This window comes from Pseudomonas sp. B37(2017) (genome assembly GCF_002112885.1).
Taxonomy (GTDB): domain Bacteria; phylum Pseudomonadota; class Gammaproteobacteria; order Pseudomonadales; family Pseudomonadaceae; genus Aquipseudomonas; species Aquipseudomonas paraglycinae.
Window position 1 is genome coordinate 1 of the sequence record NZ_NEIX01000010.1, and the last position, 57671, is coordinate 57671.

General features: G+C 62.1%; 33 protein-coding genes and 1 rRNA gene (1 of these 34 running past the window's edge). 21 read left to right on the plus strand and 13 right to left on the minus strand.

Annotated features, from left to right (window positions below; genetic code table 11):
• Positions 1-159 precede the first annotated feature (159 nt).
• A 5S ribosomal RNA gene (gene rrf / locus CAF90_RS22335) occupies positions 160-275 on the plus strand.
• Between the two features lie 73 nt (positions 276-348).
• Here rrf and CAF90_RS22340 read toward each other — a convergent pair.
• From CAF90_RS22340 to CAF90_RS22355, 4 genes are all read right to left on the minus strand, one after another.
• Positions 349-1527: a PepSY domain-containing protein gene (locus tag CAF90_RS22340; RefSeq protein ID WP_085608519.1), complete on the minus strand. Its 1179-nt coding sequence runs from the start codon at positions 1525-1527 to the stop codon at positions 349-351.
• Positions 1528-1603: 76 nt separating this feature from the next.
• Positions 1604-4105, minus strand: coding sequence for a TonB-dependent siderophore receptor (locus CAF90_RS22345; protein ID WP_085608520.1), 2502 nt, complete (start codon positions 4103-4105; stop codon positions 1604-1606).
• Between the two features lie 87 nt (positions 4106-4192).
• Positions 4193-5194: a FecR domain-containing protein gene (locus CAF90_RS22350; RefSeq protein WP_085608521.1), complete on the minus strand. Its 1002-nt coding sequence runs from the start codon at positions 5192-5194 to the stop codon at positions 4193-4195.
• Positions 5194-5694 carry a sigma-70 family RNA polymerase sigma factor gene (locus CAF90_RS22355; protein ID WP_085608522.1) on the minus strand — a complete coding sequence of 167 codons (501 nt, stop codon included), beginning with the start codon at positions 5692-5694 and terminating at the stop codon, positions 5194-5196. Before CAF90_RS22355 ends, CAF90_RS22350 begins: the two co-directional genes overlap by 1 nt.
• Before the next feature lie 311 nt (positions 5695-6005).
• Between CAF90_RS22355 and CAF90_RS22360 the strand changes: the two genes are divergently transcribed.
• Entirely contained in the window at positions 6006-7886 is a 1881-nt protein-coding gene (locus CAF90_RS22360) for a methyl-accepting chemotaxis protein (RefSeq protein WP_085608523.1), read from the plus strand.
• A 59-nt stretch (positions 7887-7945) separates the two neighbouring features.
• Here the strand turns inward: CAF90_RS22360 and CAF90_RS22365 are convergent, their stop codons facing one another.
• The 5 genes from CAF90_RS22365 to CAF90_RS22385 form a co-directional block, all read right to left on the minus strand.
• Entirely contained in the window at positions 7946-8413 is a 468-nt protein-coding gene (locus tag CAF90_RS22365; RefSeq protein WP_085608524.1) for an SRPBCC family protein, read from the minus strand.
• A gap of 23 nt (positions 8414-8436) precedes the next feature.
• Positions 8437-11826: a non-ribosomal peptide synthetase gene (locus tag CAF90_RS22370; RefSeq protein WP_085608525.1), complete on the minus strand. Its 3390-nt coding sequence runs from the start codon at positions 11824-11826 to the stop codon at positions 8437-8439.
• Positions 11827-11839: 13 nt separating this feature from the next.
• Positions 11840-12769 (minus strand): diiron oxygenase, encoded by a 930-nt coding sequence (locus tag CAF90_RS22375; RefSeq protein WP_085608526.1) that lies wholly within the window; start codon positions 12767-12769, stop codon positions 11840-11842.
• Positions 12766-13539, minus strand: coding sequence for a DUF3050 domain-containing protein (locus CAF90_RS22380; RefSeq protein WP_085608527.1), 774 nt, complete (start codon positions 13537-13539; stop codon positions 12766-12768). The genes CAF90_RS22375 and CAF90_RS22380 overlap by 4 nt, the downstream gene beginning before the upstream one ends.
• 755 nt (positions 13540-14294) lie before the next feature.
• The gene (locus CAF90_RS22385; protein ID WP_085608528.1) at positions 14295-15005 is read right to left on the minus strand and encodes a GntR family transcriptional regulator; all 711 of its coding nucleotides are present in this window, start codon (positions 15003-15005) and stop codon (positions 14295-14297) included.
• A 193-nt stretch (positions 15006-15198) separates the two neighbouring features.
• Here CAF90_RS22385 and lapG point away from each other — a divergent pair, with 193 nt between their 5' ends.
• Together lapG and lapD are read left to right on the plus strand one after the other, a co-directional pair.
• Entirely contained in the window at positions 15199-15891 is a 693-nt protein-coding gene (gene lapG, locus CAF90_RS22390) for a cysteine protease LapG (protein WP_007960234.1), read from the plus strand.
• Positions 15892-15905: 14 nt separating this feature from the next.
• Positions 15906-17852 (plus strand): cyclic di-GMP receptor LapD, encoded by a 1947-nt coding sequence (gene lapD / locus CAF90_RS22395; RefSeq protein WP_085608529.1) that lies wholly within the window; start codon positions 15906-15908, stop codon positions 17850-17852.
• A gap of 157 nt (positions 17853-18009) precedes the next feature.
• Here the strand turns inward: lapD and CAF90_RS22400 are convergent, their stop codons facing one another.
• The gene (locus tag CAF90_RS22400) at positions 18010-18348 is read right to left on the minus strand and encodes a hypothetical protein (RefSeq protein WP_007960236.1); all 339 of its coding nucleotides are present in this window, start codon (positions 18346-18348) and stop codon (positions 18010-18012) included.
• 147 nt (positions 18349-18495) lie between these two features.
• Entirely contained in the window at positions 18496-35028 is a 16533-nt protein-coding gene (locus CAF90_RS22405) for a LapA family giant adhesin (protein ID WP_085608530.1), read from the minus strand.
• 360 nt (positions 35029-35388) lie between these two features.
• Between CAF90_RS22405 and CAF90_RS22410 the strand changes: the two genes are divergently transcribed.
• From CAF90_RS22410 to CAF90_RS22480, 15 genes are all read left to right on the plus strand, one after another.
• Complete coding sequence (locus tag CAF90_RS22410; protein ID WP_085608531.1) at positions 35389-36741, plus strand: TolC family outer membrane protein; 1353 nt, start codon at positions 35389-35391, stop codon at positions 36739-36741.
• 34 nt (positions 36742-36775) lie between these two features.
• Positions 36776-38932: a type I secretion system permease/ATPase gene (locus tag CAF90_RS22415; protein ID WP_085608532.1), complete on the plus strand. Its 2157-nt coding sequence runs from the start codon at positions 36776-36778 to the stop codon at positions 38930-38932.
• Positions 38922-40289, plus strand: a complete 1368-nt coding sequence (locus CAF90_RS22420; protein WP_007957729.1) for an HlyD family type I secretion periplasmic adaptor subunit — start codon at positions 38922-38924, stop codon at positions 40287-40289. Before CAF90_RS22415 ends, CAF90_RS22420 begins: the two co-directional genes overlap by 11 nt.
• 375 nt (positions 40290-40664) lie before the next feature.
• On the plus strand, positions 40665-41561 hold the full coding sequence (locus CAF90_RS22425; protein WP_085608533.1) for a TauD/TfdA family dioxygenase: 897 nt from the start codon (positions 40665-40667) through the stop codon (positions 41559-41561).
• An 18-nt stretch (positions 41562-41579) separates the two neighbouring features.
• Positions 41580-42605 carry an ABC transporter substrate-binding protein gene (locus CAF90_RS22430; RefSeq protein ID WP_007957722.1) on the plus strand — a complete coding sequence of 342 codons (1026 nt, stop codon included), beginning with the start codon at positions 41580-41582 and terminating at the stop codon, positions 42603-42605.
• A gap of 5 nt (positions 42606-42610) precedes the next feature.
• Positions 42611-43471, plus strand: a complete 861-nt coding sequence (locus tag CAF90_RS22435; RefSeq protein WP_085608534.1) for an ABC transporter ATP-binding protein — start codon at positions 42611-42613, stop codon at positions 43469-43471.
• A gap of 20 nt (positions 43472-43491) precedes the next feature.
• Positions 43492-44358 (plus strand): ABC transporter permease, encoded by an 867-nt coding sequence (locus CAF90_RS22440; protein ID WP_085608535.1) that lies wholly within the window; start codon positions 43492-43494, stop codon positions 44356-44358.
• A gap of 58 nt (positions 44359-44416) precedes the next feature.
• On the plus strand, positions 44417-45334 hold the full coding sequence (locus tag CAF90_RS22445; RefSeq protein ID WP_007957716.1) for a LysR family transcriptional regulator: 918 nt from the start codon (positions 44417-44419) through the stop codon (positions 45332-45334).
• Positions 45335-45436: 102 nt separating this feature from the next.
• Complete coding sequence (locus CAF90_RS22450; RefSeq protein ID WP_085608536.1) at positions 45437-46972, plus strand: MFS transporter; 1536 nt, start codon at positions 45437-45439, stop codon at positions 46970-46972.
• Positions 46973-46990: 18 nt separating this feature from the next.
• Positions 46991-48061 (plus strand): HlyD family secretion protein, encoded by a 1071-nt coding sequence (locus CAF90_RS22455; protein WP_085608537.1) that lies wholly within the window; start codon positions 46991-46993, stop codon positions 48059-48061.
• On the plus strand, positions 48058-49509 hold the full coding sequence (locus tag CAF90_RS22460; protein ID WP_085608538.1) for an efflux transporter outer membrane subunit: 1452 nt from the start codon (positions 48058-48060) through the stop codon (positions 49507-49509). Before CAF90_RS22455 ends, CAF90_RS22460 begins: the two co-directional genes overlap by 4 nt.
• A gap of 271 nt (positions 49510-49780) precedes the next feature.
• Positions 49781-50560 carry an efflux RND transporter periplasmic adaptor subunit gene (locus tag CAF90_RS22465; RefSeq protein WP_085608539.1) on the plus strand — a complete coding sequence of 260 codons (780 nt, stop codon included), beginning with the start codon at positions 49781-49783 and terminating at the stop codon, positions 50558-50560.
• On the plus strand, positions 50557-51876 hold the full coding sequence (locus CAF90_RS22470) for an efflux RND transporter periplasmic adaptor subunit (protein ID WP_085608540.1): 1320 nt from the start codon (positions 50557-50559) through the stop codon (positions 51874-51876). Before CAF90_RS22465 ends, CAF90_RS22470 begins: the two co-directional genes overlap by 4 nt.
• Positions 51877-53973: a biotin/lipoyl-binding protein gene (locus CAF90_RS22475; protein WP_085608541.1), complete on the plus strand. Its 2097-nt coding sequence runs from the start codon at positions 51877-51879 to the stop codon at positions 53971-53973. It abuts the gene before it with no gap.
• An 11-nt stretch (positions 53974-53984) separates the two neighbouring features.
• Positions 53985-54473 (plus strand): GNAT family N-acetyltransferase, encoded by a 489-nt coding sequence (locus CAF90_RS22480; RefSeq protein WP_371915875.1) that lies wholly within the window; start codon positions 53985-53987, stop codon positions 54471-54473.
• A 9-nt stretch (positions 54474-54482) separates the two neighbouring features.
• Here CAF90_RS22480 and CAF90_RS22485 read toward each other — a convergent pair whose 3' ends face one another.
• Together CAF90_RS22485 and CAF90_RS22490 are read right to left on the minus strand one after the other, a co-directional pair.
• Entirely contained in the window at positions 54483-54794 is a 312-nt protein-coding gene (locus CAF90_RS22485; RefSeq protein WP_085608543.1) for a hypothetical protein, read from the minus strand.
• 56 nt (positions 54795-54850) lie between these two features.
• On the minus strand, positions 54851-55438 hold the full coding sequence (locus tag CAF90_RS22490) for a phage tail protein (RefSeq protein ID WP_085608544.1): 588 nt from the start codon (positions 55436-55438) through the stop codon (positions 54851-54853).
• A gap of 242 nt (positions 55439-55680) precedes the next feature.
• On the opposite strand from CAF90_RS22490, the gene CAF90_RS22495 reads away from it, so the two are divergent.
• The gene (locus tag CAF90_RS22495) at positions 55681-57276 is read left to right on the plus strand and encodes a glycosyltransferase family 39 protein (protein WP_085608545.1); all 1596 of its coding nucleotides are present in this window, start codon (positions 55681-55683) and stop codon (positions 57274-57276) included.
• A 137-nt stretch (positions 57277-57413) separates the two neighbouring features.
• Positions 57414-57671 carry the start of a sulfotransferase gene (locus tag CAF90_RS22500; RefSeq protein WP_085608546.1) on the plus strand. It continues 588 nt past the right edge of the window, so only the first 258 of its 846 coding nucleotides appear in the window; its start codon is at positions 57414-57416; its stop codon lies beyond the right edge, outside the window.

Genomic DNA, 57671 nt, shown 5'->3' on the forward strand with positions numbered 1-57671 from the left:
ATCGCCGATGGTAGTGTGGGGTTTCCCCATGTGAGAGTAGGTCATCGTCAAGATTAAATTCCGAAACCCCAATTGCGAAAGCAGTTGGGGTTTTGTTTTAGTAGAAGTCACCGATTTTTGCCGGAACGTTACTGCGGTAACGGGCTGGTCACAGAATTTCTTGACGACCATAGAGCGTTGGAACCACCTGATCCCATCCCGAACTCAGAAGTGAAACGATGCATCGCCGATGGTAGTGTGGGGTTTCCCCATGTGAGAGTAGGTCATCGTCAAGATTGAATTCCGAAACCCCTGTCTGCTAACGCAGACAGGGGTTTTGTCGTTTCAGTGCCCACAAAAATCCGATTTTCAAACCGCTCTGCGTGCCTTGCTGCTCCGACGAGCCTGCCATTTGCGCCACCAGATGTAGACGCCAGTCCCCGACAACACCGCAATCAGAACACCCAATACCGCGATCATCACTTGTCCGGTGAAGCCTATGATCCGTCCCCCATGTATCGGCAACTGCAACCGATAAAACCTCTCTCCCAACGTCCCTTTTCCTGCGATCTCCTGCCCCAGTAATCGTCCGTCAGTACCGTGGAAGAACAACCAGGATTTACCGTGGGCCTCGGTGTCATGCTGCCCAAACCCCGCACCGTAGAAGTTGTATTCAAAGCTGTAATACAACTCGCCGATCGCTGCTGTCAGCCCCAACCTTTTCCCCTCCTGCTGTGCCCTTTCGTATGCCTGTTGATAACTCAATCGGGTGATCCCCAGCTCTTCGGCAGGCATTCGCCCTCGCGCCTCATACACGCTCGGTTCAATCGCAGAAAACAACGACACCACCGGTTTAAAGACCTGGCTCGGCAGGTTCATCGCCACGCTGCTGACGGCTATCGGCAGCAACAACAACCACAGCCACAAGCCCCCTGCCCGATGCAGATCGAAGTTGAGTCGATAGGCATGCCCGCCCTTGATCTTCCAGGCCTTCGACCACTTCTTCCAGAACGGTTTACCCCGCGGTAACGTCAGCCAGAGAGCGATGAAGCAATCGATTACCCAAGCGATGGCCACCAACCCCATCAACAGCAAACCCCAGTTACCGGGCAGTGTCAGGTTGTAGTGAAACTCAAGAATGAACGGAACGAAGTTCTCACGCTGGAAACAGCACTCGCCCCAGTAACGCTGACCTTTTTGCTCTGCGCTGACCGGGTCGAGGTAGAACACTTCATTGCGTTCTTTGAAGGGTTCGCCCGTCGCCGGATTATTTCGCGGAACCGCCGCCAGCAATGCCGTGTGGCCTGCCTCATTCGGGTACTCCATGTACCAGACCTGCAACTTCGGATGGGCCGATTGCACCGCATCAACCAGCCCACCTGGCGGCAGACGCTCCCCCTCGGCCGAAGCCGCGTAAAACTCCGGATTCAACCACTCATCCAGCTCATGGTTGAACGCCAGAATGCTGCCCGTGATCCCGGCCAGCAGCAGAAAAACCGCCGTGGCCAATCCGATATACCGGTGCAATAAAACCAGAAACGAACGCATGAAAACTTCCTCCACAGATACGACAAAGCCAGCCCCTGAAATCAGGGGCTGGCTTTTTTATGCACAAGACAAAGGCTTAGAACTGGTAACTGACCGTCGCGGCGACGTTGCGCTCTTCGCCCATGTAGCAGAAGTCCAGACTGGCGCAGGAGGCCACGTAGGATTCGTTGGTCAGATTGTTTGCATTCAGGCGTACGTCGACACCCTTCAGACCGACCTTGCCGAGGTCATAGCCAATCGATGCGTCGAACAATGTGTAGGACGGCACCTTCATGGTGTTCTCTGCATCCGCCCAGCTATAGCCGACATAACGCACACCGCCGCCCAGTCGCAGACCATCGAGTGCCGCGCTGTCGAACTTGTAGTCGGCCCACAGCGATGCCATGTGCCGTGGCGCCTGGGTTGGCGAGTTGCCCTTGTTCTCGATCAAATTGGTCGGTGTGCTCAAGGTGCTGGTCATCGACTTCGAGTATTCAATGTCGGTGAAGGTATAGCTGCCGAGGATTTTCAGGTTGTCGGTCAACTGCATGTGCGCTTCCAGTTCCAGACCCTGAGAGCGGACAGCACCTACAGCGCGATAGAAGTTTTCCTGCGGCAGTTTGGTCGCCAGGTTCTCCTGATCGATGCGGAACAACGAGGCGGTGAACAGATTGTCGGTACCCGGCGGCTGATACTTCAGGCCCATTTCCCACTGCGTTCCATCGGTCGGTGCGAGCGGATTGCCGGCGCTGTCAGCGTAGGAATTCGGGTTGAACGACTCGGAATAGCTGACGTACGGCGCGAGGCCGTTATCGAACAGATACAGCGCGCCGGCACGACCGGTGAGCTTGGTGCGTCGATCATTGATCTCGGTGCCAACCGGACGGCCCGCTTCGGCGATGCGGTTTTCGTCGGAGGTTTCCACCCAGTCCTGACGCAGCCCCAGCGAGAAGCGCCACTTGTCCATCTCGATCAGGTCTTGCAGGTAAACGCCGGTCTGCTCCAGACGCCGCAGATAGCTGGTCTCGCCGTATGGCGTAATAGCCGAATTGCCATACACCGGGTTGAACGCATTGATCGGCGCCAGGCCGCCACTAGTCCAGTCGACCACGGTTTTGCGCCGCTGATAATCCGCCCCCATCAACACCGTGTGCTTGGTCGCGCCGGTGAAAAATTCAGCCTGCAGCATGTTGTCGACGATGAACGCGTGCAGACGCTCGTCACCGCCGGTGTAGTAGCGATTCAGTTCGTTGCTGGTCGGCGACGTCCAGCCATAGGCATACACCTGATCCATGTTCACTTTGGAGTCGAGGTAGCGGAAATTCTGCCGCGCGGTGAAGACGTCATTGAAGCGGTGTTCGAACTGGTAACCGAACGACTGCTGATCACGGGAGTAACCATCGATGCCCGGCTCGCCTTCGAAGAAATGCGGCGAGATCCGGTTTCCGTTGCGCTGATGAATCGTGCCGTCGGCCGGCACGCCACCGTGGTAGCCGCCATCCGGGTCATGCTGCAGATACGCCTGCAGGGTCAGCGAAGTATCTTCGTTGAAATCGATGCTGACGGTTGGTGCGAGGGCGAAGCGCTTTTCCTTGTTGTGGTCGAATTGCGTGTCGGACTGATCCGTCAAACCGATCAGACGATAGGCGATACGCTTGTCGTCATCGACCGGTCCGCTGAAGTCAAAACCGACACCGCGCTGGCCCTGAGTGCCGACGGTGGCCTGTACCTGATGATAGGCCTCGTACAACGGTTTCTTGCTGGTCAGTGCCACCAGACCGCCCGGCGAGCTACGGCCGTAGAGCACCGACGAAGGGCCCTTCAGGATATCGACACGCTCAAGGAAATATGGGTCCACCTGCATAGTGCTGTAGGTGCCGCTGTCGCCCATCGACTTGAGGCCGTCGAGGTAGATGTTATCCACCGAACCATCGTTGAAGCCGCGCATTGCCACGTAGTCGTAACGGTGCGTGGCGCCGTAAGGATTGGTCAGCACACCGGGGGTGTAACGCATGGCCTGGGACACGGTTTGCGAGCCCTGGTCGTCCATTTGCTCACGGGTAACCACGGACACGCTTTGCGAAGTTTCCAGCAGCGCGGTACTGGTCTTGGTGGCGATCTGGCTGTGCGTCGCGTTGTAGCCGTCCATGCTGCCCAGCGCGTTGCCGAGGGCGAAGCCTTTGATGTCGGTGGTCGGCAGGGCCAGTGCTTCGGTTTCTGCGACGGAGCGCAACACATAGCTGCTGCCGTCCTGGCTGACCGCCTCCAGACCTGATCCGCCGAGCAAGTGGCTCAAGGCCTGATCGGTCGAATACTCACCCTGTACACCCGGTGACTGCCGGCCCTGGGTTTGCTGCGGCGTCATCGACAACGTGATGCCCGCCTGGCGTGCGAACTGGTTGAGCGCATCGCCCAATGGCCCTGCGGCGATGTTGTAGCGGTGGCTGCTGACCTCGCTGGCATTGGCCGCGACGCTCAGGTTCGGCAACACGCCAACACCCAGGGCGGTAGAAAACAGCGCCGCCCGAACGGCGTGGCGCAACAGGCCCGATTCGGCAGAGAAATTCAGAGGGTTCTTACAGGTAACGCGCGCAGTCATTGTAGGTTTCCGTAGGCAGTCGCGAAGGCTGAGTTGAAGTGCTTACTGACTAAGCCGGACTTGCCACGAAAACCCGCCAAAATAATTTCAGGCCACAGACTCCAGCGTCACCCACCAACGGGTGCGGTAGCGCAATTGCACCGGCAGGGTCTGCGGCAGGATCGCCAGCAGCTTGTCGGTGTCCTCAAGACGGAACACGCCGGACAGGCGCAAATCCGCAATGTCCGACGCACAGCTCAGAAATCCCTGACGATACCGGCCGACTTCGCTGAGAAAGTCGCCCAGCCGCATGTTGCGAGTCACGATCAGCCCGTCGACCCAGGCACCGGCGTCCATGTCCAGCGGCGGCGCCGGGCGAATTTGATGGTGATCGATCAAGTAGCTCTGACCGGCGATTGCTTCCGTCGAGTTGCCGGCGGAGTGAATCGCGACCCGGCCACTGGTGACGCTCAGGCGCGTGCATCCATCTTCCTGGCGCAGAATGAATCGCGCCTTGAACGGCTCGTAACTGCCATGACGACTCTGCACCCGCAGTGGTCGGTCAAAGGACGCACCTTCATCGGCACCGCCACAGGTGACGATGATTTCGCCACGGGTCAGTTTGATCAGTCGTTGCTGCGCGGTGTAATCGAGATCCACGCTGCTGGCAGTGTTGAGTTCGATCCGCGTGCCGTCCGGCAACTGGAAGCCACGGCGCTCGCCGGTGGCGGTGGCGTAGTCGGCGCTCCACTGTTGCCAGGCGGAAGTGTCGCTGGCCAGCCATCCTGCGGAGCCCATCAGCAGCGCGCCGGACAACAGCTTCAACGCCTGACGTCGACCCAACCCCTGCGCACTGTTTTCCAGCGTGTTGAACGCCACCTGCGCACCGGGCACGGCACGCAGATTGTGGGTCAGTTCGGCTTGCAGAGACTGCACCCGCTGCCAGGCCAGTTCGTGATCATGGTGTTCGGCGCGCCATTGTTCGCACTGGCGATTCAGGCGCGGATTGCCATGGTTGTTGCGCAGGCGCAGGAGCCAGTGAATGGCCTGTCGGACGACTTGTTGCGGTGGCTCGGCGCGTCGGCCAAGCGAGAGGTTATCCACCGGCATCAGTTTTCGTACCGCAGCACGTAGCAGTGATACAGCGCATCGGCGACGTAGCGTTCCACCGAGCGCAAGGACAGGCCCATTTGCTCGGCGATCTGCTTGTGGGTCAAACCTTCGCACTGCGCCAGCAGAAATGCCTGACGCACTTTCGGCTTCAAGCCTTCAAGCATGCGGGCAATGCTTTCGAGCAGTTCGATCACCAATGCGCGGGATTCGGCACTCGGGGTTTCGGCTTCAGGCAAATGGGCGATGGTTTCCAGATAGGCGCGTTCAATTTCTTCACGGCGCCAATGATCGATCAACAAACCCCGAGCAACCGTGCGCAAGAATGCGCGAGGTGCCTTGAGTTCCAGACGCTCGGTGCGTTGCAGCAAACGCACGAACGTGTCCTGAGCCAGATCCGCTGCATCGGCGGCATTGCCCAGCCGAGTGCGCAACCAGCCGTTGAGCCAGCCGTGATGACTACTGTAAAGCGCCTGTACTGCAAACTCAGGAGAGGACATGAACGCGACAGCCCGAACGTCACAAATGATAATTAGTCGCATTGTCATCAAGGGTTACAGAATTTGCAACCGGCGCTGCAAAACAGTCATCAAAAAATGACAGGCGAACGCTCTGGCACGCCGTTCGGCGGGAATCTGGCAGAAATGCCGTCCATTTCCTGCAAAGCCCTAAGTTTTCTCCAAAGCGTGCCGACAGACTGGTGAGACATGCGTGCACCAAAGTAGAGCGGCCATCAGAACGCTGCCTGCGCTGTACATGGAATGTTGCATCCGGAACGCATCCCCACTTTTGGCATAAGAAGTCCCATGAAATGAATCTCAAGTTCAGCCATAAAATCCTGCTGGCCGCCTCGGGCGTCGTGGTCCTGGCGTTCGCGCTGTTCACTTTGTACAACGACTATCTGCAGCGAAACACCATTCGCCAGAACCTCCAGTCCTCCGTCCAGCAGGCCGGCGACCTGACCGCCAGCAGTGTGCAGAACTGGATGAGCGGGCGGATTCTGGTACTGGAAAATCTCGCACAGAACGTCGCCCATCAAGGCAAGAACGCCGACTTCCCGGGGCTGGTCGATCAACCGGCCTTCACCTCGAACTTCCAGTTCACCTACGTCGGCCAGGCCAACGGTGTGTTCACCCAGCGCCCTGACGCGAAGATGCCGGACGGCTACGACCCGCGTCAGCGCCCTTGGTACAAGCAAGCCGTGGCCGCTGACCAGACCATGTTGACCCCGCCATACATGGCCGCCGTTGGCGGTCTGGTGGTGACCATCGCCATGCCGGTGAAAAAGAACGGCGAGCTGCTCGGTGTGGTGGGTGGTGACCTGAGCCTGGAAACTCTGGTGAAGATCATCAACTCGGTGGACTTCGGCGGCCTGGGCCACGCGTTCCTGGTCAGCGGTGACGGTCAGGTGATCGTCAGCCCGGATAAAGACCAGGTGATGAAGAACCTCAAGGACATCTACCCGAACGCCGATGTGCGTATCCAGAAGGGCAACCAGAACGTAGTGCTCAACGGCCAGGAACGCATCCTGTCGTTCACCCCGGTCGCGGGTCTGCCGAATGCCGAGTGGTACATCGGTCTGTCGATCGACCGCGACAAGGCCTACGCCGCACTCAGCCAGTTCCGTACCTCGGCAGTGATTGCGATGTTCGTTGCCGTGGGCGCGATTGCGGTATTCCTGAGCCTGTTGATCACCGTCCTGATGCGTCCGCTGATTACCATGGGCCGTGCGATGCAGGACATCGCTCAGGGTGAAGGTGACCTGACCCGTCGTCTGGTAGTGGAAAGCAAGGACGAGTTCGGTGAGCTGGGCAGTTCGTTCAACCAGTTCGTGGAGCGGATTCACGCCTCCATTTCCGAAGTGTCTTCCGCGACTCGCCACGTACACGACCTGTCGCAACGCGTGATGGCATCGTCCAACGCCTCAATCATCGGCTCTGACGAGCAAAGCGCGCGCACCAACAGTGTCGCTGCGGCGATCAATCAACTGGGTGCCGCCACCCAGGAGATCGCCCGCAACGCGGCCGACGCTTCGCAACACGCCAGCGGCGCGAGCGAGCAGGCCGATGACGGTCGTCAGGTGGTCGAGCAGACGATTCAGGCCATGACCGAGCTGTCGCAGAAGATCAGCCTGTCGTGCACCCAGATCGAAACCCTGAATGCCAGCACCGATAACATCGGCCACATTCTCGATGTGATCAAAGGCATCTCCCAACAGACCAACCTGCTGGCGCTCAACGCGGCCATCGAAGCGGCCCGTGCCGGTGAAGCCGGACGCGGTTTTGCGGTGGTGGCGGACGAGGTGCGCAACCTCGCTCACCGCACCCAGGAATCGGCGGAAGAAATCCACAAAATGATCACCTCGCTGCAGGTCGGTTCCCGCGAAGCGGTGACCACCATGAACGCCAGTCAGGCGTCCAGCGAGGAGACCGTTGAAGTGGCGAACCAGGCCGGTCTGCGCCTGGTCAGCGTGACCCAGCGCATCGGCGAAATCGACGGCATGAACCAGTCGGTGGCAGCCGCTACCGAAGAGCAGACTGCGGTGGTGGAAACCCTCAACGTCGACGTCAACCAGATCAACCTGCTGAACCAGCAGAGCGTGGCCAACCTCAATGAAACGTTGAAGGATTGCGATGCGTTGTCGCAGCAGGCCAACCGTTTGAAACAGCTGGTGGACAGCTTCAAGATCTGATCGCTTGCGGTCAAAAAACAGCCCGCTGCGGAGTAATCCGCAGCGGGCTTTTTCATGCCTTACACAAACAGCTTCAGCACATTGCTCATCGCATCATCGGCGAACCCCTGCACGAAATCCTTGAACCCCGGCAGTGCCTCGGGCCCGCCGCTTGCCGGCTCGGCGATGATCGTCCAGGTCGCCCGCGATTTGCCCGCGCCCAGCGATTCCACATTCATCGCCGCCCACAGGTTGGCCACGCCCAGCGTGTTGTAGATTGTGGTCCAGGTCATGCTCAGCGCCTGGTCGTCCCGGGAGTTGAGTTGCTCGACCACCACGTTGCCATCCTTGAAGAACTTCTTGCGCAGCGAAGACACGCCTTCGCCGGTCATTTCGATGTGCGACAGGGCCGGAATGAAACGGTCGAAACCGTCGAACTTGCCGACGACCGCCCACGCTTGTCTGGCGTCCACCGGCACTTCCACCGAAGACACGACGTGGCAGCCGTGAGGGTTTTTGATCAGGGTGTCGGGTTGAAGATCGCTCATGGTGTTGCTCCTTGGTGGTTGAGTCAGATGAAGTTGATTTCTTTCAGGTAGTCGCAGCCGCGACGCAGCAGCGCCGGGGATTTTTCCGGGTAGTGCGCGCCCATTTGCTGCACGCCGGCCTGGGCATTGGCGTGGCCGATCAGGGAGATGTCGCCGATGTCTTCCTCGAAGCCGTTGAGGTAGAAACCAAGCACGCCGAACAGCGCGTTATCGGCATCGACCCGGCCCAGTTGCTGTTGCCAGTCGGCGACGCTGACCAGCGAAAATTCGCTGCCGGTTTCGCGGAACGACGCAACGTAGGCATCCCAGCTCAGGGGCTCCGGGTTGTGCAGGTTGAACACCGCCCGTTCGGCCGAATAACGGCTGGCGTGGAAGGCGATGAAGCGGGCGAGAAAGTCCACCGGCATCAGGTCGAAATTCAGCGCGAAGGCCGGCACCTGACCGAGCTGGATCGAGCCCTTGAGCATCAGCATCAAACGGTTCTTGTGCGGCTGACAGACACCGCTGAGGCTGTTGAAACTGATGTTTCCGGGCCGATAAAGATTGACCCGCACCCCACGCTCCCGCGCCCGTTCGAGGATGCGCTCGCCGACCCATTTCGACAGGTTGTAGCCGTTGCGGATGTAGATCGGCGGCGTCGGTGCGGCGGGCAGTTCCAGCACCCGGCCTGCGCCGTCGACGGTGCTGGAGGCCGATAGCGTCGAGACGAAATTGAACACCTTCTTGCTGCGCCCTTCGCACAGCCGCAGCAGTTCGAAAATCGGCTCGACGTTGTCCGCCGCCAGCGACTCGTAGTCGAGTACGTGATTGACGTTGGCGGCGTTGTGCACCAGCGCGCCGAACTCGCGATCCAGTCGCTCGAAATCCTCATTGGCCAGACCGAGTTGAGGCTGTGCGATGTCCGCCGAATAGACCCGCACCCGACTCAGGTCCAGATGTTCCAGGCGGTTCTCTCGCAACGACTGGGCAAAGCGCTGCGCCGCCGTCTGCCCGCCGCCGTCGCGCACCAGACATGCCACTTCGCTGGCGCCCCACCCCAGCAGCGCCTCGACGATGTGCACACCGACAAAACTGTTGGCGCCGGTGACGATCACCTTGTGCACATCGCCCATGCGGCTGATCGGCAGCGGCTCGATTTCCAGCGCTCGCTCGGCGTCGGCCATCGCCTGGGCGCTGAGCACCGCACTGTCATCGGTGCCGCGCACCAGGGTGGCGAGCTTGATGATGGTCGGCAGTTCAATGAAGCGGTTGATCGAAATGCTGCGGCCGAATTCCTCCCGCAGACGCAGGAGCATGCGTGACAGCAGAATCGAATGACCGCCGAGATTGAAGAAGCTTTCGTCGGTGGAAATATCGCTGGTCGGCAGCTCCAGCAACTCGCCCCAGATCTCCAGCAGCAGCGCTTCGTCGGCGTTGGCCGGCAGGCATTTCGGGCCGCTGTCCTGCACGCTCACCGGCAGTTCCAGCAAGGCTTTTCGATCGACTTTGCCATTGGCGGCGAATGGCATGGTCGGCAGTTCCGTCCATGCCACCGGTTGCATGTAGTCGGGTAAGAACTGCTGTGCGTGAGCTTTCAAAGACTCGCGCGCGGCATCCGATTGCGGCTGGGCGAGGAACGCCAGAATCCGCCGCTGACTGTCGATCACCACGGCGATCTGACGATACAGCTGACTCTCGCGCAGGCAGCGCTCGATCTCTTCCGGCTCGACCCGGAAGCCGCGGATCTTCACCTGATTGTCGCGGCGTCCGCACAGTTCGATGCCATCCTCGCCCCACTTGGCCATGTCGCCGCTGCGGTAGGCGCGCAGACGCTGACCGTCCGGCAACTCCAGATCCAGATAGCGCTCTGCCGTCTGCTGCGGATTGTTCAGGTAACCCAGGCATACGCCGGGGCCGACGATGAACAATTCGCCCACCGTTTGCTCAGGCACCGGTTGCAAATCGTCGTCGAGGATCAGTACCTGACTGTTGGCAATCGGCCCGCCGAGGGTGCGATTGCTGTCGCCCGGTTGCAGTTGCCGCGCGGTGATCAGCACCGTGGCTTCGGTGGGGCCGTAGAGGTTGTGCAGCTTGCCCTGGCGCGTCAGTTGCTCGATCACGAACGGCTCGCAGACGTCGCCGCCAGTCATGATTTGCCCGACGCTTTGCAGTTGCTCCAGCGGCAGGATGCTCAACAGTGCCGGCGGCAGGAACGCGTGGGTCAGTTGCCGACGGCGAATCAGCGCCACCAGTTGCAGCGGATCACGGCGCTGGTTGTCGTCGGGCACCACCAATTCTGCGCCTTCGAGCAGGGTCGGGAAGATATCGATCAGCGACGAGTCAAAACTCAGCGACGAGAACTGCAGCACCCGGCTCTCGGCCCGCAACTGCACGTAATCGGCGTACCACGCGGTGAAGTGCGCGAGGTTCGCCTGACTCAGCAGCACACCTTTCGGATGCCCGGTAGTACCCGAGGTGTAGAGCGCCATGCACGGCGCATCGAGCTCGGGCCGACGACGCATCAACGGTTGCGACAGATCGGCGTCGGTGCGGTTGATGCGACAGACATCCAGCCCTGGCATCGAACCGCTCAGCGGGTGTTCGCCGTCGTGCAGCAACAGCACCGCCCCGGCGTTTTCCAGAATGTACTGCTGGCGCTGAAGCGGATGGCTCGGTTCCAGCGGCAGATACACCGCGCCGCTGCCGAGAATGGCCAGAATCGAAGCAAACAGCGCATCGCATTTCGGCAGGCAAATCCCCACCACCCATGGTTGCGGTTGTGTCTCCAGCATTGCCAGCAAGCGTTGCTGGATTGCACGGCTGTGAGCATGCAACTGGCGGTAGCTGATCGACTGCTCGGCGAGGTGCAGCGCCGGGCGTTCAGCGTGCTCGATCAAGCTCTGTTGCAGCCGCTCGATCACCGGGATCCGTGCCTGTTGCAGCAACCCCGGATTGGCCGTGGCATTGAGGCGATGGACGTAGGCCAGGCTGTCGAGAAACAACAGGTTTTCCACCTGCTCGAAGTCCGGCGCACGGGCCGTCGTCGCATGCTGGAAATACTCGGCATCGCGGGAAAAGCGGCTGACCAGCAGCGCCACCTCGTCCACCACCTGCGCCAGTGTTCGCTGGCGCAGGGCCTGACCGTTGCCGGACGGTTCGTCGGCGATGGGCACGCGGCTCAGCAACGTCGAGTTGTACAGGCACAGCAGATCAAGCACCGGCAAACCGCCGGCGCCCGTTGCACCGATACCCAGACGCAAAGTCAGGTGCGGTGTCACGCCGTGATCCTGCGGCGCAAGGCTGCCGTCATCGATCACCAGATCCACCGACGGAGCCGCTTGCGTCAGCAATGAATGACCGTGTTGTTCGAGCTCCTGCGCCAGGTCGGTCAAGGCCTGGCTGCGGCCCCTCAGCAAAATGTCGAGACGTCTCATGTCAGCCTCCTTGTCAAACCAGGTAGTCGCGCAGGGCGTGCTGCACGCACGGTGTGTCGAGCAGCGAGCTGTTGTGGAAAAACCGCACGATGTTGCCCACCAGCGGGTGGTGGCGATTGATCGGGAAGGCCAGCCCGGCCATCTCGTCTTTCAGTGCGCGGCGGGTTGCCTCGTTGACTGGCAGGGCGTCGATCAGGCGCAGGTCGAAGGACTTCTGGATGTCGTTGGTCAGGTAGTGGCCGATGAACACCGGCAGGATCTGCGCGATGCATTCGCGATCCGCATCGCTCGCGGTGTGCCAGTAGATGCGCACCATCCGCGCCCAGAAACTCGAGTGCCGGCCCTCGTCGAGCAAGTGGTCGGCCATCAGGCCCTTGATCGACGGCTTGACCGTGTCGTCCCGGGCGAACGCCGCGACATCGCCGGTCACGGTGTTTTCGGCGATGGCGACGCAGATCAGTTCCACGGCGCTGCGCAGATGTTGCGGGGCCAGCTCGACGGCGGCCGGAATCGCCCGGCTCAGTTCGATTTCATTCGGCAGCTCGATCGGCTCGATGCCGGTCATGGCCACCGTTTGCTGCATGAAATCCATCGCCACCAGCGCGTGGTAATCCTCGTCCACGACCACGGTCATGGCGTCGTAGCGACAGGCGAACGGGAAGGCCACGGCGAAGCGGTTCTTGGCGATGCTGCGCGCGGTCTTGTCGACGATCTCGGTTTCGAAAATCACCACGTCGTTGATGAACTTGTACAGCGTCTGCACCAGGGCGAAATCACGCTGTTCCGGGCATTCGCGCAGGAAGGTTTCGCTGAGCACCAACGGCTGGCGGCTGAGCGGATAGATCAGCCGCGCGTCATCTTCCAGCACGCGGCGCGGCCGGGTGCGAATGGTCGCGCGGCTTTCCCAGGCATCGGCGAAAGACTGGTAGTCGGCGGCGTTCATTGGGCCACCTCCGCCAGCGGTTCGCGCATGCTCAGGCGCAGGCCGTCCCACAGGGCGATGCGGCTTTCCACGGCGGCGATGGCGCTGGCGTAGACCTCGGCTTCGCGCTGCGGATCGCCGTCCACCAGTCGGTCCAGCAGTTGTTCTGCGGCCGGGCCGTGGTCTTCGGAGTCGACTTCGATGTGTCGCTCGAGGTAGTAACGGAAGGTCGGCGCCTGTTCGACGCCAATGCCCCAGGCATCGAGCATGCGCTGGAACATGGTCGGGATCACGCTCTCGCGACCATGCAGGAAGGCGGCGGCAACGCTGTGACCGGGTGCATTCAGTGCGGTGTGCAGCGTGTCACGGACGAACCGCGCAGCCGCCGGATCGACCTCGACGCTTTGCAGGGCGACGTCGTAACTCACGCCTTCCTGTTGCAGCGTCACGAAGCGCTCCACCGCTGTCGTGTCCGCACCGACTTCGCGCATCGCATCGAGGTACAGTTCGAAGTGACTGTAATGCCCGTGTGACAGCCGGTCGTCCGATTCTTCCCCGAGCACGATTTCGTTGATCAGTCGTGCCGCGTGCGGATCTCGTGGCGGCAACCACGGCAGACGCGTGCAAGTCAGTTCCTGCTGCAGGCGCTTGGTCAGCGACATGAAGTCCCAGACAGCAAATACATGGGACTCCATGAAACGGCGTAATGTCGCCAAAGAATCGATTTCGGAGAAGATCGGATGAACGCTGAGTTCGGCTTTCTTTAGTGTAAGTTGCTCTTTAGTTGGCATGGTTGCGAGACTCTGGCTAATAGGGAAGTAGGGATTGCTCAATCAATCGCTAATAACGCTGAACAAGTTTCTCCAGGCGAACGACAGCCTCATTCGGTTTCGATGAAAGCAGGCAATGTCTGAAGGGCCCGAGACAGCAGCGGACGGTCAAACCGTCGCAATCGAGGCCGTACTGCAAGGTTGTGCCGGGTTTGTCATTTCGGATCCAAACTCGGCGAAGAAAAACTAATACATCGCAAAACAACTTAACAAGTTTATTTTTAATTATTTTTAGTTGACTGTTTTTGAAGTATGAGTGGGTCTGATAAAACTTATAAGTTAAGTTTTATTTGGGCGTAGTTACTCCTTTCGGCGTTTAATGGCCAAAATTGAACGACAAGAGTGAATGCCTCACTCGAAGCAACTTTCCAATTGAGTAATTGAATGAATATGAGGGGATGAAGTCGGGCTGTAACGGCGCCGTTTCTTCCTGTTCCCGTGACAAGGCTCCTTCCGTAGGTTCCTGGTGCGGGGACTGCTGCCGGGGCGGCGCGTCCCCGTTCTATATTGGGTTGGCGATTCAAGGGTGCGCGTAAATCGGCGCCGCGGCTATCGTCGAAAATGACTTCCTTGCGGTGCAAATTCCGGGCTGTTCAAAGCAGGGGGGAGGTTAGAGCGCAGGCGCCGATGTGCCACGGCAAATGACCGTGACCGGTGGGGGGATTTGTAAGCGGGTTATTCGCCGGGTGAGTGGAGGCTCACCCGGGAGGGAGGATTCAGCGCGCCGCTTTGCGGCTTTGGCCGGCGGAGCTGGCGAGGTAACGGGTGATCACTTCGACACCGCGATTGAGGTGCTGCTCCAGCAGTGTCACGGCGTGCGGGGTGTCACGCTCTTTCACGGCCTGCAACAACGCACGGTGATCGTCCTGGGAGAGCTTGCCCAGGCCCATGGCCTCGAGGTTGAAGCGCAGGAAGCGTTCTTCTTCATTCAGGCCGTCTTCCACCAGCCGCAACAGCCGGCCATTGGGCGCCTTGCTGTAGAGCGCCATGTGAAACAGACGGTTGAGCCGACCGATTTCGGTGTAGTCGTGTTCGATTTCCAGCTCTTCGATGTAGCCGGCCGCGCGTTCGTGATCGGCCGGGGTCAGCAGCGGGATCGACTGGCGCAGTGCTTCGGACTCCAGCAGGATGCGCAGCTCGTAAGTTTCCGTTGCATCGCCCTGGATCAGCGGCGCCACCACCGCGCCTTTGTGCGCAATCACGTTGAGCAGGCCCTGGGCCTCGAGCTGACGCAAGGCTTCGCGCACCGGCATGCGGCTGACACCGAACAGGTCGGCCAGATCCTGCTGGCGCACGGCGGTGCCGCAGGGCAGACGCCCGTCGAGAATCGCGGCGCGCAGGGTTTCTTCGATGACCGAGCGCGCCAGATGCGCGGGAATCGGGCCGTCGACTTTGATGCTGTGGAGTGGCTTGGGCTTCTGGGTCACAACTGCACACCCTATGACTGCGGATTTGGATCCAAAGGACACTAGTGATTGCTCTACAGGTTGTCAAACCGTGTAGAAGAACCCTGTCACATCTGAAGTTTAGCGCGCCAGCGATGATCTCAGGGTGCCATTGTTTTTTGCTGGGCTAACCTTCACCATCAAGCGCTTTCCTCTCTGCCCTGGATGCCTTGCATTGGCGGTACGTTTCGCAATCCCACGGATTGCGCGCTGGCTTGCCTGCGCGCTGCTGCTGGCCGGCATCATGCTGGGCGGCCTGCATGCCGATTGGGATTTTTCCGCGATCAGCCGCAAGGCCACGGCACTGTACGGGCCGTTGGGCGCGGGGCAACAGCGGATCGATGCCTGGCAGAATCTGCTGGCCACGCAGAAGCAGGTCAGCGAGATGGAAAAGCTCAAAGTGGTGAACCTGTTTTTCAACAAACAGATGCGCTACGTCGAAGACATCGATCTGTGGCACGAGGTCGATTATTGGGAAACCCCCATCGAAGCCTTGTGGAAAGGCGCCGGCGACTGCGAAGACTATGCGATCGCCAAGTATTTCAGCCTGCGCCACCTCGGTGTGGCCAGTGACAAGTTGCGCATCACCTACGTAAAGGCGCTGCGCCAGAACCGCGCGCACATGGTCCTGACTTACTATTCCAGCCCTGACGCCATGCCGCTGGTGCTCGACAGCCTGATCGATCCGATCAAACCGGCCGCCGAGCGAACCGATTTGCTGCCGGTCTACTCTTTCAATGCCGAAGGGTTGTACCTGCCGGGCGCCAAGGGCAACAAGAAGGTCGGTGACACCAAACGCCTGTCACGCTGGCAGGATGTGTTGAAGAAAATGCAGGCCGAAGGATTTCCGGTCGAGACGACTAACTAGGAGCACGCGCTCAGATGTCTTTGTTCAAACAGCTGTTGATCGCTATCTGTCTGTTCCTGGTGGTCGCCTTCACCGGCAGCTTCATGGTCAGTCTGGAGAGCTCGCGCACCCAGTACGTCAACCAGTTGCGCTCCCACGCCCAGGATGCGGCCACGGCGCTGGCGCTGTCGTTGACGCCGAACATCGATGACCCGGCGATGGTCGAGCTGCTGGTCAGTTCGATCTTCGACAGCGGTTATTACTCGAGCATCCGCGTGGTCGACCTGAAGACTGACCAGACCATCGTCGAGCGCAATGGCATTCCGGCGGTCACCAACGTGCCGGACTGGTTCGTCAAACTGATCGGCCTGGAGCCGGCCGGTGGCGATGCGCTGGTGAGCCGTGGCTGGGAGCAGGCGGCGCGGGTCGAGGTGGTCAGCCACCCGATGTTCGCCCTGGCCAAACTCTGGCAGAGCGCACTCGGCAGCCTGGGCTGGTTGCTGGTCTGTGGTGCGGTGAGTGCGGTGCTCGGCGCGCTGCTGCTGCGTCGGCAATTGAAGCCGCTGGATTACATGGTCAAGCAATCCCACGCCATCGCTCGTCGTGAGTTCCTGAGTCTGCCGGACCTACCGCGCACGCCTGAATTGCGGCGCGTAGTGCTGGCGATGAACCAGATGGTCGAGAAGCTCAAGGCACTGTTTCAGGAGCAGGCCGAGCGCAGTGAAAAACTGCGCACCGAGTCCTATCAGGACAACCTTACGGGGCTGGCCAACCGGCGTTATTTCGAGATGCAGTTGAATGCGCGGGTGAGCAACCCGGAGCAGGCCAGCTCCGGCTATCTGCTGCTGTTGCGGGTCAAGGATCTGGCTGGGCTGAACCAGCGCCTTGGCGGTCAGCGCACCGATGAATTGTTGAAAGCGGTTGGCGAGCAACTGTCCCGCGAGTGCGCCAAATACCCGGAAACCCAGAACCTCGTCACCCGGATTCGCGGTGGTGAATTCGCCGTGCTGGCGCCGGGGCTGACCCGCGAAGAAGCGCTGCAACTGGCGCAGAGTCTCGACAGTGCGCTGAGCAGTCTGCACGCGACAGGCGCCACCGACGTGGCCGCCGTGGCCTCCATCGGCCTGGCACCGTTCGCTCACGGAGATTCGCCGCAAGCGGTCCTCAGCCTTGGTGATCAGGCGCTGGCCCAGGCCGAAGGGCAGGGCGAGCAGAACTGGGCGTGCCTCGATCAAAGCCTGGTGGCGGACGTCGGTGACGATCACCACGCCTGGCATCGCTTGCTCGATCAGGCGCTGAACCAGCGGCGTTTCGAGCTGTTCTTCCAGCCGGTAGTGGCGGCGCAGGACACGCAACTGGTGCTGCATTACAAAGTGCTGTCGCGCTTGCTCGACGAGCAGGGCCAGACCATTCCCGCCGGACGCTTCCTGCCGTGGCTGGAGCGCTTCGGCTGGACCGCGCGACTGGACCGGTTGATGCTCGAGCGGGTGCTGGAGCAAATGGCCGGTCATGAAGAATCCCTGGCGCTGAATCTGTCGTCGGCGACCCTGGCCGATCCGCAGGCGTTGAACAAAGTGTTCGAGATCCTGCGGGCGCATTCCAACCTCGGTGCGCGCCTGACCCTGGAAATCGGCGAGGAACAATTGCCGGAGCAAGCGGTGCTGGAACAGCTGACCCGGCGCCTGCGCGAACTCGGTTTCTCCCTGAGCCTGCAGCGCTTCGGCGGACGCTTCAGCATGATCGGCAACCTGGCGCGGCTGGGGCTGGCGTACCTGAAGATCGATGGCAGCTACATCCGGGCGATCGATCAGGAAAGCGACAAGCGCCTGTTCATCGAAGCGATCCAGCGCGCGGCGCACAGCATCGATCTGCCGTTGATTGCCGAGCGGGTCGAGACGGAAGGGGAATTGTCGGTGATTCGCGAGATGGGGTTGTATGGGGTGCAGGGGCAGCTCTTCGGTGAGCCCAAGCCTTGGCGGTGAGCCTGATCGTTCCCACGCTCTGCGTGGGAATGCCGCCCGTGACGCTCCGCGTCACAACGGTGTCCGACGCAATGCCGATGGTGTGACTGGAACGCGGAGCGTCCCTTGATGCATTCCCACGCGGAGCGTGGGAACGATCAACTCGACTTCAAACGGATCAGATCAACCCGCCCTCATCCTCATCAATCAACTGACTCAACCCGCCCAGCGCTTCCCGCGCCTGGGTCCGGTCCATCAACTTGGCCTGGGCTGCCGGCGGCAGGTCGGTGACGCGGATCACGCCTTTGCTGGTCAGCACCTGAATCAGGTCGTCGAGTACCCGGATCATTTCCAGGTCGCTCTGCTTGAGCTGTTTGAGGCTGTTCTCCACGGCCTCGTTGGCGTACCAGGCCTGGATTTCGTGGTGGTCGGCCGGCAGCGTTTCCGTGGCCTCGGCGTAGGCCGCAGCTTCCACGCGAATCAACTGACCCTGCGCATCGCGTTGCACGTAAAACATTGAGCATCCCTCGGAAATGGACCAGCGTCATGCTGTCAGCAGCATAGCCAACTGCGCGCGAGTATGCGGTGCGCCGATGCAATCGTCACCGGTTCAAGCACCGCAAACGTGACGGCCGCCCCAAGTGGGGCGGCCGTTGTTCACGCATCAGCTGTTGTTGTGGTCGACCTTGATGGTCGGATCGCTGCCGGCAATCAGGTTGTGAATGTTGGCCGTGGACCAGTTGTTGCCTTCCAGCTTGATCGTCACGTCCGGTGTGGCGGCTGCGGCATCGCCCGAGTTGAACTTGCCGCCCGAGCTGACTTGCAGCGACGACACGCCGTCGACCGTGGTGATCTTCAGGAAGTTGTCGATGGTGCTGCCGGTCTCGCCCTGCAATAGGTCGCGCAGGTCGATGCGGTCGCCTTCGCTGGCCTTGAAGTCCTTGATCACGTCGTTGCCGGTGTCGCCCGCTTTCCAGACGAAGGTGTCGGCACCCGAACCACCGATCAGGATGTCGTTGCCCTGACCACCGATCAGCGTGTCGTTGCCGGTACCGCCGAGCAGGACGTCATTGCCCTTGCCGCCGTCGAGCAGGTCGTTGCCGCCCGAGCCGAACAGGATGTCGTTGCCCGCGCCGCCCAGCAGTGTGTCGTTGCCATCGTGGGCACCAGACACATCAAACGCCTGATAGTGCTCGGTGATGTACTGGTGCACGTTGCTGGTGGTGACTTTACTGACGTCGACCCCGGTTTCCTTGGCCACGAACGCCTGCATCGCCTGATAACCCTCGCCGGCAATGCCGTTGAAGCTCACCAGGTCGCCGAACAGGATGTCGTTGCCGTCGCCACCGCTGACGGTGTCGTTGCCCGGCATCGTCGCTTCGGTGTGGCCGATGATCGAGTTGGCCAGGTCCTTCGGATCGATGTTGGTCTGCGGCGCGTGGTCCGAGTCATACGGCTTCAGGTCGTTGAGGCTGACGCCGTTGTTGATGCCGATGGCCTCGACGGTCGACAGTTTGTCCAGCAGTGCGAAGCTGCTGGTGGAGTTGTCGGTGGTGGTCGAGCCGGTACTGTTGCCCGAACCTGCCAGGCTTGAGAACTCGTAAGTACCGTCGCCCTGGGCATGCAGGGTGCCGAAGTTCTGGTACGACCAGCTGCCGCCGGACTTGGTCCAGACCGTCACGTAGCCCGAGGCACTGATGTCGATCTGGTGCGTGCTGTCCGGGTACAGGCTGATGGCTTTGCCCAATTGATAGTTGCTGGTCGTGATCAGGCTATCGAGGGTTTTGTTGCCGTACAGCGTCGGGTTGGCCGACTCGTTGCTCTGGTAGTAGGTCGGCTGGCCGTCGGTGATGAAGTACGTAAGGTTCTTCGCCCCGGTATTGGCCACGGCCTCGGCACTCTGGAACCAGTTGGCGGTGGTCTTGAACACGTCTTCGTAGTTGGTGCCGCCGCCGGACGACATCGAGTCCAGCACGGCCTTGAGCAAGGTCAGCGCGTTCGGGTCGTTGAGGTTCACCGACACCGACTTGTTGACCTGGGTATCGAAGTCCACCAGGAAGATGTTCACCGTGCCGGAGTTGCTGCCCAGGCTCTGCTTGAGGGTATTGAACACCGACGTCAGCGAGTCCTTGGCGGCGTTGATCGACGAGGCGCTCATACTGCCCGAGCTGTCGACCATGAACGCGATGTTGTAGTTGGTGCCCGGCACCACGGTCAGGCCGCCGATGTCGGCGACGATGATGTCGTTGCCGTCGGTGCCGGTGACGGTGTCGTCGGCCGAAGTGGCGACCACCGCGTTGTACACCGCTGGCACCACGGTGACCGGGATGGTCGCGGTGGTGCTGGCCGAGCCGCCGACTTGTTCGGTGGAGGTCGAGGTCACGGTCAGGTTGAACTGGCCGTTGTAGTAGGTCGGCGGGGTTACGGTCAGGGTGCCGAGGTTCCAGCCGGTGACGTTGGCGTCGCCGCTGGTGGCGGTCACGGTGAAGCTGTGGCCTGCGCCGTCGCTCAGTACCGAGCCGACCGGTGCGCCGCTGATCTTGATGCTCAGGGTTTCCGAGCCGTCGGTGTCGGTCAGCGCGGTGCTGATCGACGACAGTTTCACCGTGGTGCCTTCGGCGCCGGTGTTGAGCTTGTAGCCGTCGTAATAGCCTTCGCCGTTGGTGCCGTGCAGATCGGAGACGGTCACGCCGGCATTCACCAGATCCTGCACGCCGGTGTAGATCGGCACGCCGGCACTGCTCAGGTCGATCGGCGTGCTGCCGTTGACCGACAGGTTGACGTCGTAGCTGCCCGGGCCGCTCTGGTTGTGGTGGTAGATGTCCAGGGTGTAGTAGCCGCTGGTGGTTGGGGTGAACGAACCGTTGAGGTTGCCACCCGCGCCCCACGTGGTCGAGGCTACGTTCTTGCCGCCGATGGTCACCAGCAGGCTGTCATCACCGGTACCGCTGAAGGTGTAGGTCTTGCCGGCTTCCAGATAGATCAGGCCCGAGGTTTTCGACGCAGTACCGGCGGTCACGCTGCCGTCGGACTGCACGTTGTTCACGGTACCGCTGGTGTTCGGCTTGCCCGCGCCGTCGATCACGTTTTTCAGGGTGGTCGAGTTCGCGCCGCTGCCGTCGGTGCCCAGGCCCGACAGACCGGTCCAGACTTCCTTGATCAGCCCGGTGGACTTCACGCTGTTGTCGCCGACCGACAGGGTCGGTGCATCCGCCACCGGCGTGATGTCGATCTTCACGGTGCCGGTGTTGCCCAGCAACTGGCCGTCGGTTGGCTGGAACTTGATCTGCGCGTAGTCAGCCTGGTTGTTGCCCAGGCCGGTGCCGCCGTAACCGTTCACGCCCGACTCGTTGGCATCCGGCAGGAAGCGTAGTTTACCGGCGTCGATATCGGCCTTGCTGAAGGTCTGGTTGTTGGCGACGTCTTTCCAGGTCGAGCCGTCCAGGTACTGCAGTTTGCCTTCGCCCGGCAGCTGGGTGATTTTCACGCCCAGGCTGCTGGCCGGGCTGTCGACGTCGCTGACGCCGAAGGTCGACCAGCCGAGAACCAGCGGGGTGTCTTCGGTGCCGGTGACGTTGACCGGTGCAGCGACCGGCGCATCGTTGACTGCCACCACGTTGACCGTGGTGGTCGCGGTGTTGGAGTAGTTGCCGCCATCGGTCACGGTCACGGTGATGATCCGCGGCACGGTGCTCGGGTCTTCACTGCTGTTGGTGAAGCTGATGTTTTTGATGGCCTGCATGTAGTCGGCGAGCGTCGCGTTGCCCGACAGGGTCAGGGTGACGGTGCCGTTGGTGCTGTTGGCATTGATGGTGATGCCGTTGACGCTGTTGCCCAGGTTCAGCGCATCGCCGTCCTGACGGTTGGTCAGCACGACGGTGGCGCCGGTCAGCATGGTGCTGTCCGGGTCGGTGATCTTGATGTCGGTGTCGGCAATCGACACGCCTGCGCCCGGGGTGTTCTCGGTGAAGGTCACCTTGTAGTCGGCACCCGTTGCACCGCTGGAGTTGTTGGCGTCGAGGTCGATGACCGGCGGTGCATCGTTGTCGATGATCGAGGTGCTGACGCTGCCGTTGGTGGTGCTGACAGCGAGGTTTTCGAAGTTGCCACCGGTGGCCGAGTCGATCTTGACCACGAAGTTCTCGGTGCCTTCGGTGATCTTGTCGTCGATGGTCGCAACGTTGAACTGCGCGCTGCTGGCACCCGCCGGGATCTTCACGGTGTACACGCCGGTGAAGTCCGAACCGTCGGCGGCGGTGCCGCTGTAGACGATTTTCAGGGTCACTTCGGTCTGCGCCGGGTGGGTCAGGCTGACGGTGTAGCTGGCGGTCTGGCCTTCGGTCACCGAGGTGCTGCCGGTGATGCTGACGGTGGTGGTGTCGATGGTATCGGTGACGCTGGTCACGGCTGGTGTGTTGCTGGTCACCAGGTTTTCGAAATTGCCACCCGTGGCGTTGGTGATCGTGGCCTGCACGTTGCCGGCGTCCTTGTAGACGTCGTCGGCTGGCGCAGGAACGGTCACGGTGCCGGTGGTTTTGCCCGCTTCGATGGTGATCACCGAGCCGTTGCTCAGGGTCACGGTCACTGGCGAGCCAGCGGCGTTGGTCAGGGTTGCGGTGTAAGTGATCGAACCACCTTCAGCCACGGTGCCGGTCGCGCTGAGCGACAGGTTGGTGGTGTCGATGGTGTCGGTGACGGTGGTGCTGACTGGAGTCTTATCAGCCACCAGATTCTCGTAGTTGCCGCCAGAAACGTTGGTGATCGAGTTGGTCAGCGGCGCGTGGCCGGTCAGCGCGTCGTTCGGCGCGGTGGTGGTCACGGTGCCGGTGGTTTTACCCACTTCGATGGTAATCGACTGACCGTTGGCCAGATTCACGGTTACCGGCGAGCCAGTCACCGGCGCACCCACGGTAGCGGTGTAGGTGACGGTTCCACCTTCAGCTGCCGTCGTGGTCGCGGTCAGTTTCACGGTGGTGGTGTCGATGGTGTCGGTGACGCTGGTCACCGCTGGCGTGGTGCTGGTGACCAGGTTCTCGAAATTACCACCGCTGGCGTTGGTGATCGTGGCCTGCACGTTGCCGGCGTCCTTGTAGACGTCGTCGGCTGGTGCAGGAACGGTCACGGTGCCAGTGGTTTTGCCCGCTTCGATGGTGATCACGGCGCCGTTGCTCAAGGTCACGGTCACCGGAGTGCCCGCAGCGTTGGTCAGTGTCGCGGTGTAAGTGATCGAACCACCCTCGGCCACGGTGCCGGTCGCGCTGAGCGTCAGGTTGGTGGTGTCGATAGTGTCGGTGACGGTGGTCGAGACCGGCGTCTTGTCGGCCACGAGATTTTCGTAGTTGCCGCCAGAAACGATGGTGATCGAGTTGGTCAGCGGCGTGTGACCGGTCAACGCGTCGTTCGGCGCGGTGGTGGTCACGGTGCCGGTGGTTTTACCCACTTCGATGGTGATCGACTGACCGTTCGACAGATTCACGGTTACCGGCGAGCCAGTCACCGGCGCACCCACGGTCGCGGTGTAGGTGACGGTGCCACCTTCAGCTGCCGTCGAGGTCGCGGTCAGTTTCACGGTGGTGGTGTCGATGGTGTCGGTGACGCTGGTCACCGCTGGTGTGGTGCTGGTGACCAGGTTCTCGAAGCTGCCACCGCTGGCGTTGGTGATCGTTGCCTGTACGTTGCCGGCGTCCTTGTAGACGTCATCGGCTGGCGCAGGAACGGTCACGGTGCCGGTGGTTTTGCCGGCTTCGATGGTGATCACGGCGCCGTTCGACAAGGTCACGGTCACTGGCGAGCCAGCGGCGTTGGTCAGGGTTGCGGTGTAGGTGATCGAACCACCTTCTGCCACGGTGCCAGTCGCGCTGAGCGACAGGTTGGTGGTGTCGACGGTGTCGGTGACGGTGGTCGAAACCGGGGTTTTATCAGCCACCAGATTTTCGTAGTTACCACCACTCACGCCGGTGATTGCGTTGGTCAGCGGCGCATGACCGGTCAACACGTCGTTCGGCGCGGTAGTGGTCACGGTGCCGGTAGTTTTGCCGACTTCGATGGTGATCGACTGACTGTTCGATAGGGTCACGGTGACTGGCGAGCCAGTTACTGGCGCGCCGACGGTGGCGGTGTAGACAACGTTGCCACCTTCAGCAGCTGTTGCGGTTGCAGTCAGCTTCACCGTGGTGGTGTCGATGGTGTCGGTGACGCTGGTCACCGCTGGCGTGGTGCTGGTCACCAGGTTTTCGAAGTTGCCGCCCGTCGCGTTGGTGATCGTGGCGTGCACGTTGCCGGCGTCTTTGTAGACGTCATCGGCTGGCGCTGCGACGGTCACGGTGCCCGTGGTTTTACCGGCTTCGATGGTGATGACAGCGCCATTGCTCAAGGTCACGGTCACCGGGGTGCCCGCAGCGTTGGTCAGGGTCGCGGTGTAGGTGATCGAACCACCTTCGGCCACGGTGCCGGTCGCGCTCAGCGACAGGTTGGTGGTGTCGACGGTGTCGGTCACGGTAGTGCTGACCGGGGTCTTGTCGGCCACCAGATTTTCGTAGTTGCCGCCCGTCACGTTGGTGATCGCGTTGGTCAGCGGCGTGTGGCCGTTGAGCGCATCGTTAGGCGCCGTGGTGGTCACGGTGCCGGTGGTTTTACCCACTTCGATGGTGATGCTCTGGCCATTCGACAGGTTCACGGTCACTGGCGAACCGGTCACAGGCGCGCCCACGGTCGCGGTGTAGGTGACAGTGCCGCCTTCAGCCGCCGACGCGGTCGCGGTGAGTTTCACCGTGGTGGTGTCGATGGTGTCAGTGACACTGGTTACTGCTGGCGTGGTGCTGGTGACCAGGTTTTCGAAGTTGCCACCGCTGGCATTGGTGATCGTCGCCTGCACGTTGCCGGCGTCTTTGTAGACGTCGTCGGCTGGCGCGGCAACGGTCACGGTGCCAGTGGTTTTGCCGGCTTCGATAGTGATCACGGCGCCGTTCGACAGAGTCACGGTCACTGGCGAGCCAGCGGCGTTGGTCAGGGTCGCGGTGTAGATGATCGAACCGCCCTCGGCAACCGAATTGGTGGCGCTGAGGGTCAGGTTGGTGGTGTCGACCGTGTCGGTGACAGTGGTCGAAACCGGGGTTTTGTCGGCGACGAGGTTTTCGTAGTTGCCGCCCGTCACGCCGGTGATCGCGTTGGTCAACGGCGTGTGGCCGGTCAGCGCATCGTTCGGTGCGGTGGTGGTGACGGTGCCAGTGGTCTTGCCCACCTCGATGGTGATCGACTGACCGTTCGACAGAGTCACGGTGACTGGCGAGCCGGTCACAGGCGCGCCCACGGTGGCGGTGTAAGTGACAGTGCCGCCTTCTGCCGCCGACTCGGTCGCGGTCAGTTTGACCGTGGTGGTGTCGATGGTGTCGGTGACTTCCGTTACGGCTGGGACAGTGCTCGGAACAAGGTTCTCGAAGTTGCCACCGGTGGCGGTCGAAATGGTTGCTTCGACTTTGCCGGCGTCTTTGTAGACGTCGTCTTTCGGTGCGTCGACAGTCACGGTGCCGGTGGTTTTGCCGGCTTCGATGGTGATCACGGCGCCGTTGCTCAAGGTCACGGTCACCGGAGTGCCCGCAGCGTTGGTCAGGGTGGCGGTGTAAGTGATCGAACCGCCCTCGGCCACAGAATTGGTAGCGCTGAGGGTCAGGTTGGTGGTGTCGACCGTGTCGGTAACGGTGGTCGAAACCGGAGTTTTGTCGGCGACGAGATTTTCGTAGTTACCGCCAGTCACCCCAGTGATCGCGTTGGTCAGCGGCGTGTGGCCGTTGAGTGCATCGTTCGGCGCGGTGGTGGTGACAGTGCCAGTGGTTTTGCCCACTTCGATGGTGATCGACTGACCGTTGGCCAGGGTCACGGTCACAGGCGAGCCAGTCACTGGCGCGCCAACAGTCGCGGTGTAAGTGACGGTGCCACCTTCAGCGGCCGTTTCGGAAGCGGTGAGCTTCACGGTCGTCGTGTCGATGGTGTCGGTGACTTCCGTTACGGCTGGAACGGTGCTCGGAACCAGGTTCTCGAAGTTGCCACCGGTTGCGTCCTTGATGGTCACTTCGACTTTGCCGGCGTCTTTGTAGACGTCATCGGCTGGCGCGGCAACGGTCACGGTGCCGGTGGTTTTACCGGCTTCGATGGTGATGACGGCGCCGTTCGACAGAGTCACGGTCAGCGGGGTGCCGGCCGGGTTGGTCAGGGTCGCGGTGTAAACGATCGAGCCACCTTCGGCCACGCTGTCGGTCGCGCTCAGCGACAGATTGGTGGTGTCGACGGTGTCGGTCACGGTAGTGCTGACCGGGGTTTTGTCGGCGACCAGATTTTCGTAATTGCCGCCGCTCACGCCAGTGATCGCATTGGTCAACGGCGTGTGGCCGTTCAGCGCATCGTTTGGCGCAGTGGTGGTCACGGTGCCGGTGGTCTTGCCCACTTCGATGGTGATCGACTGACCGTTGGACAGGGTCACGGTGACTGGCGAACCGGTCACAGGTGCGCCCACGGTCGCGGTGTAAGTGACGGTGCCACCTTCCGCGGCCGACTCGGTCGCAGTGAGTTTCACCGTGGTGGTGTCGATGGTATCGGTGACTTCGGTCACGGCCGGAACGGTGCTCGGCACCAGGTTCTCGAAGTTGCCACCGGTGGCGGTCGAAATGGTCGCTTCGACTTTGCCTGCATCTTTGTAGACGTCGTCCTTCGGCGCATCGACGGTCACGGTGCCGGTGGTTTTGCCGGCTTCGATGGTGATCACGGCGCCGTTCGACAGGGTCACGGTCACCGGCGTGCCGGCCGGGTTGGTCAGGGTCGCGGTGTAAACGATCGAACCACCCTCGGCCACGGAGCCAGTGGCGCTCAGGGTCAGGTTGATGGTGTCGACGGTATCAGTGACGGTGGTCGAAACCGGCGTTTTGTCAGCCACGAGGTTTTCGTAGTTACCACCAGTCACGCCAGTGATCGCGTTGGTCAGCGGCGCATGGCCGTTGAGCGCGTCGTTCGGCGCGGTGGTGGTCACGGTGCCGGTGGTCTTGCCTACTTCGATAGTGATCGACTGTCCGTTGGACAGGGTCACGGTCACAGGCGAACCGGTCACAGGTGCGCCCACGGTCGCAGTGTAAGTAACGGTGCCGCCTTCCGCCGCCGACTCGGTCGCGGTCAGTTTCACCGTGGTGGTGTCGATGGTGTCGGTGACGTTGGTCACGGCTGGAACGGTGCTCGGCACCAGGTTCTCGAAACCACCGCCAGTAGCGGTCGAAATGGTTGCCTCAACCTTGCCCGTGTCCTTGTAGACGTCGTCTTTCGGCGCATCGACGGTCACGGTGCCGGTGGTTTTGCCGGCTTCGATGGTAATCACTGCGCCGTTCGACAGGGTCACGGTCACCGGCGTACCCGCCGGGTTGGTCAGGGTCGCGGTGTAAGTGATCGAACCGCCCTCGGCAACCGAATCGGTGGCCGTCAGGTTCAGGTTGGTCGTGTCGACAGTGTCCGACACCGAGGTGTCGGCGGACTTGCCGTCCACCGCCAGATGTTCGTAGTTGCCACCGGTGGCCTTGTCGATGGTCACGCTCAGCGAGCTGCCGCCCGCCAGCGGGCTGTTCGGCGCGACGAAGTTCACGGTGCCGGTGGTCTCGCCGACGGCGATGGTGATGGTCTGGCCGTTGGACAGGGTCACGACGACCGGCGAGCCCGTCACTGGCGCCGTCACGGTCGCGGTGTAGACCACGGTTTCGCCTTCGGCGACGTTGGCGGTGGCGGTCAGCGACACGGTGGACGTGTCGATGGTGTCATTGACGGTGGTGACCGCCGGGGCGGTGCTGGTGACCAGGTTTTCGAAGTTGCCACCGGTGGTGGTCGAAATGGTCGTCTCGACTTTGCCGGCGTCCTTGTAGACGTCGTCCTTCGGCGCATCGACGGTCACGGTGCCGGTGGTTTTGCCGGCTTCAATGGTGATCACAGCGCCGTTGCTCAACGTCACGGTCACCGGGGTGCCGGCGGCGTTGGTCAGGGTTGCGGTGTAGGTGATCTGGCCACCTTCGTTGACTTCCGGCGTGGCGCTCAGGGTCAGGTTGGTGGTGTCGACGGTGTCGGTGACGGTGGTGCTGACCGGCGTTTTGTCGGCTACGAGGTTTTCGTAGTTGCCGCCGCTCACGCCAGTGATCGAGTTGGTCAGCGGCGTATGGCCGTTGAGCGCATCGTTCGGCGCGGTAGTGGTAACGGTGCCGGTGGTCTTGCCGACTTCGATGGTGATCGACTGACCGTTGGCCAGGGTCACGGTCACAGGCGAACCGGTTACCGGGGCGCCAACGGTGGCGGTGTAAGTGACAGTGCCGCCTTCAGCTGCCGACTCGGTCGCGGTGAGTTTCACCGTGGTGGTGTCGATGGTGTCGGTTACATCGGTGACAGCCGGAACAGTGCTTGGCACCAGATTCTCGAAGTTGCCGCCAGTTGCATCCTTGATGGTGACTTCGACTTTTCCGGCGTCTTTGTAGACGTCATCTTTCGGCGCATCGACGGTCACGGTGCCGGTGGTTTTACCGGCCTCGATGGTGATGACGGCGCCGTTGCTCAGCGTCACGGTCACCGGGGTGCCGGCCGGGTTGGTCAGGGTCGCGGTGTAAACGATCGAACCGCCCTCGGCCACCGAGTCAGTGGCGCTGAGGGTCAGGTTGGTCGTGTCGACGGTGTCGGTGACGGTGGTCGAGACCGGCGTTTTGTCGGCTACGAGGTTTTCGTAGTTACCGCCAGACACGCCAGTAATCGAGTTGGTCAGCGGGGTGTGACCGTTCAGCGCGTCGTTCGGCGCAGTGGTGGTGATGGTGCCGGTGGTTTTGCCCACTTCGATGGTGATCGACTGACCATTGGCCAGGGTCACGGTCACAGGCGAACCGGTGACAGGCGCGCCAACGGTGGCGGTGTAAGTAACGGTACCGCCCTCGGCCGCCGACTCGGTCGCGGTGAGTTTCACCGTGGTGGTGTCGATGGTGTCGGTGACTTCGGTAACCGCTGGAACAGTGCTCGGAACGAGGTTCTCGAAGTTGCCACCAGTCGCATCCTTGATCGTGACTTCGACTTTGCCAGCGTCCTTGTAGACGTCGTCTTTCGGCGCGTCGACGGTCACGGTGCCGGTGGTTTTGCCGGCCTCGATGGTGATGACGGAGCCGTTGCTCAACGTCACGGTCACCGGAGTGCCGGCCGGATTGGTCAGGGTGGCGGTGTAGGTGATCGAGCCACCTTCGGCCACCGAGTCAGTGGCGCTCAGGGTCAGATTAGTGGTGTCGACGGTGTCAGTCACGGTGGTGCTGACCGGAGTCTTGTCGGCCACGAGGTTTTCGTAGTTACCGCCGCTCACACCGGTGATCGCATTGGTCAGCGGCGCATGGCCGTTGAGCGCATCGTTCGGCGCAGTGGTGGTGATGGTGCCAGTGGTCTTGCCCACTTCGATGGTGATCGACTGACCATTGGCCAGAGTCACGGTCACAGGCGAACCCGTCACCGGAGCGCCGACGGTCGCGGTGTAAATGACAGTGCCACCCTCCGCCGCCGACTCGGTTGCAGTCAGTTTCACCGTGGTGGTGTCGATGGTGTCAGTGACTTCGGTAACGGCCGGAACATTGCTCGGCACCAGGTTCTCGAAGTTGCCACCAGTCGCATCCTTGATGGTGACTTCAACCTTGCCGGCGTCCTTGTAGACGTCGTCTTTCGGCGCATCGACAGTCACGGTGCCGGTGGTTTTACCGGCCTCGATGGTGATGACGGAGCCGTTGCTCAACGTCACGGTCACTGGAGTGCCAGCCGGATTGGTCAGGGTGGCGGTGTAGGTGATCGAGCCACCTTCGGCCACGGTGCCGGTCGCGGTCAGTGTCAGATCGGTGGTGTCGACGGTGTCGGTCACGGTGGTGCTGACCGGGGTTTTGTCGGCTACGAGGTTTTCGTAGTTGCCGCCGCTCACGCCAGTGATCGAGTTGCTCAGCGGGGTATGACCGTTGAGTGCGTCGTTCGGCGCGGTGGTGGTGATGGTGCCGGTGGTCTTGCCGACTTCGATGGTGATGGTCTGACCGTTGGCCAGAGTCACGGTGACCGGCGAGCCAGTCACCGGAGCGCCAACAGTGGCGGTGTAGGTGACGGTGCCACCCTCAGCCACCGACGTATCGGCGCTCAGCTTCACGGTCGACGTATCGATGGTGTCAGTCACTTCAGTGACGGCCGGAACGGTGCTCGGAACCAGATTCTCGAAGTTGCCGCCGGATGCATCCTTGATCGTGACTTCGACTTTGCCGGCGTCTTTGTAGACGTCATCGGCCGGAGCCGGAACGGTCACGGTGCCGGTGGTTTTACCCGCTTCGATGGTGATTACCGAGCCGTTGCTCAGAGTCACGGTCACTGGCGTGCCAGCCGGATTGGTCAGGGTCGCGGTGTAAACGATCGAACCACCTTCAGCCACGGAACCTGTAGCGCTCAAGGTCAGGTTGGTGGTGTCGACGGTGTCGGTGACTGACGTCACGGCCGGGGTCTTGTCGGCGACCAGGTTTTCGTAATTGCCGCCGCTGGTGCCGTCGATCTTCACGCTCAGCGTGTTGCCGCCGGCCAGTGCATCGTTCGGTGCGGTGTAGTTGACGCTGGCGCTGCTGGCGCCGACCGGGATGGTGATGGTCTGGCCGTTGGACAGGGTCACGACCACTGGCGAACCGGTCACCGGTGCGGTGACGGAGGCGGTGTAAACCACCACGCCGCCTTCAACAGTGCTGGCCGTGGCGCTCAGGGAAACGGTGCTGTTGTCGATGGTGTCGGTGACGTCGGTCACCGCCGGGGTCTTGTCGACCACCAGGTTTTCAAAATTGCCGCCCGTGGTCTTGGTGATGCTGGCGTCGACTTTGCCGGCGTCCTTGTACACGTCGTCGCCCGGTGCGGCGACGGTGATGGTGCCGGTGCTCGCGCCTTTGGCGATGTTGATCACCGCGCCGTTGCTCAGGGTCACGGTCATGGCCGTGCCGGCCGGGTTGGTCAGGGTCGCGGTGTAGACGATCGAACCGCCCTCGGCGACCGAACCGGTGGCGCTCAGGCTGATGTTGGTGGTGTCGACGGTGTCGGTGACCTTGGTCACCACAGCCGTACGGTTGGCATCGACCTGTTCGAAGTTGCCGCCGCTGTGGCTGGCAATCGCGGTCTGCACCTTGCCGCCATCGATGTAAGGCGTGTTGGCCGGCGCAGGGAAATTCACCGAACCGCTAGTGGCACCGGCGGCGATGTTGATCACCGCGCCGTTGGCCAGGGTCACGGTCATGGCGGTGCCGGCCGGGTTGCTCAGGGTCGCGGTGTAGGTGATCTGGCCACCTTCGCTGACGGTGTCGCTGGCGCTCAGGGTCAGCGTGGTCTTGTCGATGGTGTCGTTGACCGTGGTGCTGACCGGCGTCTTGCTGACGTCGAGTTTCTCGAAGTTGCCACCGCTGGCATCGGTCATGGTCACGGTGAGCTTGCTGACATCCTTGTAGACGTCATCGCTCGGCGCCGGGATGGTCACCGAACCGCTGGTCTTGCCGGCCTCGATAACGATCGTCTGGCCGTTGCTCAGATTGACGGTCACCGGCGTCTGCGCGGCGTTGGTCAGGGTCGCGGTGTAAGTGATCGATGTGCCTTCGAGCACATAGCTTTCGGCGCTGAGAGTCAGGTGCGTGGTGTTGATGGTGTCGGCGACGTTGGTCACCGCTGGTGTCGGGTTGGCCACCAGGTTTTCGAAGTTGCCGCCGGAAGTGTCCTTGATGGTCACTTCGACTTTGCCGGCGTCTTTGTAGACGTCATCGGCAGGAGCCGGAACGGTCACGGTGCCAGTGGTTTTGCCGGCTTCGATGGTGATGACGGAGCCGTTGCTCAACGTCACGGTCACCGGGGTGCCGGCCGGGTTGGTCAGGGTGGCGGTGTAGACGATCTGCCCGCCCTCGTTGACGTTGCCGGTGGCGGTCAGCGATACGGTGGTGGTGTCAACGGTGTCGGTGATGGTGGTGCTGACCGGGGTTTTGTCGGCCACGAGGTTTTCGTAGTTGCCGCCGCTGACGTTGGTGATCGAGTTGGTCAGCGGTGCATGGCCGGCCAGCACGTCATTCGGCGCGGTGGTGGTCACGGTGCCGGTGGTTTTGCCGACTTCGATGGTGATCGACTGACCGTTGGCCAGGGTCACGGTCACCGGCGAGCCGGTTACCGGGGCGCCGACCGTCGCGGTGTAAGTGACGGTACCGCCTTCAGCAGCCGATTCGGTCGCGGTCAGTTTGACGGTCGAAGTGTCGATGGTATCGGTGACCTGGGTCACGGCCGGAACAGTGCTTGGCACCAGGTTTTCGAAGTTGCCGCCGGTTGCGCCGGTGATGGTCGCTTCGACTTTGCCGGCATCCTTGTAGACGTCATCTTTCGGTGCATCGACAGTCACGGTGCCAGTGGTTTTGCCGGCCTCGATGGTGATGACCGCGCCGTTGCTCAAGGTCACGGTCACCGGAGTGCCGGCCGGATTGGTCAGCGTCGCGGTGTAGATGATCGAGCCGCCCTCGGCCACGGAATCGGTGGCGCTCAGGGTCAGGTTGGTGGTGTCGACGGTGTCAGTGACGGTGGTCGAAACCGGAGTTTTGTCGGCGACCAGATTCTCGTAGTTGCCGCCGCTCACGCCGGTGATCGCGTTGGTCAGCGGTGCGTTGCCGGCCAATGCGTCGTTCGGTGCGGTGGTGGTGACGGTGCCGGTGGTTTTGCCGACTTCGATGGTGATCGACTGACCGTTAGCCAGGGTCACGGTGACCGGCGAGCCGGTTACCGGGGCGCCAACTGTCGCGGTGTAAGTAACGGTGCCACCTTCAGCTGCTGACTCGGTCGCGGTCAGTTTGACGGTGGTCGTGTCGACGGTATCGGTCACGTCGGTAACAGCCGGAACGGTGCTTGGCACCAGGTTCTCGAAGTTGCCGCCGGTGGCGTCCTTGATGGTCACTTCGACTTTGCCGGCGTCTTTATAGACGTCATCGGCAGGAGCCGGAACGGTCACGGTGCCGGTAGTTTTGCCGGCTTCGATGGTAATGACGGAGCCGTTGCTCAACGTCACGGTCACTGGTGTGCCGGCCGGATTGGTCAGGGTCGCGGTGTAAACAATCGAACCACCCTCGGCGACAGTACCGGTGGCGCTCAGGGTCAGATTGGTGGTGTCGGCAACGTCTGTAACCGTGGTCGAAACCGGAGTCTTGTCGGCCACCAGATTTTCGTAGTTACCGCCGGAAACGCCGGTGATCGAGTTGGTCAGTGGTGCATTGCCGGCCAATGCGTCGTTAGGCGCAGTGGTGGTCACGGTGCCGGTGGTTTTACCCACTTCGATGGTGATCGATTGACCGTTGGCCAGCGTCACGGTGACCGGAGAGCCGGTCACTGGTGCGCCGACAGTAGCGGTATAAGTGACAGTGCCGCCTTCAGCCGCCGATTCGGTCGCGGTGAGTTTCACCGTGGTGGTGTCGATGGTATCGGTGACTTCGGTGACGGCCGGAACGGTGCTTGGCACCAGGTTCTCGAAGTTGCCGCCAGTGGCGTCCTTGATAGTGACTTCGACCTTGCCGGCGTCTTTATAGACGTCATCGGCTGGCGCCGGAACGGTCACGGTGCCGGTAGTTTTGCCAGCCTCGATGGTGATGACGGAGCCGTTGCTCAACGTCACGGTCACCGGGGTGCCGGCAGGATTGGTCAGGGTGGCGGTGTAGAGGATCGAACCGCCCTCGGCCACGGAACCGGTCGCGCTCAGCGACAGGTTGGTGGTGTCGATGGAGTCGGTGACGGTAGTAGTCGCTGGCGTCGTGTTCGGCACCAGATTCTCGAAATTGCCGCCGGTAGCACCGGTAATAGTGGTGCTGACGGTGCCGCCGTTGTTGTAGACGTCATTCGGTGCGGTCGGCACGTTGACGCTGCCGGTGGTCTGACCGGCGCCGATGGTGATGGTCGAGCCGTTCGACAGGGTGACGGTCACCGGCGTCTGCGCCGGGTTGGTCAGGGTCGCGGTGTAGGTGATCTGGCCACCTTCGACCACGGTGCCGGTAGCGGTCAGGGTCAGGCCGGTGGTGTCTCGCGAATCGACGATCGTGGTAACGGCCGGTGTCGGGTTCGGCACCAGGTTCTCGAAGTTGCCGCCGGTGGCACCGGTGATGGTGGTGGTGACGGTGCTGCCGTTGTTATAGACGTCATTCGGCGCGGTCGGCACGTTGACGGTGCCGGTGGTCTGGCCGGCGCCGATGGTGATGGTCGAGCCGTTGGACAACGTGACGGTCACCGGCGTCTGCGCCGGGTTGGTCAGCGTGGCGGTGTAGGTGATCTGACCGCCCTCGGTCACGCTTGGCCCCGCCGTCAGAGTGACGGTGGTGGTGTCGATGGTGTCGGTGACCTGGGTCGTGGCCGGGGTGGTCGGCGGGGTCACGGTGATGCCGCCGCCGCCGGTGGTGCCGGTGACCGTCACGTCGATCTGGGTCGGGTCGTTATAAACAGTGTCGTTCGGTGCCAGTGGCACGTTGACGGTGCCGGTGGTGGAACCGGCCGGTATCACGATCACCGCGCCGTTGGACAGGGTGATGGTCAGGTCGGTCAGCGGCGCCTGGGTCAGGGTCGCGGTGTACACCAGCACGCCGCCGGCTTCGGTGATGCTCGGCGTGGCGCTGAGGCTCAGGGTCGATTCGCGCAGGGCATTGGCGTTGGTGTCGGTGGTCTGGCCGCCGGTGATGTTCTGCGCGGCTTGGCCGGCAGCGTTGATGCCCGCAGTCGGGAAACCGATGGTTGGGTCGACGCGGCCGGCGGTCGCATCGAGCATCACGAAGCTGTGACCGCCACCGGCGGCACCGCCAGTCCCCGCGGCGCTCGGGCCGGCAGCGGTGGCATCAAGAGCGGTGGTCGGGTCGACGCCCGCGGCGATGGCTTGTTGCAGTTCTTCTACCGACGGCGCGGCTTGCGCGGTGGCTTCGGCCAGGTCGGTGCTGGAGTCCGGGGTATCGGCGCTCCACTGGGTGTCACGGCCCAGATCGATCGTGCGGCCATCGGCCAGTTCCAGGGACACGGCGCCGGAAACGCCGGTGTCGACCTGATCGCCGGCAAACAGTCGGTCGCCTTCAACGAGTACGCGACGGACGCCCTCTGGGGACACCACGAAAACCTGACCGACAATGCTTTTGACGATGGCAACAACACTGCTCATTGAAGACTCTCCGGGGTGTCACGTTCAGTTGACTTCCATAGACCTGATGGCTGTCTGCGCCGATTCAGTCTGGACGTACTTTTAAAAAAAGATGAAGCAAAGTTGACGCTGTTATTCGTCAATATTTTGGCTATATTCTTTCGCTATTAACTTTATGCCAAACTATTGACCTTCTGGGAGCCATCCTAAACAATCGCCCCGGTAATGTCACATTGATATTTATGCGGCGACCTGCCCTTCAGCGTGTGATCCAGTTCCGGTTTTAAACTTTCCGACATACGGTCATTCCGGTTGCCATCTTCCGACGCAGCTCGTCATTTTGCTGTGATTCAAGACAAGAAGTTCTGGGAAATCTTTACCATGCGTTCGCACCTGTTCAAGGCTCTACCCTTCGCTCTCGCCGCGTCTTTCGTACAAGCACAATCCTTACCAGAAGCCATGCAGCAGGCACTGGATGTCCATCCGGAAATCCAGGCAGGGGTCAACAGCCGACTGGCCGCGGATTATCAGTTAAAGGCTGCAAAAGGTGGATACCTGCCCAAGGTCGATCTGCTGGGCGGTTATGGTCGTGAAGGCACCGACAGCGTGACCACCCGCGCCAATGGTGGCGGCAATCACTGGGAAACCCTGAACCGCAGCGAGTCAAGTTTACGTCTGTCGCAAATGGTTTTTGACGGTTTTGCGACGTCCAGCGAAGTCGGGCGTCAACAAGCCACCGTCAACTCCCGCGCGTATTCCCTGCTCGGCACTTCCGAACGCACCGCGCTGACCGTGGCCCAGGTTTATCTGGATGTGCTGACCCGTCGCGAATTCGTGCGTCTGGCCGAAGAAAACCTCAAAAGCCACCAACGCATCTACGACCAGATCCAGCTGCGCACCGAGCGCGGCGTCGGCAGCGGTGCCGACCTCGATCAGGCCGAAGCGCGGATGGCCCAGGCCCGCAACAACCTGATCACCGAGCAGACCAATCTCGCCGACTCGGAAACCAACTTCCTCAGCGCCGTCGGCCAGATGCCCGATCAGCTGGAGCGTCCGGCGCCGTTCATGGCGATGATGCCGGCCAACCTGAATGAAGCGCGCCAGCAGATGCTGGAAAACAGCCCGATCCTGCGTTCGGCCGAGTCCGATATCGCCGCGGCCGAGAAGCAATACGAGACTGCCAAGTCGACCTTCTACCCGCGTTTCGACGCCGAGCTGGGCCGCACCGCCGACAACGACCTCGACGGCCAGAACGGTCACAACAACGAATGGCAGGCCATGCTGCGCATGCGCTTCAACCTGTATTCGGGCGGCAGCAACAAGGCGGACCTGGAATCCAAGTCGTACCTGTCGAACCAGGCGCTGGACATCCGCAACAACGCCTTGCGCCAATTGAATGAAGAACTGGGCCTGGCCTGGAACGCCCTGAACAACGCCAACGCTCAGGTGCCGATCGCTCAGCAGTACGTTGATCACAGCACCTCGGTGCGCACCGCTTACCAGCGTCAGTTCAGCCTCGGCGAACGGACCCTGCTGGATTTGCTCGACAGTGAAAACGAGCTGTTCACCGCTTCGCGGCGTCTGGCTGAAATCAAAAACATTCAGTTATTTACTCAGTATCGAATCAAGGCGACCATGGGCGAATTGCTCAAGAGCCAGGGAGTGGTCGCACCATTGGCATCCGTTGTGCAGAACGACGTGAAGCCCAAGGTCCAGCTGCCTGGGATGAATTGAGTTGTCCCTTTTCAACTGCTAAAGAGTGTCGAGCGTGGAATCAGAAGTCAGTCGAGTTCATCTCAGTCATGATCCACGCGCGTTGCACGACGATCCGTTACTGGATGGTCTGCTCGCTCTTTGCATGCTCCACCAGAAACCCGCCAGCGCGGCGATGCTGACCACCGGCCTGCCGCTGCCCAAACAACGCCTGAGTGTCGAGCTGTTGCCCCGTGCAGCGGCGCGCGCCGGGCTGCAAGGGCGGGTGCTGCAGCGCAAGCTGGAAGAAATTCCGACGATTGCCATGCCGGCGCTGTTGCTGCTCAAGGATGGCCGCAGTGCCGTCCTGCTCGGCTGGCAGGGTGAGAACGACGCGCGGGTGCTGCTCAGCGAAAGCGACGGCGGCGAGTCCCTGGTCAGCCGCGAGCTGCTGGCCGACGACTACACCGGCAAAGTGTTCTTCGCCCAGCCCCAGCACAAATTCGACGTCAACCACGGCACGCTGATCCCGCGTGCGCGCTCGTGGTTTCGCGACACCCTGAAGCGTTCGCGCTGGCTGTACGCCGACGCCATCGCCGCCAGTTTCCTGATCAACATCATCGCCATGGCCGCGCCGCTGTTCGTGATGAACGTCTACGACCGCGTGGTGCCGAACCAGGCCGAAGCGACCCTGTGGGTGCTCGCGCTGGGCATCACCGGCGCCTATATGTTCGACCTGATCCTCAAGAGCCTGCGCAGCCTGTGCCTGGATCTGGCCGGCAAGAAAACCGACCTGATCATCTCCGCCACGCTGTTCGAACGCATCGTCGGCATGGCCATGAAATACCGCCCGGCGCGGGTCGGCAGCTTTGCCCAGAACATCCACGAGTTCCAGAGCCTACGCGACTTCCTCGCCTCGCTGACCCTGACCAGCCTGATCGACCTGCCGTTCACCATCCTGATCTTCATCGTCATCGCGATTCTCGGCGGGCATCTGGTGTGGATTCCGGTGCTGGCCTTCCCGATTGCGCTGCTGATCGGCTACGCCTTGCAGAAGCCGCTGGTGGCAACCATGGAACGCACCATGGCCCTCGGCGCCGAGCGTCAGTCGAGCCTGATCGAAACCCTCGCCGGCCTCGACGCGGTGAAGGTCAACAACGCCGAAAGCGAACGCCAGTATCAGTGGGAACAGACCATCGGCACCCTCAGCCGTCTCGAGCTGCGGGTGAAAATGCTCTCCGGTCTGGCGATGAACATCACCCTGCTGATCCAGCAACTGGCCGGGGTGATCATGATCGTCTTCGGCGTGTACCAGATCATCGCCGGCAACCTGAGCATGGGCGGCCTGATCGCCTGCTACATGCTCAGTGGCCGCGCCCTCAGCCCGCTGGCATCGCTGTCCGGTCTGCTGACCCGCTACCAGCAGGCGCGGGTCACCATGACCTCGGTCGACCAGATGATGGAGTTGCCGCAGGAGCGCAATTTCGAAGAGCGCCCGTTGAGCCGCAAGGTTCTGCAAGGCGCCATCGAATGCCGCCAGCTCAACTTCACCTACCCGGAACAACAGAACCCGGCGCTGAAGAACATCAACCTGGTGATTCGTCCCGGCGAGAAGATCGGCATCATCGGCCGCAGCGGTTCCGGCAAAAGCTCACTGGCGAAACTGCTGGTCGGCCTGTATCAGCCGGACGACGGCGCGTTACTGGTGGATGGCGTCGACATCCGCCAGATCGACGTCAGCGAGCTGCGCTACAACATCGGCTATGTGCCGCAGGACATCCAGCTGCTGGCCGGCACCCTGCGCGACAACCTGGTTTCCGGCGCCCGTTACGTCGAGGACGAGCTTGTCCTGCAGGCCGCCGAATTGGCCGGCGTCCACGAATTCGCCCGTCTGCACCCGCAGGGTTATGAGCTGCAAGTCGGCGAGCGCGGGCAGAACCTGTCCGGCGGTCAGCGCCAGAACGTCGCCCTGGCCCGGGCGCTGTTGCTCAATCCGCCGATCCTGTTGCTCGACGAACCGACCAGTGCGATGGACAACACCGGCGAAGAACGCCTCAAGCAACGCCTCGCGGCGGTGGTGGAAAACAAGACCGTGGTGCTGGTGACGCACCGGGCATCGCTGCTGTCGCTGGTCGATCGCCTGCTGGTGGTCGACCGTGGACAGATCCTCGCCGACGGCCCGAAAGCGGCCGTCATGGAAGCGTTGAAGAAGGGGCAGATCAGTGTTGCTTAAGTCGGGTTTCAAGGATTCGATCCGCCGCTACTTCAAGGGCTCGGCATCGCTGCAGGGCCAGCCGCTGCCGGAGGTTAACAAGGCCTTGATCGAGGACGCGCCGCGCGTAGTGCGGCTGACGATCTGGGCGATCATCGGTTTCTTCGTGTTCCTGATGCTGTGGGCCAACTTCGCCGTCATCGACGAAGTGACCAAGGGCGACGGCAAAGCGATTCCCTCGTCGAAAATCCAGAAAATCCAGAACCTCGAGGGCGGGATCGTCTCCGAGCTGTTCGTCAAGGAAGGCCAGATCGTCGAAGCCGGCGCGCCGCTGGTTCGCCTGGACGACACGCGTTTTGCGTCCAACGTCGGCGAAACCGAGGCTGATCGGCTGTCGATGCTGCTGCGGGTCGAGCGCCTGAGCGCCGAGGTCGATGACCGCCCGCTGAATTTCCCCGAGGACGTGCTCAAAGCCGTGCCGGGTCAGGCGAAAAGTGAAGAATCGTTGTACATCAGCCGTCGTCAGCAACTGCACGACGAAGTTGGTGGTTTGCAGGAGCAGTTGATCCAGCGTCAGCAAGAGCTGCGTGAGTTCACCTCGAAGCAGGCGCAGTACCGCCAGCAACTTGGCCTGCAACGCCAGGAAATCAACATGTCCGAGCCGCTGGTGGCCCAGGGCGCGGTGTCGCCGGTGGAGGTGCTGCGACTCAAACGTGCCGAAGTGGAAACCCGTGGTCAGCTCGACGCCACCACCCTGGCGATCCCGCGCGCTGAATCGGCGATCAAGGAAGTGCAGCGCAAGATTGACGAGACTCGCGGTAAATTCCGCAGCGAAGCCCTGACTCAGCTCAACGAAGCGCGCACCGACCTGAACAAGGCCCAGGCCACCGGCAAGGCGCTGGAAGACCGGGTCAGCCGTACGCTCGTCACCTCGCCGGTGCGGGGTATCGTCAACAAGATGCTGGTCAACACCATCGGCGGCGTGATTCAGCCGGGCAGCGACCTGCTGGAAATCGTGCCGCTGGACGACACCCTGCTGGTCGAAGCGAAGATCCGCCCGCAGGACATTGCGTTCCTGCATCCGGGCCAGGAAGCCACGGTGAAATTCACCGCGTATGACTACACCATCTACGGTGGTCTGAAGGCCAAGCTGGAACAGATCGGCGCCGACACCATCACCGACGAAGACAAGAAAACCACCTACTACATCATCAAACTGCGTACCGAACGCAGCCATCTCGGCACTGACGAGAAACCGTTGCTGATCATCCCCGGGATGGTGGCGTCGGTGGACATCATCACCGGCAAGAAGACCGTGCTGAGCTATCTGCTCAAACCGATCATCCGGGCGCGGGCCGAGGCGTTGCACGAACGCTAGATCTTTATTGGCCTTTCAGGCCTCTTCGCGAGCAAGCCCGCTCCCACACTCGACTGCGTTTTTCCAGAGACACGCGATCGAGTGTGGGAGCGAGCTTGGTCCGGGCGGCGATCCGACGAAGGCGTCTGTCGGAACAACACATTCCGTCCAGAAGTGACACAAATGGTCACTCACCATCCAGTCCATTCCTAAGCAATCGCCATATCGTTATTCGTTAACAGTATTTAAATTCCGCTTCTTATAGCTATAAAGTCAGCCTCCTGCGTACCTGCCGACCAATCGGCGCGCCGCACGACACGAACCAACACGCAATCCAGCGTGAGTTTCTGATCGACGCGCGCGCCCTTGAGCGCGCCGTGCGTGGGAGATTGATTGATGTCCGCAGCTACTGCTACCCCAAGCGCCGCGACTGTCGCGACGCAAACTTTCGAGATCCGCCCGTTCAGCGGTGCCGTCGGCGCCGAAATCATCGGCCTCGACCTGACCCGCCCGGTCAACGATGAAGACTTCGCCCGCATCCACCGCGCGCACCTCGATCACCACGTCGTGGTGTTCCGCGACCAGCGCATCACCCCGCAACAGCAGATCGATTTCAGCCGCCGCTTCGGCGTGTTGCAGATCCACGTGCTCAAGCAGTTCCTGCTGGCCAATCACCCGGAAATCCTCATCGTTTCCAACATCGTCGAGAACGGCCAGAACATCGGCCTCGGTGATGCCGGCAAGTTCTGGCACTCGGACCTTTCCTATAAAGAGCTGCCGAGCCTCGGCTCGATGCTGCACGCCCAGGAGCTGCCGTCCGAAGGCGGCGACACCCTGTTCGCCGACATGCATAAAGCCTGGGACAGCCTGCCCGACGCCCTGCGCAAAGCCGTCGAAGGCCGCTCGGCTGCGCATTCCTACACCGCGCGCTACAGCGAAACCAAATTCGAAGGCAACTGGCGCCCGACCCTGACCCCGGAGCAATTGGCTCAGGTCGCCGAAGTCGTGCACCCGGTGGTCCGCACCCACCCGGAAAACGGCCGCAAAGCATTGTTCGTCAGCGAAGGCTTCACCACTCGCATCGTCGGCCTGCCGGAAGACGAGAGCAAACAACTGCTCGACGAGCTCTACGCCCACAGCGTGCTGCCGCAGAACATCTATCGCCATCAATGGCAGCCCCACGACATGGTGTTCTGGGACAACCGCTCGCTGATCCACCTTGCCGCCGGCTGCCCCGCGCACCTGCGCCGCAAGCTGTATCGCACCACCATCCAGGGCGACGCGCCTTTCTGATTTGCCGGAGATCCGATCATGTCCAAACGTCTTCCATTCGCGCCGCTGGCGGCGGCCATCGGCCTCGGTTTCAGCCTGATCGCCGGCAGCCTGGTGGCGCCGACCGTGGCCCACGCCGAAGGTGAAATCCGTATCGCCGAACAGTTCGGTATTGTCTATTTATTGCTCAATGTGGTGCGCGATCAGGGACTGATCGAGAAGTACGGTAAGCAGGAAGGGCTCGACATCAAGGTCGACTGGACCCAGTTGTCCGGCGGCGCGGCGGTCAACGATGCGCTGCTTTCCGGCTCCATCGACATTGCCGGCGCCGGTGTCGGGCCATTGCTGACCATCTGGGATCGCACCCACGGCAAGCAGAACGTCAAAGCCGTGGCCTCGCTGGGCAACTTCCCGTACTACCTCGTCAGCAACAATCCCAAGGTCAAAACCATCGCCGACTTCACCGAGAAGGACCGCATTGCGGTGCCGGCGGTTGGGGTTTCGGTGCAGTCGCGCTTCCTGCAATACGCGGCGGCCAAACAGTGGGGCGACAAGGAGTTCAATCGCCTCGACAAGTACACCATCGCCGTTCCGCACCCGGACGCCACCGCTGCCTTGATCGCTGGCGGCACCGAGCTGACCGGGCACTTCTCCAACCCGCCGTTCCAGGATCAGGCGCTGGAAAATCCGAATGTGCACGTGGTGCTCAACTCCTATGACGTGCTCGGCCCGAACTCGCCGACCGTGCTGTTCGCCACCGAGAAATTCCGCAACGAGAACCCGAAAACCTACAAGGCGTTTGTCGAAGCCCTGACCGAAGCCGCGCAATTCGCGCAGAACGATAAAGGCGCGGCGGCGGACACCTACATCCGCGTGACCAAGGCCAAGATCGACCGCGCCGCGTTGCTGAAAATCATCGACAACCCGCAGTTCGAATTCAGCGTCACGCCGAAAAACACCTACCCGCTCGCCGAATTCCTCTACCGCGTCGGCGCGATCAAGAACAAACCCGAATCGTGGAAGGACTACTTCTTCCAGGACGCCAAACCGTTGCAGGGGAGCTGATCGACATGAACGCCCCTTTGCAAGGCCACGCGGCCAGCAACCCGATCGCCACCGCGCAAGCGCTGCTGGCGGTCGACCAGGTCAGCCTCGAATACCGCACGCCGCAGCGCGTCGTGCGCGCCACCCACCAGGTCAGTTTTGAAGTCGATCAACAGGATCGCTTCGTGCTGCTCGGCCCGTCCGGCTGCGGTAAATCCACCTTGCTCAAAGCTGTCGCGGGGTTCATTGCGCCGTGTGAGGGCGAGATCCGTCTGCAGGGCCAGCGCGTCGACGCGCCGGGGCCGGACCGGATCGTGGTGTTTCAGGAGTTCGATCAACTGCCACCGTGGAAAACCGTCAAACAGAACGTGATGTTTCCGCTGCTGGCTTCGCGCACGCTGAAGAAAAAGGAAGCCGAGGAGCGTGCGCTGCACTATCTGGAAAAGGTCGGTCTGGCGGCGTTCGCCGATGCCTATCCGCACACCTTGTCCGGCGGCATGAAGGCGCGGGTGGCGATTGCCCGGGCGCTGGCGATGCAGCCGAAAATCCTGCTGATGGACGAGCCGTTCGCCGCACTGGACGCCCTGACCCGGCGCAAGATGCAGGAGGAGTTGCTGCTGCTCTGGGAGGAGGTGCGTTTCACCTTGCTGTTCGTCACCCACTCGATCGAAGAAGCGCTGGTGGTCGGCAATCGCATCCTGCTGTTGTCGCCGCACCCGGGCCGGGTGAGGGCGGAAGTGCACAGCCATCAGTACGATCTGCACAGCCTTGGCGGCGTGGCGTTTCAAGAGTCGGCACGGCGCATTCACCGTTTGCTGTTCGATGAAGGGCCGTCGCTGGAAACCGAGCGCGAGCACGATTTCAACGACATTCGCATCGCTTATTGAGCCACCCGGAGGATTGCCCGATGAGCCATTCATCATCCGTACGTCAAGAATTCGAAAATGATCTGCAACCGCTGACCAGCGTCCCGGTGGAGCGCGAGCTGCCGCTGGGCCAGCGCCTGTGGCAACAGGGCTGGCTGCGTAAAAGCGTGATTCTGATTTTGCTCGCTGTGCTCTGGGAAGTGGTGGCCCGGGTGCAGAACAACGATCTGCTGCTGCCGAGCTTTTTGCAAACCAGTCATGCGCTGTACGACGGCCTGCTCAGTGGCGAACTGCTGGGCAAGGTGTGGATCTCGCTGGTGGTGCTGCTCAAGGGTTATCTGATCGGCATCGTCCTGGCCTTCGCCCTGACCACGCTGGCGGTCTCGACCCAATTCGGCCGGGACTTGCTGAGTACGCTGACCTCGATGTTCAACCCGCTGCCGGCCATTGCGCTATTGCCGCTGGCATTGCTGTGGTTCGGGCTGGGACAGAACAGCCTGATTTTCGTGCTGGTGCATTCGGTGCTGTGGGCGCTGGCGCTGAACACGTATGCCGGATTTCTCGGCGTCTCGGAAACCTTGCGCATGGCCGGCCGGAACTACGGTTTGAAGGGCATGCGCTTCGTGCTGTTCATCCTGATTCCGGCGGCGCTGCCGTCGATCCTCGCCGGGCTGAAAATCGGCTGGGCCTTCGCCTGGCGCACCCTGATCGCCGCCGAACTGGTGTTCGGCGCCACCAGCGGCAAGGGTGGTTTGGGCTGGTACATCTTCCAGAACCGTAATGAGCTGTACACCGACAAGGTGTTTGCCGGTCTGGCCGTGGTGATCCTCATCGGTTTGCTGGTGGAGAACCTGGTGTTCGACACGCTGGAGCGGGTGACGGTAAAACGCTGGGGCATGCAGCGCTGATTTTCTGATCTGCTAGCATTGCGTGCGAATCAATCCTGATCGGTCATGAGTGCTCAGCATGCAACTCCCGGACATGAACCTGTTGGTCGCCCTCGACGCCTTGCTCGACGAGGGCAGTGTGGTCGGCGCCGCGCGGCGGATGAACCTCAGTTCGGCTGCCATGAGCCGCACGCTGACGCGGATTCGCGAAGCGATTGGCGATCCGATTCTGGTGCGCGCCGGTCGCGGTCTGGTGCCGACGCCCAAGGCGCTGGAGTTGCGCGAGCAGGTGCGCGATGTGGTCGAACAGGCGGCGCTGCTGTTTCGCTCGGCCGATGCGGTGGAACTGGGGACGTTGCGCCGGCGCTTCAGCATTCGCGCTAACGATTTTTTCGTCGGCGTGTACGGCGGCAAGCTGTTCGACACCCTCGATCAACTGGCGCCGCACTGTGAGTTGCGTTTCGTCCCCGAGGGTGACGGCGATGATGAAGCCCTGCGCGAAGGGCGGATCGACCTGAGTGTCAGCAACACCCGCCCGGTGACCCCGGAAGTCAAAATACAGAACCTGTTTTCCACCCACTTCGTCGGCCTGGTGCGCGAGGATCACCCGCTGCTGGATGGCGAGATCACCGCCGAGCGCTATGCCGGGTTCTCCCACATCAGCATGTCCCGCCGGGGCATCGCCCGTGGGCCTATCGACACCGCTTTGAATGCCTTGGGGTTGGAGCGGCGAGTCGCGGTGATCGCGCCGAGTTTCCATGCGGCGATGTTCGCCCTGCCGGATTCCGACCTGATTCTGCCAGTACCCAAGGAAGCGTTGCTCAGCGTGCGGCGGCTGGGCTTGAAGCTGCGCTCGTTCGACCTGCCGATTCCGCTTCCGACGTTGATGCTGACCCAGGCCTGGCACCCGCGTTTCGACAAGGATCCGGCCCACCGCTGGCTGCGCGAAACCCTCAAGACCTGCTGCGACGAAACCTGGCTGGCGGCACAGCCCTGACGATTGCGTCTGATGCACTTATAAACTGCCGAGAAGTCAATTTTCGTCAGCACTAAGCCCTACTACCATGCTCCGGTATTTTTCCCTCCGGAGTTTGCCTGCATGACATCCCTGACGGTCACGGCGCCGATTGCCGCTGCCGCTCCGATGGCAGCCGCGCCACCGGTGTTCGGGGCGCGGATCATCATCGGTCTGGTCGGCGTGCTGCTGGCGGTGCTGGTGTCGGGTCTCAACGAGATGGTGACCAAGGTCGCCCTGGCCGACATTCGCGGCGCCCTGAGCATCGGTTACGACGAAGGCACCTGGCTGGTCGCCAGCTATACCGCGACCTCGGTGGCGGCCATGGCATTCGCGCCGTGGTGCTCGGTGACCTTTTCCCTGCGTCGTTTCACCCTGTGCGCCATCGGCGTGTTCACCCTGCTCGGGGTGCTCTGCCCGTTCGCCCCGAACTACGAAAGCCTGCTGCTGATGCGCATCCTGCAAGGCCTGGCCGGCGGTGCGTTGCCGCCGATGTTGATGACCGTTGCGCTGCGGTTTCTGCCGGCCAACATCAAGCTTTACGGTCTCGCCGGTTACGCCCTGACCGCCACCTTCGGCCCAGGTCTTGGTACGCCGCTGGCCGGGTTGTGGACCGAATACGTCGGCTGGCAGTGGACGTTCTGGCAAATCATCGTGCCGTGCCTGATCGCCATGGCCGCTGTCGCCTATGGCTTGCCGCAGGATCCGCTGCGTCTGGAACGCCTCAAAACATTTAACTGGAAAGGCCTGCTGCTGGGGTTTCCGGCGATCTGCATGCTGGTGATCGGTCTGTTGCAGGGCAATCGGCTGGACTGGTTCGAGTCGAACCTGATCTGCGCTTTGCTCGGTGCCGGTTCGCTGTTGCTGGTGGCGTTTCTGATCAATGAATGGTCGCAGCCGATTCCGTTTTTCAAGTTGCAGATGCTCGGCATTCGCAACCTGTCGTTCGCCCTGATGACCCTGGCCGGCGTGCTGGTGGTGCTGCTGGCAGTGGTGCTGATTCCGTCGAGTTACCTGGCTCAGGTGCAGGGTTACCGACCGGTACAGACCGCGCCGATCATGCTGATCGCGGCATTGCCGCAGTTGATCGCGCTGCCGCTGGTGGCGGCGTTGTGCAACTTGCGTTGGGTCGATTGCCGCTGGGTGCTCGGCATCGGTTTGAGCATGTTGACGCTTTCGTGCCTCGGCGGCTCGCAGCTGACCTCGGAATGGATTCGCGACGATTTCTACGTGCTGCAATGGCTGCAGATTTTCGGCCAGCCGATGGCGGTGTTGCCGTTGCTGATGCTGTCGACCGGCAGCATCCAGCCACAGGACGGGCCGTTCGCCTCGGCGTGGTTCAACACCGTGAAAGGCCTGGCGGCGGTGGTCGCCACCGGCGTGATCGAGGCGCTGACCACTTCGCGTCTGCATTTTCACTCGACGATGCTGGTCGATCGCCTCGGCAACTCGCCGCTGGCCGCGAGCAACGACCCCGGCCTCGCCCATCGCCTGCACGAACAGGCGGTGGTGCTGACTTCTTCGGATCTTTATCTGTGCATGGCTGGCGTCGCGGTGGCGCTGATCCTGCTGATTTTCTGGCTGCCGACGCGGATCTTTCCGCCGCGCGCGCCGACCTGACTGAAATAGAAGGTTCTTATGACGACTCAAGCAAAGCAAAAACTCGCGGTGGCTGTGGCCGCTGCGCTGGCGGTCGGTGTGCTGGTGTATCTGGCGATGCCCGGCCTGTTCGGCAAGCGCACCCAGCAGAACACCAACGACGCCTTCGTCTCCGCCGACTTCACCTTGGTGGTGCCGCGTGTGGCGGGGTTCATCAAAGAGGTGCTGGTGGAAGACAACCAGCAGGTCAAGGCCGGGCAGTTGCTGGCGCTGATCGATGACCGCGACCTGCGCGCTGCCGCCGAGGCCGCTGATGCGCAAACCCTGGTGGCCCGCGCGCAGTTGCAGAACGCCAATGCCACCCTGGAGCGCCAGACCTCGGTGATTGCACAGGCGCAGGCGTCGGTGGTTTCGGCCAAGGCTGAAATGGCTTTCGCACAGCAGGAGTTGAACCGCTACAACCACCTCGCGGGCGTCGGTGCCGGCACCGTGCAGAATGCGCAACAGGCGCGGACCCGGATCGATCAGGCCTCTGCGCGGCTGGACACGGCCACCGCGAAACTGGCGGCGGAACGTAAACAGGTCGAGATTCTGACGGCGCAGCGCGATGCCGCCGAAGGCAGTTTGAAACACGCTCAGGCCGCGCTGGAAATCGCCAGTTTCGAGCTGTCCTACACGCGCATCACCGCGCCCCAGGACGGCATGATCGGCGAGCGCGCCGTGCGGGTCGGTGCGTACGTGACGCCGGGCAGCAAACTGCTGGCGGTGGTGCCGTTGAAGCAGGCGTATGTGGTCGCCAACTTCCAGGAAACCCAGCTCACCGATGTGCAGCCGGGGCAGGATGTTGTCGTGCGGGTCGACAGCCTCGGCGGCGAAGCGCTCACCGGCCGCGTCGAGAGTATTGCCCCGGCTACCGGCGTGACCTTCGCGGCGGTCAAACCGGACAACGCCACCGGCAACTTCACCAAAGTCGTACAGCGGATTCCGGTGAAGGTTTTGCTGGATCCGGGCCAGCCACTGGCCGAACGGCTGCGGGTGGGGATGTCGGTAGAGGCGAGCATTGATACCCAAAGCTCGGCGACGTCGGTGCGTGAGGTGACACAGCGATGAAGCGCTTTCAGTCCCTGACAGTGGTCCTGAGTCTGTCGGCGTTGGCGGCGTGCACCGTCGGCCCGGACTTCCAGAAACCCGAAGCTACCCAGATCGCCGACTGGGCAAAGCCGTCAAAAAGCGCCCCCAGCCAGGCCGTCAGCGAACCGCTGAACGAGCGCTGGTGGGAAGTCTTTCACGACGCGCAACTCTCGGCCCTGACCCAGCGCGCCTTGCGCAGCAACCTTGACCTGCAACTGGCCAGCAGCCGCCTGCAACAAAGCCGCGCCGCCCGTCAGGTGATCACCGCCGACCGTTATCCAACGACCGCCGCCACCGGTAGCTACGCCCGCAAACGCAACAGCGGCGAAGGCCTGAACGACCCGTCCGGGCACAACGGCGATTCCGCGTTCAACCTGTGGGATGCCGGTTTCTCGGCCTCCTGGGAGCTGGACTTCTGGGGTCGCGTGCGCCGGGAAACCGAAGCCGCCGACGCCAACCTCGAAGTCGCGGAAAACGACCGTCGCGGCGTGCTGCTGGCGGTACTCGCGGACACCGCGCAGAACTACATCCAACTGCGCGGCGTGCAAAACACCCGCGCGGTCACCGAGCAGAACCTCGATGTGGCGCGGCACAGCCTGAAGCTTTCGCAACTGCGCCTCAACGATGGCGTAGCCACCGATCTCGACGTCGCCGAAGCGGCCGCGCAAGTGGCGGCCATCGAATCGCGGCTGCCGGCACTGGAGCAGCGTCAGGCGCAACTGATCAATGCCATCAGCCTGTTGATGGGCGAACCGCCGCAGGCGCTGGCGAAAGAGTTATCCACAGATGCGCCGGTGCCACAGTCGCCGCTGACCGTCGCCATCGGCCTGCCGTCGCAACTGGCCGAGCGCCGCCCGGACATCCGCCAGGCCGAAGCCCGATTGCATGCCGCCACCGCCAACATTGGCGTGGCGAAGGGCGATTTCTATCCGCGCATCACCCTGTCCGGCAATCTCGGCTCGCAAGCCATGCAGCTCAGTGATTTCGGCTCCTGGGGCTCTCGCGCCTTCGGCATCGGCCCGCAATTCAGCCTGCCGCTGTTCGACGGCGGCCGCCTGCGCGGCGTGCTTCAACTGCGCGAAGCCCAGCAGCAGGAAGCGGCCATCGGTTATCAACAGACCGTCCTGCGCGCCTGGCACGAAATCGACGACCAGTTGACCGCCTACAACGCCAGCCAGCGCCGCCGCGACAGCCTCGCTGAAGCCGTGCGCCAGAACCAGATCGCCCTGCGCACCGCGCAACAGCAATATGTCGAAGGCGTGGTCGACTTCGTCAACGTCCTCACCGTGCAAGGCGCACTGCTCGCCACCCAGGAACAATGGGTGGAAAGCTCCACCGGCGTTTCACTGGCGATGGTCGGGCTGTACCGGGCGTTGGGCGGGGGATGGGAGTCGGTGTATCCGGTGGGGGAGATGGCGCAGCGTTGAGTGCAAAAGCGCAAAAATAAAAAAACCGGCCGAAGCCGGTTTCTTTGACCCCAACTGCCAGCGAACTGAATCGCTACGTACGGGGTTGAGTGCGGTGAGAGTAAGCAACGAACGATAAATCGGCAATAACGGCCTTTTGGAAAGACGCGTAGGAAACTTCCCTAAAGTTTGTAAGCGACGAAAGCGCCCACCTCAAGACGAATGATGGCCTTTCGCTTGACGCTAATCCCCGCTGTCGTAGACTCCGAGCATCCGTCAGGGAGTAACGGTTATGCGGCGTTTTCGTGGTTGGGTTGTCGGATTGACCTTTGTAACGTGTGCAGTTCAGGCTCAAACGCCCGCGCCAGACGATCCGCTGCTGGATAACGGCGGGGCGGCGAATGCGTCGGCCAGCAGTGAAGCGCGCGGTGTGTTGCGGGCGCGGGATCAGGCGACGTTGGCCAGCGAGTTGTCCGGGCGCATCGTCGAGTTGCCGTTCAGCGAGGGCGAGTCGTTCAAGAAGGGCGATACCCTGGCGCGGTTCGACTGTTCGGCCTATCAGGCCCAGTTGAATGCCGCGCAGGCCGCCAGCCGTGGCGCCGGTGAAGAGCTGGCGCACAACCGGCAACTGGCGGCGCTCAATTCCGTCGGGCGTTTCGAAGTGGCCCGGGCCGAGGCCAAGGTCAGCGAAACCCAGGCGCAATCTCAGGTTTATCAAGTCCAGGTCAAACGCTGCAGCGTGGTCGCGCCGTTCGACGGGCAAGTGGTCGAGCGCAAGGTGCAGCGTTATGAAAGCGTGCCGGCCGGTGCGCCGCTGCTCGATGTGGTCGACAACCGCACCCTGGAAATTCATCTGCTGGTGCCGTCGCGCTGGATGGCCAGGCTCAAGCCCGGTCAGTCATTCAGCTTCGTGCCTGATGAAACCGGTCAGGCCATCGACGCCACGGTCAAACGCCTCGGTGCGCGGATCGATGAAGGCAGCCAGACCCTGTTGCTGGTCGCAACTCTTCCCGAAGCCAAAGGCTTGCTCGCCGGCATGAGCGGCACCGCGCGCTTTCCGGAGCTTAAGTGAACGCCCCGGTGAGCGGCGCCGCCGAGCAAGTATTCGCGCGGTTTCTCGATCTCGAACGGCAGACCCGCGCGGCCCATGACATTTCGCAACTGGCCTACAGCCTGGTCAATGACGGCCAGTCACTGTTTGGTTTTCGCCATGCGGCGCTGCTGATCGCCGGCAAAGTGCAGGCGGTGACCGGGGTCAGTGCGGTGGAGCCGAATGCGCCGTTCGTGGCGTTCGTCGAGCAGGCCGTGGCGCAGTTGTTCAAGCAGGATGTGCTGAAACAGGCGCGGGTGATCACGCCGGAAATGGTCGGCGAATCGATCCAGGCCGACTGGCGCAGTCTATCGGCCATGCAAGTGTTCTGGTTGCCGTTGATTGATCGTCAGGATCAGGTGTTCGGCGGTTTGTGGCTGGCCCGTGATCTGCCGTGGAACCCTTCTGAACAAGTGTTGCTGTCGCAGCTGGGCGACACCTACAGCCATGCCTGGCTGGCGCTGCAACCGCGCAAGCCATGGCGGCTGCGCTGGACCCGCAAACGCCAGGTGGCGCTGGTCGCCGTGTTGTTGCTCGGGCTGTTGATCCCGGTGCGCCAGTCGGTGCTGGCGCCTGCCGAAGTGGTGCCTCAGGGCGGGCGGGTTGTCGCCGCGCCGCTGGACGGAGTAATCGCAGAGTTTCTGGTCAAACCCAACCAGAGCGTGAAAACCGGTGATTTGTTGCTGCGCTTTGAAAGCACGACGCTGAAGGCTCAGGCCGATGTCGCCGAGCGTGCACTCGGAGTTGCCGAGGCGGAACTCAAAGCCAACTCCCAACGCGCGTTCGTTGACGCCGAATCCAGCTCCCGGGTCGACCTGCTGGCCGCCCGCGCCGAACAGAAACGCGCCGAACGCGACTATGCCCGCGAACTGCTCAACCGCAGCGAAGTGCGTGCCGAGCGCGACGGCATTGCGGTGTTCGCCGATGCCGAGCGCTGGACCGGCAAACCGGTGCAGACCGGCGAACGGCTGATGGAAATCGCCGACCCGAGCCAAGCCGAACTGCGTATCGAGCTGGGGGTGGGCGACGCAATCTCGCTGGAGCCGGGCGCCGAAGTCGCGCTGTTTCTCGACAGCGATCCGCTGCAACGCCACCTCGCCACCCTCGAACGTTCGGCCTACGAGGCGCAGCCCACCGCCGGCGGCCAATTGGCCTATCGGCTGGACGCCAATTTCGCCGACGCCCCGCCGCGCATCGGCCTGCGCGGCACCGCAAAAATTTTCGGCGACCGGGCGCCGCTGGCCTTGTACCTGCTGCGGCGCCCACTCGCCGGGCTGCGCCAGAGCGTAGGCCTGTAAATGACCCTGCCGAGCCTGCGTGCCGACCTGCAATTGTCGCCGGCGGCGCCGGCATTGGATGGTTCGCCGCGCTGGACGTTGGCCGACCCGGTGCGCGGGCGCTACTTCAAGCTCGGCGCGGCGGCTATGCGCCTGTTGCGCCACTGGTCGCTGGGCGATCCCGAACAAGTGCTGCGCGCCGCCAATCGTGAACCGGGTTTACCTCTGGACGGCAACGAGCTGGCGCAACTGCTGGAGTTCCTGCGCGGCCACGATCTGATCAGCGCCCTTGATGAGCAACAGCGCGCCAGTTATCGACTCAAGGCCCTCGTGCAACGCCAGAGCCTGTGGAAAATCCTGCTGCATCAATACCTGTTCTTCCGCATTCCACTGTGGCGCCCGGACGCTTTTCTCAACCGTGCCTGGCCGTGGCTGGAACGCTTCGGTCCGAGGGTCCTGCGCTACGGTCTGCCGGCAACGCTGGCGCTCGGGGTGTTTCTGGTGTCGCGGGACTGGCAGCGGTTCGTCGGCACCTTTCCGCACCTGTTCAGCCTCGGCGGCGCGATCGCGTTCGGCATCGCGTTGTTCTTCGCCAAGCTCTGTCACGAGTTCGGTCATGCGTTCATGGCCAAGCGCGCCGGGTGTCGAGTGCAAAGCATGGGCGTGGCGTTCATGGTCTTGCTGCCGATGTTCTACACCGATGTCAGCGATGCCTGGCGGGTCAATGATCGACGTGCGCGACTGTTGATCGGTGCCGGTGGGGTGCTGGCGGAATTACTGTTGGCGAGCATCGCGCTGCTGGTCTGGTCGTTCCTGCCGGACGGGCCCGGTCGCACGGCGGCGTTCATGCTCGCCAGCGCGACTTGGATCACCACACTGGTGGTCAATCTCAACCCGTTCATGCGGTTTGATGGCTACTTTCTGCTCAGCGATCTCTGGGAAGTCGACAATTTGCAGGGCCGGGCGTTTGCCCTGTGTCGCTGGCGGCTGCGGGAATTTCTGTTCGGCTATGGCGCTCCGGCGCCGGAGCCTTGGTCGCCGACGATGCAGCGGCGTTTGCTGATCTGGGGGTATGGCTCGTGGTTATGGCGTGCGGCGTTGTTTTTCGGGATCGCGCTGGCGGTCTATCACCTGTTCTTCAAGGTGTTGGGGATCTTCCTGATGCTGGTGGAACTGGTGTGGTTCATCTTTCTGCCGATCATGAGTGAGTGGCGCCAGTGGTGGAGCCGCCGCGAACAGGCTCACGGCCCCCGGGTGTTGCTCAGCAGCCTGGCGGTACTTGGCCTGTTGCTGGTGCTGATCGTGCCGTGGCGCAGCTCGGTCGAATTGCCGACGATGCTCGAGGGCGGTCGCGCCAGTGCCTTGCACGCGCCGACGGCGGCGCGGGTCAAAGCCGTGAAGGTGGAGGATGGTCAGACCGTTGCTCAGGGCTATGTGCTGATCGAACTGGAATCGCCGGACCTCGACTCGCGGCAGGCCATCGTCCGCCGGGAAATCCGCATCCAGCAATTGCTGATGCGTCGGCAGGCCGGTCGCAGTGAAACCGCTGCCGACGCCGGCATCGTCGAGCAACGCCTTGCCGAAGCGGTGGCGGAATACCGTGGCCTGACCGCCCAACGCGAACGCCTGCTGTTGCGTGCCCCCCACGCTGGCACCATGCGGGATCTGCTGCCGAACCTGACGCCGGGTCGCTGGCTGTCGAGCAAGGATGCGCTGGCGCGGGTGGTCGAGGACGGCACGCGACTGCGCGGTTACCTGGCCGAAGCCGAACTGTGGCGGGTCAAGCCCGGCGCCACCGGGCGGTTTATCGCCGACGACCCGATGCATGCTGCCATCGCGGTGCAACTCAATGAAATCGACACCAACGGTGTGGCCTATGTCGATCAGGAAGCGCTGACTTCCGATCACCACGGGCCGATTGCCGTGCGCCGCGATCAGCAGCAACGGGCGGAACCGGTGCAGGCGCAATACGGCGTACGTTTGACTACGCTGGAGCAGGCACCGACCCCGGTGCAGCCGCTGCGCGGCGTGGTGGTGTTGCAGGGCAGCGGCGAATCGGTGCTCGGCGTGGCCTGGCGCCGGATGGCGGCGCTGGGGGTCAGGGAAAGCGGTTTCTAGGGAGCATGAAGATGACGGAAAACCTGGCGGCGGACGGATTGGTGGTGCGGCCTTCGCGGGCGACTGACGAACCCTTTCTGCACAGCCTGTATCAATCGGCGCGGCCGGATCTGCAATGGATCGACGGCGAGCAGGAACGGGTGCAGCAAATCGTTGCCCAGCAATTTCAGGTGCAGGAGCAGGGCATGGGTGAAAACCATCCGAATGCCATGCACTACATCGTGGAAAAACTCGGCACGGCCATCGGCGCACTCAGCACCGATTTCGGCGTCAATGAAATCCGCGTGTTGTACCTCGCCTTCATTCCCCAGGCGCGGGGCAAGGGCTATGGCCGAACCGTGCTGCAAGGCGTGCAAAAAGCCGCGCAACAAGTGCGCTGCCCGGTGGCGACGGTGGTCTGGGCCAACAACCCCCATGCGCGCCAGCATTACCTGGCGCTGGGGTTTGCCGTGGAGGAGCGCAATCCGGCGGCGGAGCGGCTGGTGTGGTACCCGCAGTGAGGCGGGGTTTCAGTTGAAGGAAATGCAGAAATACCCCAACTGCGGATCCCGGCCCATCGCTGGCACCCGCGACACGAAAATGTCCTCCACCCGGCCGAGTTCCGGCAGTTCCAGCGCGCATAACCCGTCGACGAACTCGGTCGGCACCAGGCTGTTGAATTCGAGGCAGAAGGGCATGCGTTCGCTGTAGCGGGTTTTCGCCGCGGGGACCTCATCCAGGTGATCGATCCGGATCGGCAATGCCGTGCCATCGGGCAGGTGCAGCGTGCGTCGCTGTCCGAGCAACGGCTGGACGTGTTGAATCTGAACCGCTTGCAGCATGGTCTGACTCCAGTGAAAAAAGAACGGCCGGGGGCGGTGAAGCCCCCGGCGTTTGCTCAGTTGCGCGACGGGAACAGGCCGTTCAGGGCAACGCTGAAGTTGAGGACCAGGGCCGGGTTCAAGACTTGCAGTGGCTGACTGCCGCCGGTGGAGGAAATGTCCCCGGTGACGGTGGTGGTCACACCCTTGAGCGGCACCGGTGTGGCGCCTTGGGCGTCGGAGTAAATGTTCGCCGAACCCGGGCCGCCGCCGGACGCGCCGAGGTACGAGTTGGTGGCGGTCGGCACGGTCGCCGGATTGCTGGCGGGTACTGCCAGCGACAAGGCCGTGTTGGCGGTGAGGCCGGTCATCGCGTGAGTGTGGTTGGGCATGTTGGCGATGGTGGCGGTGACGCTTTCGGTGCCGTACACCTGACCGATGACGCGCGGCGTCAGGCCCAGTCCAGTGCCTTGTGCGACGGGCACGCGACCTTGCAGGTTGGGCAGTTGAAAGTTGGTCGTGCCATTGCCGCCGTAGTAAGTGCCCAGCAAGGCGAACAGCGCCTGGTATTGCGAGATGCCCAGGATTTGCCCGTTGCACAAGGCCCAGCCACTCGGGGCGAAGTTGAAGGCGAACGGTTGAATCGTACCCATAAAGACTTCCATGGTTCCTCATCCTTCTGTTGTGTGGTCGGCGCGCCGCGCGGTCGCCCTTGTTGTCGGGCCGGTCGAAACGTTTTGCTGACTCCTTCCTTTTGCGCGGGCAGGTCACGCCAAGCCGTAGCGTAGACCCGGATCGACGGACTTGCCGGACGTCGTCACGGCCGCGCGTCGACTTCGGCGCTGGCCTACAGTGTTCGCAGTCAATGACGCAAATCATGTTCGCAAAAAACGCTGAGGGGAGGTTGATGGAGGTCCTTCGCGAGACGCCGCTGGGGGATACCCAGGATCCGTTCGCCGCACCGAATGCCGGTGTCCGGCGCCTGTTGCGCTGGGCGCGCGAGCACTGGTTGATACCGATCCTGTTGCTGGCCACCGTGGTGCGCTTTTATGACCTGACCGCTGCCGCGATCTGGGGTGATGAAGGTTCGAGCCTGCTGCTGGCGCGCTATTCGCTGGGCGGGATCTGGACACACGCCGCGTTCGACGTGCACCCGCCGCTGTATTTCATGCTGCTGCACGGCTGGATCGGCGTGTTTGGCGACGGCCTGCTGGCCATCCGCAGTTTCAGTGCACTGGCCGGTATCGCCACGGTCGGGCTCGGCGTGAGCCTGGTCGACCGGCTGGCCACCCGCCGCGCTGCGATCATCGCCGGGGTGTTGCTGGCGCTGTTGCCGACGGCGGTGCGCTACAGCCAGGAAGTGCGCATGTATGCGTTGCTTGGCTTGCTGCTGATCGGCGCGACGCTGGTGCTGGTCAAGTGGATCCGGCGCCCGCAGCGTCACCGCTATCTGCTGATCTACGCGCTGCTGATGACGGCGGCGTTGTACACCCACTATTTCGCTGTGCTGGCGGCGCTGAGCCATTGGCTGTATCTGGGGCTGATCCGCCTGTTGCCGGGTTATCGCCTGAAGCATCTCCAGCGCAAGGACTGGTGGCTGGCCAATCTGGCCATTGTCGTGCTCTACCTGCCGTGGTTGCCGAACCTGCTTGACCTGCTGCAACACATGGACGCGCTCAAGGCCGGCGGCGATGTGGGCTGGGAAGATCCGGTGACCCTGTCTTCGCTGCCGTCGATGATCTGGCTCTGGCTGATCCAGGATGAGGGCGAGCAGTTGCCGTTGCTGCTGTTCGGCGGTGTGCCGCTGGCCTTGCTGGTGCTGGCGGCTGTCGCCGTCGCCCGGGATCGCAGCGTGAACCATGGCAGCGTGCTGCTGGCGGTCTATACCGGCGTGCCGTTGTTGCTGGTGTTCGCCGTGTCCTTCGTTACGCCGGTGTTCATCGAGCGTTACCTGACTGCCTACGCGCTGGGGCTGCCGATGCTGGCGGCGCTGGCCATCGATCGGCTCTACACCAGCGTGCGCGTGCTGGCGGTGGCGGTGCTGCTGTCGCTGGTCGGGGTCGAGATGATCGGGTTGAACAACAACGCCACGGTCGATCGCAACGATCAGTTCAACGTCATGGTCGATTACGTCAACCGCCACTTCACGAGCGGCGACCGGATCGTTACCAGCGACATGCTCTGGTACCTCAGTTACGTCTATTACAACCGTACAGACGCTCAAGTCCGGCTGTTTACGCCGCCCACCGTCGAGGGGCGCTCGACCCGCCCGAACCACTACGGCTTCGGCACGCTGGTGTCCGATGAGGTTTACCTCGATCGGTTGGGAGACCTGCCGAAGGACAGTGCCCGGGTCTGGTTGATCGGTGATCTGGACGTGGAAGTACCCGATCCATTTCTGCCCCTGCCTGCGACCTGGCAGCTGCGGGACCAGGTGCAGGCGGGCGGGGCGAAAGCGCGACTTTTTTCGTTGCAGGCGCCCAATGGATCGGGAGAAAACTGACTTAAACGCTTCACCATTTTATTCGCGATAAAGCCGATATTTTTAAGTCCGTTTTGCTCTGTTTTGATATCAAAACACTACTAGTCGAAAGGGTATTGTTGGACTACGCTCGTGGGACAAAAGGACTTACAAATACGGTGAAGGGATTGCAGCAGTTCCACTTTATCTCCGGCTTGCCGCGCTCAGGTTCTACCCTCCTTTCTGCAATCCTCCTGCAGAACCCGCGTTTTCATGCCGGCATGACCAGTCCGGTCGGCGCGCTGTTCTCCGGGGTCCTTGAACAGTGCAGCGCCGGCAGCGAATTCGGCGCGGTGATCGACACCGACATGCGCCGCCGCCTGTTGCGCGGCCTGTTCGATTCCTACTACGCCGACAAGGCCGACAAACCGGTGGTG

Excerpts from the sequence above, each read along its gene's own strand:
- CAF90_RS22340 (WP_085608519.1), bottom strand. The coding sequence starts at position 1,527 with ATGCGTTCGTTTCTGGTTTTATTGCACCGGTATATCGGATTGGCCACG.
- CAF90_RS22345 (WP_085608520.1), bottom strand. The coding sequence starts at position 4,105 with ATGACTGCGCGCGTTACCTGTAAGAACCCTCTGAATTTCTCTGCCGAA.
- CAF90_RS22350 (WP_085608521.1), bottom strand. The coding sequence starts at position 5,194 with ATGCCGGTGGATAACCTCTCGCTTGGCCGACGCGCCGAGCCACCGCAA.
- CAF90_RS22355 (WP_085608522.1), bottom strand. The coding sequence starts at position 5,694 with ATGTCCTCTCCTGAGTTTGCAGTACAGGCGCTTTACAGTAGTCATCAC.
- CAF90_RS22360 (WP_085608523.1), top strand. The coding sequence starts at position 6,006 with ATGAATCTCAAGTTCAGCCATAAAATCCTGCTGGCCGCCTCGGGCGTC.
- CAF90_RS22365 (WP_085608524.1), bottom strand. The coding sequence starts at position 8,413 with ATGAGCGATCTTCAACCCGACACCCTGATCAAAAACCCTCACGGCTGC.
- CAF90_RS22370 (WP_085608525.1), bottom strand. The coding sequence starts at position 11,826 with ATGAGACGTCTCGACATTTTGCTGAGGGGCCGCAGCCAGGCCTTGACC.
- CAF90_RS22375 (WP_085608526.1), bottom strand. The coding sequence starts at position 12,769 with ATGAACGCCGCCGACTACCAGTCTTTCGCCGATGCCTGGGAAAGCCGC.
- CAF90_RS22380 (WP_085608527.1), bottom strand. The coding sequence starts at position 13,539 with ATGCCAACTAAAGAGCAACTTACACTAAAGAAAGCCGAACTCAGCGTT.
- lapD (WP_085608529.1), top strand. The coding sequence starts at position 15,906 with ATGTCTTTGTTCAAACAGCTGTTGATCGCTATCTGTCTGTTCCTGGTG.
- CAF90_RS22400 (WP_007960236.1), bottom strand. The coding sequence starts at position 18,348 with ATGTTTTACGTGCAACGCGATGCGCAGGGTCAGTTGATTCGCGTGGAA.
- CAF90_RS22405 (WP_085608530.1), bottom strand. The coding sequence starts at position 35,028 with ATGAGCAGTGTTGTTGCCATCGTCAAAAGCATTGTCGGTCAGGTTTTC.
- CAF90_RS22410 (WP_085608531.1), top strand. The coding sequence starts at position 35,389 with ATGCGTTCGCACCTGTTCAAGGCTCTACCCTTCGCTCTCGCCGCGTCT.
- CAF90_RS22425 (WP_085608533.1), top strand. The coding sequence starts at position 40,665 with ATGTCCGCAGCTACTGCTACCCCAAGCGCCGCGACTGTCGCGACGCAA.
- CAF90_RS22430 (WP_007957722.1), top strand. The coding sequence starts at position 41,580 with ATGTCCAAACGTCTTCCATTCGCGCCGCTGGCGGCGGCCATCGGCCTC.
- CAF90_RS22435 (WP_085608534.1), top strand. The coding sequence starts at position 42,611 with ATGAACGCCCCTTTGCAAGGCCACGCGGCCAGCAACCCGATCGCCACC.
- CAF90_RS22440 (WP_085608535.1), top strand. The coding sequence starts at position 43,492 with ATGAGCCATTCATCATCCGTACGTCAAGAATTCGAAAATGATCTGCAA.
- CAF90_RS22445 (WP_007957716.1), top strand. The coding sequence starts at position 44,417 with ATGCAACTCCCGGACATGAACCTGTTGGTCGCCCTCGACGCCTTGCTC.
- CAF90_RS22450 (WP_085608536.1), top strand. The coding sequence starts at position 45,437 with ATGACATCCCTGACGGTCACGGCGCCGATTGCCGCTGCCGCTCCGATG.
- CAF90_RS22455 (WP_085608537.1), top strand. The coding sequence starts at position 46,991 with ATGACGACTCAAGCAAAGCAAAAACTCGCGGTGGCTGTGGCCGCTGCG.
- CAF90_RS22460 (WP_085608538.1), top strand. The coding sequence starts at position 48,058 with ATGAAGCGCTTTCAGTCCCTGACAGTGGTCCTGAGTCTGTCGGCGTTG.
- CAF90_RS22465 (WP_085608539.1), top strand. The coding sequence starts at position 49,781 with ATGCGGCGTTTTCGTGGTTGGGTTGTCGGATTGACCTTTGTAACGTGT.
- CAF90_RS22475 (WP_085608541.1), top strand. The coding sequence starts at position 51,877 with ATGACCCTGCCGAGCCTGCGTGCCGACCTGCAATTGTCGCCGGCGGCG.
- CAF90_RS22480 (WP_371915875.1), top strand. The coding sequence starts at position 53,985 with ATGACGGAAAACCTGGCGGCGGACGGATTGGTGGTGCGGCCTTCGCGG.
- CAF90_RS22485 (WP_085608543.1), bottom strand. The coding sequence starts at position 54,794 with ATGCTGCAAGCGGTTCAGATTCAACACGTCCAGCCGTTGCTCGGACAG.
- CAF90_RS22490 (WP_085608544.1), bottom strand. The coding sequence starts at position 55,438 with ATGGAAGTCTTTATGGGTACGATTCAACCGTTCGCCTTCAACTTCGCC.
- CAF90_RS22495 (WP_085608545.1), top strand. The coding sequence starts at position 55,681 with ATGGAGGTCCTTCGCGAGACGCCGCTGGGGGATACCCAGGATCCGTTC.